Origin of the sequence: Chryseobacterium cupriresistens, assembly GCF_046614675.1 — a bacterium.
Taxonomy (GTDB): Bacteria; Bacteroidota; Bacteroidia; order Flavobacteriales; family Weeksellaceae; genus Chryseobacterium; species Chryseobacterium cupriresistens.
The window spans coordinates 1-57,671 of the sequence record NZ_JBKKJT010000013.1; the positions used below are offsets into that span (position 1 = coordinate 1).

54 protein-coding genes and 1 tRNA gene (1 of these 55 running past the window's edge) are annotated in these 57,671 nt (G+C 36.3%); 16 read left to right on the forward strand and 39 right to left on the reverse strand.

Annotated features, from left to right (window positions below; translation table 11 throughout):
• Nucleotides 1–1,332 precede the first annotated feature (1,332 nt).
• The 7 genes from ACLI50_RS21675 to ACLI50_RS21705 all read right to left on the reverse strand — a co-directional run bounded on the left by ACLI50_RS21675 (nt 1,333) and on the right by ACLI50_RS21705 (nt 13,572).
• The gene (locus ACLI50_RS21675) at nt 1,333–1,659 is read right to left on the reverse strand and encodes a VanZ family protein (RefSeq protein WP_317193513.1); all 327 of its coding nucleotides are present in this window, start codon (nt 1,657–1,659) and stop codon (nt 1,333–1,335) included.
• A gap of 25 nt (nt 1,660–1,684) precedes the next feature.
• Nucleotides 1,685–2,062 carry a glycine cleavage system protein GcvH gene (gcvH, locus tag ACLI50_RS21680; RefSeq protein WP_047098621.1) on the reverse strand — a complete coding sequence of 126 codons (378 nt, stop codon included), beginning with the start codon at nt 2,060–2,062 and terminating at the stop codon, nt 1,685–1,687.
• Nucleotides 2,063–2,169: 107 nt separating this feature from the next.
• Complete coding sequence (gene sov, locus ACLI50_RS21685; RefSeq protein WP_411414649.1) at nt 2,170–9,201, reverse strand: T9SS outer membrane translocon Sov/SprA; 7,032 nt, start codon at nt 9,199–9,201, stop codon at nt 2,170–2,172.
• A 57-nt stretch (nt 9,202–9,258) separates the two neighbouring features.
• Entirely contained in the window at nt 9,259–9,843 is a 585-nt protein-coding gene (gene ruvA, locus ACLI50_RS21690; protein WP_110010714.1) for a Holliday junction branch migration protein RuvA, read from the reverse strand.
• 226 nt (nt 9,844–10,069) lie between these two features.
• Nucleotides 10,070–12,355: an NADP-dependent malic enzyme gene (locus ACLI50_RS21695; RefSeq protein ID WP_411414628.1), complete on the reverse strand. Its 2,286-nt coding sequence runs from the start codon at nt 12,353–12,355 to the stop codon at nt 10,070–10,072.
• A gap of 16 nt (nt 12,356–12,371) precedes the next feature.
• On the reverse strand, nt 12,372–13,223 hold the full coding sequence (locus ACLI50_RS21700) for a BadF/BadG/BcrA/BcrD ATPase family protein (protein WP_110010712.1): 852 nt from the start codon (nt 13,221–13,223) through the stop codon (nt 12,372–12,374).
• Between the two features lie 85 nt (nt 13,224–13,308).
• Nucleotides 13,309–13,572 carry a hypothetical protein gene (locus ACLI50_RS21705; protein ID WP_110010711.1) on the reverse strand — a complete coding sequence of 88 codons (264 nt, stop codon included), beginning with the start codon at nt 13,570–13,572 and terminating at the stop codon, nt 13,309–13,311.
• Between the two features lie 365 nt (nt 13,573–13,937).
• Here ACLI50_RS21705 and ACLI50_RS21710 point away from each other — a divergent pair, with 365 nt between their 5' ends.
• From ACLI50_RS21710 to ACLI50_RS21755, 10 genes are all read left to right on the forward strand, one after another.
• Complete coding sequence (locus ACLI50_RS21710) at nt 13,938–14,396, forward strand: GtrA family protein (protein ID WP_110010710.1); 459 nt, start codon at nt 13,938–13,940, stop codon at nt 14,394–14,396.
• A 3-nt stretch (nt 14,397–14,399) separates the two neighbouring features.
• On the forward strand, nt 14,400–15,137 hold the full coding sequence (locus tag ACLI50_RS21715; RefSeq protein ID WP_202840542.1) for a lysophospholipid acyltransferase family protein: 738 nt from the start codon (nt 14,400–14,402) through the stop codon (nt 15,135–15,137).
• A gap of 30 nt (nt 15,138–15,167) precedes the next feature.
• Nucleotides 15,168–16,613 (forward strand): MFS transporter, encoded by a 1,446-nt coding sequence (locus ACLI50_RS21720; RefSeq protein ID WP_110010708.1) that lies wholly within the window; start codon nt 15,168–15,170, stop codon nt 16,611–16,613.
• Between the two features lie 94 nt (nt 16,614–16,707).
• The gene (locus tag ACLI50_RS21725) at nt 16,708–17,667 is read left to right on the forward strand and encodes a DUF3810 domain-containing protein (RefSeq protein ID WP_343643478.1); all 960 of its coding nucleotides are present in this window, start codon (nt 16,708–16,710) and stop codon (nt 17,665–17,667) included.
• Nucleotides 17,668–18,368: 701 nt separating this feature from the next.
• Nucleotides 18,369–20,108, forward strand: a complete 1,740-nt coding sequence (locus ACLI50_RS21730) for a helix-turn-helix domain-containing protein (RefSeq protein ID WP_411414629.1) — start codon at nt 18,369–18,371, stop codon at nt 20,106–20,108.
• 250 nt (nt 20,109–20,358) lie between these two features.
• Nucleotides 20,359–20,562, forward strand: a complete 204-nt coding sequence (locus ACLI50_RS21735) for a TIGR04139 family peptide modification target (protein WP_343643476.1) — start codon at nt 20,359–20,361, stop codon at nt 20,560–20,562.
• A gap of 71 nt (nt 20,563–20,633) precedes the next feature.
• Nucleotides 20,634–21,506, forward strand: a complete 873-nt coding sequence (locus ACLI50_RS21740) for a hypothetical protein (RefSeq protein ID WP_411414630.1) — start codon at nt 20,634–20,636, stop codon at nt 21,504–21,506.
• Between the two features lie 268 nt (nt 21,507–21,774).
• A complete protein-coding gene (locus tag ACLI50_RS21745; protein WP_202840533.1) occupies nt 21,775–23,289 on the forward strand; it encodes a thioredoxin domain-containing protein in 1,515 nt (504 codons plus the stop codon).
• A gap of 190 nt (nt 23,290–23,479) precedes the next feature.
• Nucleotides 23,480–25,675: a peptidase domain-containing ABC transporter gene (locus tag ACLI50_RS21750; RefSeq protein WP_411414631.1), complete on the forward strand. Its 2,196-nt coding sequence runs from the start codon at nt 23,480–23,482 to the stop codon at nt 25,673–25,675.
• 312 nt (nt 25,676–25,987) lie between these two features.
• Nucleotides 25,988–27,286: an HlyD family secretion protein gene (locus ACLI50_RS21755; protein ID WP_181397983.1), complete on the forward strand. Its 1,299-nt coding sequence runs from the start codon at nt 25,988–25,990 to the stop codon at nt 27,284–27,286.
• A 405-nt stretch (nt 27,287–27,691) separates the two neighbouring features.
• Here ACLI50_RS21755 and ACLI50_RS21760 read toward each other — a convergent pair.
• From ACLI50_RS21760 to greA, 7 genes are all read right to left on the reverse strand, one after another.
• Nucleotides 27,692–27,765, reverse strand: a tRNA-Met gene (locus ACLI50_RS21760).
• 44 nt (nt 27,766–27,809) lie between these two features.
• A complete protein-coding gene (locus tag ACLI50_RS21765) occupies nt 27,810–29,102 on the reverse strand; it encodes a TlpA family protein disulfide reductase (RefSeq protein ID WP_343643473.1) in 1,293 nt (430 codons plus the stop codon).
• A 61-nt stretch (nt 29,103–29,163) separates the two neighbouring features.
• Nucleotides 29,164–29,385 (reverse strand): signal peptidase, encoded by a 222-nt coding sequence (locus tag ACLI50_RS21770; RefSeq protein ID WP_110010702.1) that lies wholly within the window; start codon nt 29,383–29,385, stop codon nt 29,164–29,166.
• 5 nt (nt 29,386–29,390) lie between these two features.
• Nucleotides 29,391–31,364 carry a T9SS type A sorting domain-containing protein gene (locus tag ACLI50_RS21775; protein WP_110010701.1) on the reverse strand — a complete coding sequence of 658 codons (1,974 nt, stop codon included), beginning with the start codon at nt 31,362–31,364 and terminating at the stop codon, nt 29,391–29,393.
• Between the two features lie 74 nt (nt 31,365–31,438).
• Nucleotides 31,439–32,626 (reverse strand): ATP-dependent Clp protease ATP-binding subunit ClpX, encoded by a 1,188-nt coding sequence (gene clpX, locus ACLI50_RS21780; protein ID WP_110010700.1) that lies wholly within the window; start codon nt 32,624–32,626, stop codon nt 31,439–31,441.
• Nucleotides 32,627–32,694: 68 nt separating this feature from the next.
• Nucleotides 32,695–33,084 carry an HIT family protein gene (locus tag ACLI50_RS21785; RefSeq protein ID WP_110010699.1) on the reverse strand — a complete coding sequence of 130 codons (390 nt, stop codon included), beginning with the start codon at nt 33,082–33,084 and terminating at the stop codon, nt 32,695–32,697.
• A 57-nt stretch (nt 33,085–33,141) separates the two neighbouring features.
• Nucleotides 33,142–33,612: a transcription elongation factor GreA gene (gene greA, locus ACLI50_RS21790; RefSeq protein WP_110010698.1), complete on the reverse strand. Its 471-nt coding sequence runs from the start codon at nt 33,610–33,612 to the stop codon at nt 33,142–33,144.
• Nucleotides 33,613–33,721: 109 nt separating this feature from the next.
• On the opposite strand from greA, the gene ACLI50_RS21795 reads away from it, so the two are divergent.
• From ACLI50_RS21795 to ACLI50_RS21805, 3 genes are all read left to right on the forward strand, one after another.
• Nucleotides 33,722–34,177: a hypothetical protein gene (locus tag ACLI50_RS21795; RefSeq protein ID WP_411414632.1), complete on the forward strand. Its 456-nt coding sequence runs from the start codon at nt 33,722–33,724 to the stop codon at nt 34,175–34,177.
• Between the two features lie 9 nt (nt 34,178–34,186).
• Nucleotides 34,187–34,636, forward strand: a complete 450-nt coding sequence (gene dtd, locus ACLI50_RS21800) for a D-aminoacyl-tRNA deacylase (protein WP_343641196.1) — start codon at nt 34,187–34,189, stop codon at nt 34,634–34,636.
• A 268-nt stretch (nt 34,637–34,904) separates the two neighbouring features.
• Nucleotides 34,905–36,563 (forward strand): S8/S53 family peptidase, encoded by a 1,659-nt coding sequence (locus ACLI50_RS21805; RefSeq protein WP_343641194.1) that lies wholly within the window; start codon nt 34,905–34,907, stop codon nt 36,561–36,563.
• A gap of 90 nt (nt 36,564–36,653) precedes the next feature.
• Here ACLI50_RS21805 and ACLI50_RS21810 read toward each other — a convergent pair whose 3' ends face one another.
• From ACLI50_RS21810 to ACLI50_RS21860, 11 genes are all read right to left on the reverse strand, one after another.
• On the reverse strand, nt 36,654–37,166 hold the full coding sequence (locus ACLI50_RS21810; RefSeq protein WP_110010694.1) for a hypothetical protein: 513 nt from the start codon (nt 37,164–37,166) through the stop codon (nt 36,654–36,656).
• Nucleotides 37,167–37,226: 60 nt separating this feature from the next.
• A complete protein-coding gene (locus ACLI50_RS21815) occupies nt 37,227–37,766 on the reverse strand; it encodes a hypothetical protein (RefSeq protein ID WP_110010693.1) in 540 nt (179 codons plus the stop codon).
• Nucleotides 37,767–37,819: 53 nt separating this feature from the next.
• Complete coding sequence (locus ACLI50_RS21820; protein ID WP_411414633.1) at nt 37,820–38,524, reverse strand: DUF1361 domain-containing protein; 705 nt, start codon at nt 38,522–38,524, stop codon at nt 37,820–37,822.
• Nucleotides 38,525–38,530: 6 nt separating this feature from the next.
• Nucleotides 38,531–39,901 (reverse strand): DUF4153 domain-containing protein, encoded by a 1,371-nt coding sequence (locus tag ACLI50_RS21825; RefSeq protein ID WP_411414634.1) that lies wholly within the window; start codon nt 39,899–39,901, stop codon nt 38,531–38,533.
• Nucleotides 39,902–39,959: 58 nt separating this feature from the next.
• The gene (locus ACLI50_RS21830; protein WP_343641183.1) at nt 39,960–40,253 is read right to left on the reverse strand and encodes a hypothetical protein; all 294 of its coding nucleotides are present in this window, start codon (nt 40,251–40,253) and stop codon (nt 39,960–39,962) included.
• A gap of 11 nt (nt 40,254–40,264) precedes the next feature.
• A complete protein-coding gene (locus ACLI50_RS21835; RefSeq protein WP_343641181.1) occupies nt 40,265–40,750 on the reverse strand; it encodes a Coq4 family protein in 486 nt (161 codons plus the stop codon).
• 6 nt (nt 40,751–40,756) lie between these two features.
• Entirely contained in the window at nt 40,757–41,059 is a 303-nt protein-coding gene (locus tag ACLI50_RS21840) for a hypothetical protein (protein WP_227943471.1), read from the reverse strand.
• 29 nt (nt 41,060–41,088) lie between these two features.
• Complete coding sequence (locus tag ACLI50_RS21845) at nt 41,089–41,379, reverse strand: hypothetical protein (protein WP_343641177.1); 291 nt, start codon at nt 41,377–41,379, stop codon at nt 41,089–41,091.
• 64 nt (nt 41,380–41,443) lie between these two features.
• Nucleotides 41,444–41,734, reverse strand: coding sequence for a winged helix-turn-helix domain-containing protein (locus ACLI50_RS21850; protein ID WP_110010688.1), 291 nt, complete (start codon nt 41,732–41,734; stop codon nt 41,444–41,446).
• Between the two features lie 96 nt (nt 41,735–41,830).
• Complete coding sequence (locus tag ACLI50_RS21855) at nt 41,831–42,448, reverse strand: hypothetical protein (protein WP_202840515.1); 618 nt, start codon at nt 42,446–42,448, stop codon at nt 41,831–41,833.
• A 215-nt stretch (nt 42,449–42,663) separates the two neighbouring features.
• Nucleotides 42,664–43,428 (reverse strand): enoyl-CoA hydratase/isomerase family protein, encoded by a 765-nt coding sequence (locus tag ACLI50_RS21860; RefSeq protein WP_202840513.1) that lies wholly within the window; start codon nt 43,426–43,428, stop codon nt 42,664–42,666.
• A gap of 258 nt (nt 43,429–43,686) precedes the next feature.
• Between ACLI50_RS21860 and ACLI50_RS21865 the strand changes: the two genes are divergently transcribed.
• Both ACLI50_RS21865 and ACLI50_RS21870 read left to right on the forward strand, forming a co-directional pair.
• Nucleotides 43,687–44,238 (forward strand): phage tail protein, encoded by a 552-nt coding sequence (locus tag ACLI50_RS21865; RefSeq protein ID WP_411414635.1) that lies wholly within the window; start codon nt 43,687–43,689, stop codon nt 44,236–44,238.
• 37 nt (nt 44,239–44,275) lie between these two features.
• A complete protein-coding gene (locus tag ACLI50_RS21870) occupies nt 44,276–45,097 on the forward strand; it encodes a T9SS type A sorting domain-containing protein (protein WP_202840511.1) in 822 nt (273 codons plus the stop codon).
• An 81-nt stretch (nt 45,098–45,178) separates the two neighbouring features.
• Here ACLI50_RS21870 and ACLI50_RS21875 read toward each other — a convergent pair whose 3' ends face one another.
• Nucleotides 45,179–45,865 (reverse strand): SMUG2 DNA glycosylase family protein, encoded by a 687-nt coding sequence (locus tag ACLI50_RS21875; RefSeq protein ID WP_202840510.1) that lies wholly within the window; start codon nt 45,863–45,865, stop codon nt 45,179–45,181.
• Between the two features lie 176 nt (nt 45,866–46,041).
• Here ACLI50_RS21875 and ACLI50_RS21880 point away from each other — a divergent pair, with 176 nt between their 5' ends.
• The gene (locus ACLI50_RS21880; RefSeq protein ID WP_411414636.1) at nt 46,042–46,719 is read left to right on the forward strand and encodes a CPBP family intramembrane glutamic endopeptidase; all 678 of its coding nucleotides are present in this window, start codon (nt 46,042–46,044) and stop codon (nt 46,717–46,719) included.
• A 56-nt stretch (nt 46,720–46,775) separates the two neighbouring features.
• Here ACLI50_RS21880 and ACLI50_RS21885 read toward each other — a convergent pair whose 3' ends face one another.
• The 13 genes from ACLI50_RS21885 to ACLI50_RS21945 form a co-directional block, all read right to left on the reverse strand.
• Nucleotides 46,776–46,937: a bacteriocin-like protein gene (locus tag ACLI50_RS21885; protein ID WP_227943480.1), complete on the reverse strand. Its 162-nt coding sequence runs from the start codon at nt 46,935–46,937 to the stop codon at nt 46,776–46,778.
• A 125-nt stretch (nt 46,938–47,062) separates the two neighbouring features.
• Entirely contained in the window at nt 47,063–47,788 is a 726-nt protein-coding gene (locus tag ACLI50_RS21890) for an XAC2610-related protein (protein WP_411414637.1), read from the reverse strand.
• A gap of 118 nt (nt 47,789–47,906) precedes the next feature.
• On the reverse strand, nt 47,907–50,402 hold the full coding sequence (gene paaZ / locus ACLI50_RS21895) for a phenylacetic acid degradation bifunctional protein PaaZ (RefSeq protein ID WP_411414638.1): 2,496 nt from the start codon (nt 50,400–50,402) through the stop codon (nt 47,907–47,909).
• Nucleotides 50,403–50,505: 103 nt separating this feature from the next.
• A complete protein-coding gene (locus ACLI50_RS21900; protein ID WP_202840505.1) occupies nt 50,506–51,333 on the reverse strand; it encodes an alpha/beta hydrolase in 828 nt (275 codons plus the stop codon).
• Between the two features lie 58 nt (nt 51,334–51,391).
• A complete protein-coding gene (locus ACLI50_RS21905; RefSeq protein ID WP_202840503.1) occupies nt 51,392–51,970 on the reverse strand; it encodes a transposase in 579 nt (192 codons plus the stop codon).
• 76 nt (nt 51,971–52,046) lie between these two features.
• Nucleotides 52,047–52,640 (reverse strand): acyltransferase, encoded by a 594-nt coding sequence (locus tag ACLI50_RS21910; protein WP_202840501.1) that lies wholly within the window; start codon nt 52,638–52,640, stop codon nt 52,047–52,049.
• An 87-nt stretch (nt 52,641–52,727) separates the two neighbouring features.
• On the reverse strand, nt 52,728–53,933 hold the full coding sequence (gene pcaF, locus ACLI50_RS21915; protein WP_202840499.1) for a 3-oxoadipyl-CoA thiolase: 1,206 nt from the start codon (nt 53,931–53,933) through the stop codon (nt 52,728–52,730).
• 89 nt (nt 53,934–54,022) lie between these two features.
• On the reverse strand, nt 54,023–54,436 hold the full coding sequence (locus ACLI50_RS21920; protein ID WP_202840497.1) for a PaaI family thioesterase: 414 nt from the start codon (nt 54,434–54,436) through the stop codon (nt 54,023–54,025).
• Between the two features lie 9 nt (nt 54,437–54,445).
• The gene (locus ACLI50_RS21925; protein WP_202840494.1) at nt 54,446–54,754 is read right to left on the reverse strand and encodes a hypothetical protein; all 309 of its coding nucleotides are present in this window, start codon (nt 54,752–54,754) and stop codon (nt 54,446–54,448) included.
• 92 nt (nt 54,755–54,846) lie between these two features.
• Entirely contained in the window at nt 54,847–55,980 is a 1,134-nt protein-coding gene (locus ACLI50_RS21930) for a 3-hydroxyacyl-CoA dehydrogenase NAD-binding domain-containing protein (RefSeq protein ID WP_137905310.1), read from the reverse strand.
• A gap of 106 nt (nt 55,981–56,086) precedes the next feature.
• Nucleotides 56,087–56,887 carry an enoyl-CoA hydratase/isomerase family protein gene (locus ACLI50_RS21935; RefSeq protein ID WP_062672201.1) on the reverse strand — a complete coding sequence of 267 codons (801 nt, stop codon included), beginning with the start codon at nt 56,885–56,887 and terminating at the stop codon, nt 56,087–56,089.
• A gap of 142 nt (nt 56,888–57,029) precedes the next feature.
• On the reverse strand, nt 57,030–57,494 hold the full coding sequence (gene paaD, locus ACLI50_RS21940) for a 1,2-phenylacetyl-CoA epoxidase subunit PaaD (protein ID WP_202840492.1): 465 nt from the start codon (nt 57,492–57,494) through the stop codon (nt 57,030–57,032).
• A gap of 3 nt (nt 57,495–57,497) precedes the next feature.
• Nucleotides 57,498–57,671 carry the 3' portion of an alpha/beta hydrolase gene (locus ACLI50_RS21945; RefSeq protein ID WP_202840490.1) on the reverse strand. Its footprint extends 636 nt past the window's final position, so only the last 174 of its 810 coding nucleotides appear in the window; its start codon lies beyond the right edge, outside the window; the stop codon is at nt 57,498–57,500.

Below are 57,671 nucleotides of genomic sequence, written 5' to 3' on the forward strand. Positions count from 1 at the left end.
TTTATATCTTCCGCTTTTCAACGAAGCAATCTCTCTGTCAGTGTCGCTCCGTATTTGCGAGTGCAAAAGTAAAACTTTATTTTTTAATGACCAAATGTTTTTGAAGAAAATTTTAAAGTTTTTTAAGCAACCTTAATTCTTCTCAAAACCTCAATCTCTATACTCCTGCTCTCCCTCTAATTGGGACTGCAAAGATACAAACTCTTTTTAAACTGACAACTTTTTTTGCAAAAAGTTTTAAAGTTTTTTTCGTCCGTCTCTTTTTTGAAGTAATATTGTCTCTGCCTATCTAAAGGCTCTTCTGCGCTACTGTTCTACTCTCGTTTTCAGTGGGGCAAAGATAGTAACTTCCTACAACGCAAAACAAGTTTATTTAACATAAATTTTACATTACAGTGATATTTATTCCTAAAGAACTGGAAGGCAGGGAGAAAAATTTTAAACATTTGTTTGGAGAATCGGGGTGAGAGTGTGGGAGCGTGGGAGCGTGGGAGTGTTTGAGTGTTTGAGGGGGAGAGAGGTATGATTCGGGGTGCGGGATGCGAGGGTTTGAGGTGTGGAAGGATTAAATAGGGTATATATTATATAATGAAGGGAGATTGTTGTTTTTTATGTATGGGGATGATCATTGCCCACAGATCTCGCAGATTTACACAGATAAGAGGGGCCTGCTTTATTGTATACATTTATATTATAATAGAATGGGAAGGATGGAAATGCTAAAGAGTATATTTATATATTATATAGAGTAATAAGGTTTAGCTCCTACACCCGTAATTAATTACAATGCTTCGGTTCAGCTCAGTATGACATGGCTAATACTAACGGCTAAAAGGCCTTAGACATTATATTGGCATTTTGCTTCTTTTAAGACTCTCGTAAAGAAGTTTGGATTCCTGCGGAATGACACAATAGGAATAGAGATTGATACTCAATAATATGTTTCCATAGAAATCTACAATATGAAAATTCAATACCAATGTTCCTTTTCTATCTGGAAACCCGAAACTCGCAACACAATAACCCGAACCTCATCATTCATCATTCACCACTTATCATTAACGACTCCTACCCTAGCCCTGATAGTAATGGTTACACCGCAGCTTGCTTCGGAGGGTGGGTGGTTTTTTGGTGGGGGGACCCTTCGGCTTCGCTCAGGGTGACAGCGTTGGAGTGCGTGGGCGCGAGGAGTATGAATGGATAGCAGGAAATAGCTCCTGAAAAAAGTTCGAGAGTTGGAAAGTTGGAGGGTTGGAGGATGAAAAAGCTTAAATGTACTGGTGAAGAGAGAATAAAAAATGGATATAAAATCGTGATGATTTGAAAGGCGTGTTAAAAGAAACGCTTGATTAATAACTTATAGGTATAATATCCTAATAAGCATCCAATGGTATCTGCTACGATATCTAAAGTTTCCATCGATCTTCCCAGTCCCATTTCTTCCTGCAGGATTTCTGTAAGGAAAGCATAAATAAGGATGATCTGGACAAAGTATGAGAATTTTATTTTGGGAAAAGCAGCAATGAAAGAGAAACCCAGTGCTGCGAATATGCTTACATGCAAAACCTTGTCGATACCGCTGAACATGAACCAATATTCATGGTTTTCTTCTCCCGGCTTGAGAAGCATATAAGTAAGAAATGCCCAATAAATGGGCAGTATCTTACTAAATATTTTTGAAATCTTATCCAATGATCGCTTTGTAATCATCTGCAGAAAGTAACTCTGACTGATCTGCTCCATCAGCAATTTCCAATTTGATGATCCATCCGTCTCCATAAGGATCTGTATTTAACAGTTCAGGCTGATCTTCTAATTCTGAATTAAACTCGATAACTTTTCCTGAAATAGGTAAGAACAGGTCTGAAACAGTTTTTACTGCTTCTACACTTCCGAAAACGTCTCCTCCATTAAGATCATCATCTACAGTATCTACATCAACGTAAACGATATCTCCAAGTTCTCCCTGTGCGAAGTCTGTAATACCGATTGTAGCAACGTTACCTTCGATCTTGATCCATTCGTGATCTTTCGTGTACTTTAATTCTGATGGTGTGTTCATTTTTAAATTTTTATTTTGTACAAATGTATTCAAAAATATAGTAGCTTCAAATATTGGATATAAAAAAAGTCCTTCAAAACTGAAGGACTTTTACGTTTGTATTATTTTTAGAATCCACCTCCGGAATCTCCGAATGTAAATGTGGCTGAGATACCTGCTCTGACCGTAGACAGCGGGAATGCTGTGGAGATCTTATATTTTGAGGTCATCTGTTCGTAGAACACTCTCAGATTCAGATTCTCGGAAACATTGTAATCTGCGGAAAGTTTAATGTTCATGAGTCTCTGTCCTCCTGTAACCTGGGCATCATTTAACAGAATATTCATAATAGATGTTTTACTGTCTCTTAATGAAATGTCTCCTCTGATGTTAAGATCACTTCCTTTTCCTCTTGTTCCTCTTCCTCTGATGTTGGCTGTTCCTAGTCTGAAGTTTCTGACAATATAACCAAGTCTTACTACATATTCTGTATTCGCATCTTCGGTAAGTGTCTGGTTGACTAATCCCAGTACCATCATTCTGGTTCTGTTATACTGTATTCCAAACTGCATATTGTTTCTCATAGTAACATCTACTCCGATAAGCGGTGAGAAAGATTCTACATATCCCACCTGTGCGAATGTATATGGGTTAATCTTATCTCCATCATTTTTTTTCACATTACCGGCATCATCCACTGTCTGATAATATCCGTTCGGGTTACCGTGATAGTCTACATTGCTTTGAATACCTGTTGCTGTATACGTAGCAGTATAGGCATGTAAGATATCGAACTTTGTGAACTGCCCGCTGATGATAGGGATATTTTTTAATCCAGAATAGGTAATTCTCCAGTTTGGCAATGGGAATCCTGCTTTTTTAGGGTTACCCATAGGTGACACAGATTTTCCTTCCATCGCTGCTCTAAAGGCTGGGATTAATACATAGGCATTTCCAATGCTGTAATGCTTTGCAAATCCGTTATTATCCAATACTGCCCCGGGACCTCCCAATTGTTGAGAAAGCGCTCTTGCATTTTCTCTGATCGCCTGGTAAACTGCCTGCCCATCTTTAAATGACGTGCTGAGAAGCGACGTAGTATTGGAATACGTTATCATTTCGCTGGCAAATGTAAAATCCGTATCAGGAACCCCACCATTGGTATAGTTAAATCCTGTATGCGAGAAGTTGCTGTTGAAGGTATGCAACACATTAAGATCGACTCTCAGGTCATTCATAGGCATCACCTGTAAGTCTGCTCTCAATTCTTTGGTCGACATTCTTACATACGGATCTGTCATATAATTTGAATTACTCACCCATCCGTTTTCCATTACTGTTCTTCTGATATCTGCCTGTGAACCTAAAAGGAATCCCAGTGTCGGACCTCCCAATGTCTGTCCGTATCCATACCAGTTTGGTGCTGATATTAATCCCGGAAGTACTGTTCCATTCGTTTCGTTGTAACTTACGTTTAACTGTTTAAAGGAAGTTAAGAAGAATGCAGCACTTTGAAGTGGAGTAAGCTTATTCTTAAATTTATATTTTTTATATCGGTATCTGTTTTTCTCCCATTGTTTCGCATACACATTATTCAGAGAGTCCATCTCCTGTCTGCGTTTTTGAAGTTTGGCATTAATATTTTTGAAATAGTTAAACTGTCCAAAGAACTTCGGAAGATCCGCAGAAGCTGTTGCCTGAATCACATTGGTATTTTGTCCAACGGATCCTAAACTTGCGGTCTGATTTGTATTAGGATCAGTAAATCCAAGCAATGACGTAGACCTCGCCGCCCAGTTATAGGTAAATCCGTATCCTACTTCTGCATCAATGAAATCCAGATAAGGCAAATATTGGAATGGTAGCTTATAGTTTAACTGTGCTCTGTGATTATACAATACCGGCCTTCCTGCTCTGAATATATTTCCGAAAATCGATTTGCTGTCCATCGAATTTACATCCAGATTGTCATTTAATGTTCTGGTTGCGGAATTGATTTCCAGTTTTAATGATTTTGTAAAGTTGAATCCTAATCCATACTGCCATCCAAAGAAGAAGTTTCTGTTTCTGATGGCATCGAAATTACTGTTCATATCACCATTAAGGATTGCTTCCACATTTCTGAACTCAAGCTCGTTGTAGTTTCTGTCGATTTCAGTTCTGAAAGAGATTCTTGTAGGAATTGGATTAATATTGAATTCTTTTACCCATCTCAGATACTTTGTCGATTTCGCCGTATCACTGATCATTTTGTTGAAAGGCTTAAGTACCCACGGTTTAAAAGTGTAGTTATAATCAATATACCCTCTCAGATACTGTCTGTAATTTCTCTTGGTATAGACATCTCTGAAATAGTCATCGTTATAAACAGCAGTTACTGATACGTTTTCAATATCATAAAACTTAGGCTTTTTATTTGGATTTACTCTTTCTTTATGCATGTTAACAACTCCTATACTTCTCTGTTGAGTATAGGTTCTCGCTACTTTTTTCAACTGATCTTTATTTGGTGCCTTATTAAATTCTACATCGGTATCCAGAGGATTGTACTTTGGATCTTCAATAGTCTGCGAGTAAGAATAGTTTAAAGGAATTTTCACCCCAGTTTTTTCCGGAAGGAATTTATCTACATTGATCGCCGTATTGATGCTGAATGCGGATTGAGTAGACTGTGTTCTTTCTGCAGGTTTTGAATCGATATTTCCGAAACCAACTGAGGTATAAGAGGCATTGGCATTCACTGTTGCCAGGTCTCCCATATTGAAGTTTAAGCTTGCATTTCCTGCATATCCACCATCATTCTCAATTTCAGAAAGACGGATTTCGTTAACCCAAAGAACTCTTGTTATGGTAGAGTTTGTTCTTGGATCTGCATTTCTTACCCCAATCATAATGGTGGTAATATTTCCTAAACTTGGTCTACCTTTGATATAAATATTTTTATAAGGTTCCTGATATCCTGTGTCAACGGTTCTATTTGTAATAGCAACACCTGATTTATCTCTTCTGATCTTTGCATCTACAAAGTTCTGAACATCAAAATCAACTTCATTTTCCATTGGCCAGATCTCCATAGGAGCTGTTGCTGTTGTAGGAGTCATTCTTAAAGATGATTCATACTCGTAATAGTTATCAGTAGCATCGCTTCCGAAACGGATAAAGAATTTGGTATTCTCATCCAATCCAATCACTCTGTTCAATGGATCGTGAGCATGTACAAACAGCTTCAGCTTTTTGTATCTTCTCATATCCAATGTTGTATTTTTGAATACTCCTCTTGCCTCAGTTTTAAGGTCTTTCACTTTCATGTAAAGTGAAGCTTCATTCTGTCTCTGCGCTCCTGCATTTCCACTCAATACCTGTCTGTCAATTCCCGGAGGCAATACATATGGAGGTTGGTTCAATGCATTTTCTTCAATATTTACACTTCCTATTTCAAAGTTTGGATCTGTCACAGTTCCGGTTCCTTCGTCGGAATTTGGAACATTTACACTGGCAATTTTACTGGTATATTTTCTCCAGTCTGATCTTACAAGATCCATTGTTCCGAATCTAAGCGTAGAGGTCTGATCAAATCCTGCCAGCATCAATCTTGCAAACCTTACATTATTCAATACAGATGGCTCTGCTGTCCCTTCAGCTGGATCATAATTCGCTACAGGAATTCTGAACAGGTACCATTTAACATCTGAACTCTGTCCGTTCTGGAATGTTGCTTTTACTGTTTTTACATCTACAATATTATTCGTTCCAAGTGACAAACTTGGCTGATCAAGCTTTATAACATATTGGTTATAGTTTTCAGTCTGATCCAGGTTGTAATCTTTATTGATATCTTCAACATCCGGAGTTTGTGAAGCTACGTTAAGAGAGTTTGCTTCTGAGTTTCCTTCAGGGTTTCTGAAATATTTGTATCGTTCCACTACTGAAGCTGCCTGACTTCCTGTAAATTTATCCGAAAGATAGAATACGAAGTCATCTACTGCAGGGTCTGCAATATTGGTTACCGGATTTACAAACGTATTTCCGAATCTCATGGCTTCCTGGTCCGAGGTAAGACCATCATATCCGGCATCCTGTACTTTCCTATCCTCTCCTTCTGTAGAGAATGCATATAAGATTGGCGGCTGTTTTGGCTGTACTCCCCAATTTGAATTCGTTGTAGAAGATGGTGTACCTGGCGTTGGCAGTCCGTTTTCATACTGCATTTTTCCATCTTTCAATACATCTTCTGAAACGTTTCCTAAGTGAAGTAAAAGTTTTGGATCAGTACCCAGCGTTTTACCATCTGCGTAAGGATCCATCATCCAGAATTCAACATACTCAATGTTTGAAGTAATAAAGTTCGGAACACTGATTGATCTCATAATCCCTGCCCATCTGCTCTGTGCCTGTTCTGTTACTGGATTTACGTTATACGGTCCTTTTTCTTTCGGAAAATAAGAGATATCAAAAGTATTCGTAAAGGTTTGTTCTCCTGCTACGAAATCTCTGTTATTATAAATCTCCGAATATTGTACTCTTCTGGAAGCGTGATTAGATACAGACTGCGGTGTAATTCCTGCAGGTGCTTTCCCTCCAACTCCCCAGAATCTAGGGTCGATGTTATACCATGTTAATAATCCTCTTCCATATCCGCTTGTTAGATCATCATTGCCAGGCACTGTGTTAAATGGCGGTAATTTATTTTTTTCCGGTTTTGAAGCTAAACTCCATGCTGCCGGCTCTTTTAATGATATTTTAGAGGTTGTTTGTTCAAAATCGTCAATATAAGATTGATTATTTGTTCCTTTATTCAATCCAGGTAATAAGTAAGCTGCTTCCATCTTAAAGTTTAAGTTGGATGGAGCTTCAGTTTTTACCATCGGAAGTTTATTGGCAAATCTTGTAAGATAAGGGGCCTGATTGTTGTACATCAGGTTGATCCCTGCCATGGTATTGTTTACCGCTTCCTGCCCGAAGTTTACTTTCTGAGTCAATGGAGATTCTGAGTAATTGATTACTGTTCCTCCCAAGATAAAGTTTTCACTGAATCTTCTTTCTAAGTTTAATCCTAAGAATCTTTTCCTTTGGGTATTAAATGTCAACTGATTTTCCAGTGAAATATTGATGGCCTGTCCGGACTGTTTTACATTTTCATTGATGATCGTAACCGTACCCAGCATATAATCTACTGTATAGTCTACGCCTTCCGTAAGCTGTACTCCGTTTGCTGCCACTTTTACTGATCCCTGAGGAACGTTTACAGCTCCTAAAGAAATACCTTGTCCCTGAACACCTTTGTAACGCCCTTCCATGGTATACCTTTGTGTAAGGTTACTCTGGGAAGCTTCTTGTTTTTGTTTGGTATAAAGATCCTTAAATATATATTGAGGATCACTTGTTCCTAATTTTGCTTCCAGAAATTTACCGAAAGGCTGTACTTTGGTAAAGATGACTCTTCCTGTTTCCGGTCTGATGGTAATCCCATTCACAAAGTCGAAAATACCGTCTCCTTTACTTCCATCTTTATTGTTCTGGATATCTCCATTCATATTAAGACGGTCCCAGTTAAATAACTTCAGTAAATTCTGATCTTTTACAGGAGTATCTGGAAGATAGTTTACTTTACCTCCTGTTTTTGGATCTCTGTAATATACGTTAAGGATAAAGCCATCCGGAGATACCTGTCCCGCATCAATAGAATAGATATTCTTCATCATCAGATCCCACATCGGAGATTGAGTGTTCACCTTGTTATTTACTCTCAATACCTTGGTGATCAGCACAGGGCTTTCTTCAGAAAATTCCCCTACTTTGTATACTTTATTACTTCCATTAACAGTATAAGAGTACGAAACGGCTAAAAGCTGCTGGTCATTCAATTTTTGGTTTAATGAAATATATCCCAGCTGTGGCTGATAGATAAATTCGTTAGCATTCAGCTTTCTCGCTTTTGTAGCAAGAACAAATTCTTCTCCGTTATTGTAGGGAGTAGGTGTTCCCGGGAAGACATGCCCCTGAAAAAGAGCATTGTAATTTTTCCCAGCTTCTCTTGTTCCAGCTACTTGTGATACTTCATCATACAATCCGTTCAGCGAGTTATCCGGCAGCGTAACTCCTCCAGGACCTTCTCCCAGGTCTCTGATCCCGATAATACTTTTCTGATATGCCAGATTACTGTTCCCCTGATCCAATACCCAGACTTCCATTCTGGTAATGTTGATGGTTGAGTTGATCTGCGGATAATTAAGTAAGGCATCATCATATTTGTTCAGGAAATAATGTCCTATAAAGAAGTGCTGGTTTTCTTCATAGTCAATGGCATTGACTTTAAAATTGTTCATCACACCACCTCCCTGTACTACAATATTACGAGCCTCTCCCTGTTGCTGGGAAAGAACTACGGTTCCAAATGTTTTTCCTAACTGGAATTCTGTTTTCACCCCGAACAGTGATTGGGAACCTCGGATAAGACTGGTTGAAAGCGGCATGTTTACGTTACCAAATTCAACTCTTTTGATGATTTTATCTTCTCCTCCTTCATTCGGTTTATCTACATTCCCAAGACCTTTACTCTGAAGATCTTTCCAGCTTCCTTTTGCCTGCCATACAAGATTCATCCTGTTTTCAAAAGCAAAACCACTCTGGGTATCATAATTGGCCTTTAACTGTAAGTTTTCCCCTACTTTTCCCAATAATCCCAACTGAATTCTCTGATCGATATCAAAGGTAAAACTGGTCCTGTTCTGAGGCAGGATCATTGGGTTATCTATTTTCTGGTAAAGTCCTGCAAAGTCCAGGGATGCGTATCCTGAAGGGATGATTTCAATTTTATTACCACCGAAAATGGTTTCAAAAAGCTTGTTGTTGATCTGTAATGAAGGAATAAGCCCTTTCTTTCTGGCATCAGATCTGTCTCTTCTGAAGAGAAGATTATATTTATCGGATTTCTCCTTGTAATAGGCTTTTGTCTGGCTGGCAAGCATATATTCTTTATACTCTTCCGGAGACATGGCTGTAGGAGGACCTGTAATGGTATTTCCGATTTTTGGATATACATAGTACATCCCGGTTTTTATATCGTAATAGGCTTCATACCTCGTAGGGTCGGCCACTTCATATTGTTTTCTTATGATCGCTGTATCTTTCTGTGCCTGCCCAAAAGCACTTACAGACATACACAGGAACGACAGGAACAAAAATATGTTAAGATGCTTAATATTCGCCACCAAATGTTAAATGTTTTTTAAGATTTGTTTAACCAATTCTTCTACCGAGATGTTTGGATTTTGTTTGATAATTTTATCCGCAATCTTCTCGCTTGTTCGTTTAGGAATTCCTAAAACTTCTAATGCAGATAACGATTCTTCCTTAATTTTATTATCCACCATCACAGAAATGTTCGCGTTTGGATCGCTGTATTTCTGTACTTTATCTTTAAGATCCACGATAATCCTTTCAGCAGTTTTTGCACCAATTCCTTTTGCTTTTTGGATTAATGCACTGTTTCCGGAAAGTATCGCCGAAGCAATCTCATCAAGGCTCAATGTTGACAACAGAATCAATGCTGAAACAGCTCCTACTCCATTAACGCTTATTAACAGATTGAACATTTCTTTTTCTGAACGTGTGTTAAATCCAAAGAGAAGATGGGCATCTTCACGAATGATCTGCTGAATAAATAAAAAGGTCTGCTGATTCAAAACCAGCGTCTGTGAGGTCATCAGACTGATTCCCACGTAGTAACCAACTCCTTGAACATTGATGACAGCGTAAGTAGGCGTAAGTTCTTGAACAGTGCCTTGTAAAGAAAATATCATTATTAATTTTTAAAACTCCCAAATATAGCAATTTAAACTAATTAATGTTTTCATTTGATGTACGAATGATTTTTAACTTAAATTTTAAATAAGAATTCAAGGAATTAACAGAAAAACAAAAGACTCCAAAATATGGAGTCTTTTTACTATCTGTACACGGTTTAAAGTGTCAATTTTGAAATAAGAAAGAAGGATTATTGCTTTCCAGTGATGCCATCTGTCTGTATTATTTCTTCTCTCTTCTTTGAGCATCAAGAACAGCAATGGTAGCAAGGTTTACGATCTCATCAACGCTTGAACGCATCTGAAGCACGTGTACCGGCTGTTTTAATCCCATTAGGATAGGTCCGATTACCTGGGCTACTTTCATTCCTCTCAGGATTTTATAGGAAAGGTTTGCACTTTCCAGATTCGGGAAGATGAATGTGTTGGCAGGTGTAGTTCCTAATTTTGAGAATGGATAATCGCTCAGGTGGTCTGCATTCATTGCAAAGTCCGGCTGAATTTCACCATCCACAACCATTTTCGGATATTTTTCATGAAGGATTCCTACTGCTTTCGCTACTTTCTTGGAAGTTTCAGAAATCGCAGCAAAGTTTTCAAATCCAAGCATTGCAATTCTTGGTTCAATCGCAAAAGATTTTACTGTAAATTCTGCCATTTTAGCAATATTCACAAGATCTTCTGCTGTAGGGTTTTGGTTGATCGAAGTATCTGCGAAGAAAATAGGCTTCTTTTCAGACAAGATCATCATCATGGCCGCTACTTTATCTACTCCTTTATCTTTTTCGATCACTTCTAAAACAGGACGTAAAACAGAAGTATAGTTTTTAGAGAATCCTACGATAAGTCCGTCTGTATCTCCATGTTTCAGCATCAAAGGCCCGAAATAGTCTCTCTGGCGTACGTATCTTTTCGCTTTGTACTCGTTCATTCCTTTTCTCTGACGAAGTTTCCAAAGGGTTTCTCTGTATTTTTTTCTGTTTTCTTTCTGATCGTCATCACTTGGATCAATGATAGGAACATCCAGAGTAATTCCGTAACGTTCCATCTGCTCCTTGATGTATTTTTTATCTCCTAAAAGGCTTGGGTAAGCAATTCCTTCTTCATAAAGAATCTGGGCAGCTTTCAATACATTATATTCTTCAGCATTTCCAAGGGTAATTCTTTTCGGATTGGATTTTGCACGGCTCTGCATCATTCTTACCAATCTTTCATCTCTGCCCATTCTGTCTAAAAGCTGGTGCTCATATTCATCAAAATCCGTTATGGTTTTTCTGGCAACACCACTTTCAATAGCTGCTTTTGCCACAGCGCTTGATACTTTTGTGATCAGTCTGTTATCAAATGGTTTTGGAATGAAGTATTCTCTTCCAAACTGAAGGTTCTGAACATTGTATGCCAAAATTACAGCTTCCGGTACCGGTTCTTTTGCAAGATCAGCAATAGCGTGTACGGCAGCCAGTTTCATGGCTTCATTAATTCCTGTAGCCTGTACATCCAATGCTCCACGGAAGATATAAGGGAATCCCAATACGTTGTTTACCTGGTTAGGATAATCACTTCTTCCTGTTGCCATGATCACATCTTTACGGGTTTCCAGCGCAAGGTCATAAGCAATTTCCGGATCAGGATTGGCAAGAGCAAATACAATTGGATTTTCATTCATGCTCATTAACATCTCAGGAGTCATTACATTTCCTTTTGACAATCCGACAAAAACATCAGATCCTTTTACAGCATCTTCCAATGTTTCAATATCTGTCTGAGCGATGAAATCTAATTTTTCAGGAGTAAGGTTTTCTCTTTTATGATTGATTACGCCTTTACTGTCACACATCAGGACATTTTCTTTTTTCAGTCCTAAAGAAATATAAAGTTTGGTACATGCAATAGCTGCAGCACCAGCTCCGTTCACCACCATTTTTACTTTATCAATATCTTTATTGGCAATCTGCAGAGAGTTGATCAATGCAGCTGCTGAGATAATGGCTGTTCCGTGCTGGTCATCGTGCATCAAAGGAATATTCAACTCCTCTTTCAGTCTTTGTTCTATATAAAAAGCTTCAGGAGCTTTAATATCTTCAAGATTGATTCCTCCGAAAGTAGGAGCAATTCCTTTTACAATTTCAATAAATTTATCCGGATCTTTTTCATCGATCTCAATATCAAAAACGTTGATATCTGCAAAGATCTTGAATAATAGTCCTTTCCCTTCCATTACCGGTTTTGAAGCCTCAGCACCGATATCTCCCAGTCCAAGTACGGCAGTACCGTTAGAAATGACTGCTACCAGGTTTCCTTTTCCTGTATAATCATATACAGTTTCCGGCTTATCATGAATTTCCATACAAGGAACCGCTACTCCCGGAGAGTAAGCCAATGATAAATCTCTTTGGGAAGAGTGTGGCTTTGATGGGATAACTTCAATTTTTCCTTTGGGTTCTGCTTTATGATAATCTAGCGCTGCCTGGCTAAAGTTCTTTTCGTCACGATTGTTGTTACTTGACATAAAATTTTGTTTTTTGTTAAAGTATATATTTAATGTGGTAATCTACTAAGCTTTCAATTGGTTTCTGCACAACATGTCCCACATTTAAATTAAGTTCTGCAGCTACAGAACGTAGTATATTTTCATAATAATAAGCGATAGAGCCAATAAAATTGATCTCGGCATCATGCGCCTCCTCATAAGGAAGAACCTGGTATTCAAAGAAACTTTTCATTTCTTCAAAAACCATGTCTTTGAAATAAGGATGATCTTTTCTTTCGATTACAAATTTGGTAAAATTCGCCAGATATGCATTGGGTCTTGGAGTATGATACATATTTTTCAATGCATCTTCTACGGTAAGCTGATAATCTGCTTCAAATTCTTTATGAAGATCCGCAGGCAGTTTTTTCATAAAGTATCTGCGTACCAGCTGCTTTCCGATAGCACTGCCGCTTCCTTCGTCCCCGATCAGGAATCCCAGCGAAGGCAATTCTATCTTCACATTTTCACCGTCAAAAAAACAGGAATTAGATCCTGTGCCGAGAATGCACACGATAGCAGGTTTTCCACTGTATGCTGCATAGGCTGCAGCCATCAGATCTTCCTTCACAATAATCTCTGCTTTTCCAAAAACTTTTGTCAGCTCTTCTTCTATGGTTTCGCAGTTTTTTTTCACTCCGCATCCGGAACCATAAAAAAAGACTTTGGTAATTGAATTTTTAACCGATATCAGATTGCTATTTTTCTGTATTTCAGGAGCGATAAGTTCTCTGTTGATAAAATTTGGATTGAAACCGATGGTTTCTGTTTTCAGAAAAACTTTTTTAAAGTCATCAAGAATTACCCAATCCGTTTTAGTAGAACCACTATCTACAATAGCAACCATATTTTAGATTTTAATTTAAGGGTGCTAAATTATGAATTTATCTTCAATTAGCATTTAAAAACAACCTGGAAGCTGTCTAAAATCATTAATGTTTGATTTGTGTTTTTTTTTCGTTGAATTGTAAAAGCCAATCTTCTATTTCATCTTCAAGATAGGAAGTCTGTAATTCCATTGCATTGATAAAATCATCAGGCACCGGATCGCCAGTGGAGTTTTCAAGATTCCACAATTCGTTTGACATATTTTCATACTCTGAATACACTCTTTTGAAGCGGGAATTTTCTTTCTCAAGAGCCTCAATATTTTTCTGTTGAAGCTGGAATTTTCTGTATTTGTTTTGACGTTTCATACAAATATTATTAATAATTGGGTCATAAAAAAGTTGGAGTATATGCTCTTAACCGTGCACTACAAGATAGAAAAAACCATCAACACAAGGAGTTGAAAATGAATTTATTATCAGGTCTTTATTACATCATTCTGAATATTAAAATTAGAAATAATTTTTATTAAAAAAAATATTTTAACAACTTTTTTCAGTGTTTAACATATAGTTATAAATTTGCATATTCATATTGTCAAGCGGTATAACTGCTGGGATTCCAAAACCGTTATAAACAGAAGAAATTTTCTAAGGTGTTTATATTGTGAGAGATAAATCAGCCCGGCAGACTGTCCGATATGTACAAAGATGTTTAGTTTTATACTTATTAAATGAAAGAAATACTCTTACGCCAGAAACAGGTTTTGTTCTTCATCATTGCAGGAGGACTGAGTGCCATTGTAGAAATAGGAAGCTTTAAGATTTTCAGCACCTATCTTCCGCACTTCTTTGTAAAGGAAACCAATTTCTACGGAGTACACTATCCTTTAAGCAACATTTTTTCCACGAGCTGCGGGATTATTACCAATTATTTTCTGAGCATCTGGTTTGTATTTGAAAGGGGAAAACATTCGAAGAGAAAAGAATTTGCTTATTTTATGGTAGTATCTTTTTTTTCAACATTACTCAGCTTAGGTTTTTTCCAGGTATTTTACAGTTTCGTATTTAAAGATAATATCAATTTATTTTTTTATACCTTGAGCCCGGAAATGATCAGTAAAATTGCAGCAATATTGCTGGTTTCCATTCTGAATTATTCGATAAAAAAGAAAGTAATTTTTAACGGTTAGGCTGTGACAAAAATTTTAAATTATCTCTGGAGATTCTGGCTGTTGCTGTTGGCATTTTTTCTGACAGTTATTATTGGGATCCCGGTTTACATTTTATCCTTTAATAAAAAGCATTATAAATACGGCTATAAACTGGTCAGGCTATGGTGTTTCGGTATGTTCTACGGAATGGGTTTCAGATATGACCTGATTAAACTTTCGGAACAGAAAAAAGATAAAAATATCCCTTATGTCTTTATCTCCAATCATACGTCTATTATGGATATCATGCTTGTATGTATTCTGTTTCCTGATCATCCGATCTGTTTTGTAGGAAAAAAAGAACTGGTTAAGATTCCTATTTTCGGAACTATATATAAAAGGATATGTGTAATGGTAGACAGAGCGAGTGCAAAAAGCCGTGCAGATGTTTACCGAAGATGTGCAGAGAAGATGGAAGAAGGCAACAGTATCGCGATTTTTCCTGAAGGCGGTGTGCCGGACGACACTTCTATTATCCTGGATGATTTTAAGGACGGTGCATTTATACTGTCTTCAAAACATCATTCTCCTATCGCTGTTTATACCTTTGTGGGACTTAAAGAAATGTTCCCTTTTGAAAACTCAAAAGGCTTTCCCGGAAGGGTAAAGGTATATTACAATGGCATCATTGAGCCTTCAGATTCTCCAAAAGACTCAAAAGCAGAGGCTTATGAGACAATAAAAAAAACCTTAATCAGGTATTCCGTTGAAAGGAAATAGTTATATTTGTTTGTGAAATCTATAATAAATATGTCAAATTATTCTAAACAAACCAATTGGGCCCAATTCATTCCATTGGTTACTGTATTCTTCTTTTGGGGATTCGTAGCAGCCAGTAATGATATTCTGATCCCTGTTTTTCAAAAAGCCTTCAATCTATCCCAAACTGAAAGTATGCTTGTACAGATATGCTTTTATGTAGCATATACTGTAGGTTCTTTAATTTATATGCTTGTATCAAAGAGCCTTAAACAGGATTTGATCAATAAAATCGGATATAAGAATGGTCTTATTGTGGGGCTTCTGATTTCCGCATTGGGAACCTTATTGTTCTACCCGGCTGCCAATATGCATTCTTTCCCATTAATGATCTCAGGGTTATTTATTGTAGGTTTAGGATTCTCTCTTCAGCAGATTGTTGCTAATCCGCTTGCTATTGAAGTAGGTCCTACGGAAACGGGATCTCAGAGGCTAACAATGGCAGGAGGGATTAATAACTTAGGAACTACTATTGGACCACTTATCGTTGCATTTGCTATTTTTGGATCTGCAAGTGCTGCCAACACGGAAGCAAGTATAGAAAGTGTAAAAACACCTTATCTGATATTAGGAGCAGCTTTTGCGCTGGTAGCTTTAATGCTTAAATTCTCTTCTCTTCCTGCAGTAACTCCAACAAACACTGAGGACACCGATGATGCAACTCCGGGAGAACATAGAAAGTCAGCATTCCAGTATCCTCAGCTGGTGATGGGAATGATCGCTATTTTTGTTTATGTAGGGGTAGAAGTTTCCACAGCCAGTAACCTTCCTGCTTATATGGAAAAAAGCTTGGGATTTGAAACGAAAGAGGTAGCACCTTATATCTCTTTATACTGGGCATCATTAATGATTGGCCGTTGGACAGGTGCTGTAGAAGCATTTGATGTCAATGCAGGATTCAAAAAGATCTTAAGATTCTTAGCTCCTTATCTTGCATTCGGTGTATTTTTATTGGTAAACGCTATTGCCGATCATGATCTTTCTCCGTTCTATGTATATGGATTTATCATTATCGCAATGATTATCTGTGATATTTTAAGCAAAGGAAACCCGGCAAGAATGCTTCTGATCTTCTCTCTGGCAGGGATCACCGCTCTACTTATAGGGATGTTCACTACAGGAATGGTATCTGTATATGCATTTACCAGTGTAGGTCTTTTCTGCTCTACGCTATGGCCGTGTATCTTCGCATTGGCTATCAACGGGCTTGGAAAACACACTAACCAGGGTTCAGGATACCTTATCATGATGATTATGGGAGGAGGTATTGTAAGCGTTATACAGGGATATGTTGCAGATATTACCAATATTCATTTCAGTTATATCGTAGGGGTTATTTGTTTTGCTTATCTTGCATTCTATGCGATCCGTGTAAGTGGGATTCTGAAAGCCCAGGGCATTGATCTTGATAAAATATCTAAAGGCAGTGGTCATTAATATAACAACAAATATATATAAGAAAAAAAGATTTTGGGCAGGTGTATTACTTGCCCAATTTCTTTTGTTTTATGGATTTTCAAAATCCATAATAATGATTTCTTTTTTTGAACGCTTTTTTGAATTTCAGAAAGAGCTTCATCAGGTGCTGTTCAGCTGGGTTCCATTTTCTGTCGGGGATTTGATCTATATTGTGCTGGGAGCTTTTCTTTTATACTGTTTCATCACCTTATTCAAAAAGCAGCAAAGAAGTGATTCGATGAGAAAAATTCTTATCGTCATGAATATCTTTTATTTTATTTATCAGATCTTTTGGGGAATGCTGTATTTTCAGGTTCCTATTATTAAAAAACTTTCCAGCCAGAATGAACCGGATATAGAAAAAGCAAAAAAACTGGCTCTTGTTTATCTTGAAAAGTGTAAGGCAACACGACAGTATACACAGGAGGACAGCAACGGAGTATTTATAATCACTAACCTTACATCTATTCAAAAGGAAATCCTGAATCAGCAGACAAAGCTGCCTTCTTATATTTCCGATAAAAAAGCTCCGGAGATACTGGACATCAAGCCTAGTTTATTCAAAAATGTAATGAGCTTTACAGGAATTTTAGGCTATTATAATCCTTTTACAGCTGAAGCCCAGTATAATACTGAGCTGCCTCATACTTTAATCCCTTTCACCACAGCGCACGAAAGTTCACATCAGCTTGGATTTGCCAGAGAGCAGGAAGCTAATTTTATAGGGTACTTAATAGGCATTCATTCCGGTAATCCTGAGTTGAGATACAGTACTGAATTTTTCACTTTAAAAAGTCTTTTAAGATTTATTGTGGAGAAAGATCCTGAATTTGTAAAGAATATTCTTCGCCAATATTCCCCGGCGATGAAAAGGGACCGTGCTTATGAAAAAAGTTTTATTTTTCAACATCAGGGATGGCTTGACGAATTCTTTGGATTTACTAACAACCTGTTCCTGAAAAGCAATCAGCAGGAAGGCTCTGTTACCTATTCTTACTTTATTGATCTTCTCTTAAGCTATGAGAAAACATAAAAAAAGAATCGTATCAGGCGATACGATTCTAAAAACACAAATGATGAAAAAAAATTTATTACCTTGACTTGTTCCCTCATTCAAGGCGATGTAAAAGTACGACATATTTTATAAATACAAAAACATTTCCCTCCTTTTTTAAAACTTTATGAAAACTTTATGATTTTTTAAGTTTTTTTGAGTTCATTTCTGTTTGTTAAAAATCACATAGAATATCGAAATTTAATAAACAAAACAAGCGCAAAACCCACTACAAGCTATAAAATAATAACAAAATAAAACATTTGTTTACATAAAAAACATTACTTCTAAGCATTATTTCCTATGTTTTAAAGTTGGAGTTATCCTCAGTATTTTATATGATATTTCTAAAAATCTGAACTTCAAAATCACGGGATATTCTGATGTAAAAAATGGTATTAGCATTCATACTATAATAATAAATATTATAATGTTATAACATTTTATTACTTTTAAAAACAAGGGTTTTATAGTACCTGAACAAATAATCGTAGATAATCATTTCAAACAGTCGCTGGTTTGAGATAAACATTCTATTAAGCCTTAAACTATAGATTTATAAATTGACAGAACAAACAACACACTTAACTCAATATAAATCAATAAATTAAACTTAAAACCACTTTTTTACCATATATCTTTTTGAATTAAAAAATGTAAATTTGTGATGTATTTAAAAGATGATGAGAGTTAAAGCCCTTTTTTTATTTATTTTTTTCAGCAACTTACTTTATACAGAGAATAAAATAAGTGATAGCTTAAAAACATATAGCTATAAAGAATTAAAAGATAAATTTTATACCTATTATGAGAATATAAAGATTGAACAGTCAAAGGTTATAGCTCAATATTACCTCCAAAAAGCAAAAAAAGAACAAAATGCTCTTCAAATAGCAGACGGATATGTGCTTATTCATTTTAACGAAAATTTTTCAAATGCCCTAAAATATCTTGACAGCACAGCAACAATTACAAAAAATTTAAAGGGAACAAAATATCCATCTCAGACTTATCTAATGAAGGGAAACCTTTATTACAAACATGATAATTTAAAAAAAGCTTTAGATAATTATATTTTAGGACTACAATACGCAAAAGCTCAAAAAGATCCGCAACAGACCGCATATGCTAATATGGACATCGCCTATCTGAACAGCTACATTGGCAAAAATGCTGATGCAGCCAAAACGTTCAGATACTATTTATATAATGGAAATGATATTACAGATGAATCCCAGCATAACCAAATGCGTATAAGCCTTATATACTGCTATATAGAGCTCAATAAATTGGATTCTGCAAATATTCTAATCAAGGAAGGATTAAAAACTCCATTAGCATTCACAAATAAGTATGTTCATCATCAATATACTTACTACGTAGGGGCATATAATTTAAAACTAAAAAAATATGATATTGCCACTAAAAACTTCATAGCAGCTTATAAATATTTTTCCGGGATTCAAGATCAGAATATGAACTATAGTCTTTTAAATATTGGTAAATCTTATGAAGGTTTAAAAGATAAAACAAAAGCAGTTGAAAACTACACCAAACTAGACTCCATTATTTCAAAAAGTGGTTATACGTTTCCTGAATTAAGAGATGTATATACTTTTCTTATTGATTACTATAAAGAAAATAATGATAAAGAAAAACAGCTTTACTCCATTGAGCGCTTTTTAAAGGTTGATCAAAAACTAGATGAACAGTTTAAATACCTTTCTACAGAAATACCTAGAAAGTACGACACTCCCAATCTTTTACAGGAAAAAGAAAATATCATTGAGGAATTAAAATTTAGAAAAAAGGTACTCTACATTTCTCTAGGCATACTTTTATTAATACTCTTATTCATTATATATTTATACTATAGATCAAAAAAAACAGAAAAGGAACAAAGAAAAATTGCACAAGATTTGATTAGCTTGGTTGAAAAGAGAAATATTGAAGAAAAAAATGCAGAGGAAAAAAATAAGGCTAACAATATTGAAATAGCCCCGATAGCAATTCCTGAACAGGAAGAGCAAAATGATAAAACCTCTAAAACCATATCTGAAGAAGTTACTCAATTTATTTTACAAGAATTAAGAATATTTGAATCCAAGGAACTTTTCTTAAAAAAAGGCATCACATTAGCCAGCTTAGCAAAAAATATAAAAACAAATACTGCTTATTTATCAGAAATAATCAATACTCATAAAGGAAAAAACTTTGCAGCATACCTTAATGATCTTCGAATTGATTTTGCCTTAAGTAGATTGGTAAAAGATAAAAAATTCCGTTCCTATAAGTTATCTGTTATTGCAGAAGAGCTAGGATATAATAATGAACAGGCATTTTCTTTAGCTTTTAAGAAGAAAACCGGTACTACACTCTCAATGTACATCAAAGAAATTGATAATTTAGGCGATTTTTAAAATAACCACAAAAAATTGTTTTACAAATAGTTAATCCATTTATTTTTATAAATTCATGTAGTAAATTTATAAATCTAAAACCTCAAGACTTTTTTATGATTAGCACTTGTGTATGTTTGCTACAGGTAAAAACACAAAATTTATTTTTTGTATGTGTACAGTACAAAATATAAATATAAGGACTGATCAGTACCTTCTCCCATCCAGGGATATATGGCAAACAAATATTAATTCAAAAAAAAATTTAATAATGAAAAAGTTAGCAGGAATGAAGAAAGGTTTTTCTTCTTTGGAAAACAAAAAACTAAAAAGAGACGATTTAAAATCAGTAAATGGTAGCTTAAAGTCTTATGCTATTCAATCTAGTGCTGCAGTTACAACACCAGGATGCTACGAAGCTGACCACTATACATCTAATGGAGGTGAGTATATTGATAGACTAGAAGTTTGCTAGTATGTGAATAAAGAAAGAGGGAGGGTTAAATCCCCTCCTTTTTTTCACCATATTATAAAATTAAATCATTTATGAAAATTTCATCATTAATAAGATCTGGTTTTCTTCTTATTGCTTTATTATCCCTTACATCCTGTAAAAAGAATTACATTACTTATTATAACAAAGTAAATGAGGCTGACAGCATATACAGAATGGCCAATAACCCTAAACTAGCTGTAAAAGAGTATCGGAAAATTTTTGAAGAATATACTCCTAAAAATCAGGACCGTATTGAAGAATATGCAACTTATATAACCCTTGCCGATCAATATCATGAAGATTTTGGTGGAAAAAAAAGCCTTTATCAGCTAATTTCTCTGGTTGCTCCTTATGGTGATGAATATAGAAAATACCTGCCCCTTTTTAATAAATATGGAATAGACAATCCATCTGTAGAACAAAAAATAACAGAATGGAAACAAGGCCTGGATAAAAAACTCATTGATTCTTTCAAGATTGCACTGATAAGGGATCAGGAAGGACGACCTCTTGATACTGCACTGACCAGAAAAAACGTTGAGAAAAACGCAAAACTATTAATATGGACCTTTAAAAATTATGGATTTCCAACGCCTGAAAAAATTGGATGGTTTCCTATGCCTACCTTTATCTCTCATATGGTTGAGTCCAAAAAAGATTATCCTTTTATAAAGGACAAATTACTGGAATATGTAAAATCGGGAGATTTTTCTCCTCGTGACTATGCAAGAATGGAAGATACTTACTTAGGATCTCATAAAAAAATCACACGCTACGGCTTTAATATGATTCCGGTACAAGACAGTACGCAGATTGATCGCAACCGTAAAAGCCTGGGAATCCCAAGTATGAAACACAGCTCGAAAATAAGAAAAGATTATTTAAAAAAAAAGAAGCAGAATGATACTCGTCATATCGAATAACAGAGATTCCACGACTACAAAAGTCATCAAATATCTTTCGGCAATGAGAAAGAAGTTTATTCGTGTGCATGAAGATGAGTTTTTTGAAATTAAAACCGATAAGAAAAGAATTTACCTGATAAGTGACAGAAACATTTTTTTTCTGGACCTCAAAATAAAATACTGAAGATCAAATAAAATTTATCAACATCCGTTTATATCTCACTAATAAAGGAGATTTTTTTTTGTATATTTAAAACATCTGTGTATTTTAGATAAAAATATTAATATGATTTTTGACAAACTAATTAACCATCTAAAACTAGATAAACAGGAATTTATTTTCCAGTTCAACTCTCATCCCAATTACCCATCTGCACTGGCATTCAGTGACACACTCAACTTTATGGGGGTAAAAAATGACGCTTATGAACTTGACAAAGAATATTGGGACGAACTTCCGGAGGAATTTATTGCCATTGTTGAGAATTCATTCTCTCTTGTAAAAAAGTCAGGAAGCAATTATTCAGTATATTCGGAAAAAGCAAAAACTTTCGGTAAAGAGGAGCTTTATAATAAATCAACGGACTTTGTACTATTGTTTGAAAAAACAGAAAATGCAGAAAGCAAACTGACATTCAATTTCAAGCCGGTTCTCTATATTATTTTTGCTGCCGTTCTTGCTTATTCTTTTATTAGCCAAACCATTTACGAAGCTCTATTTAATGTACTTTCCTTAGCAGGAGTTTATATTTCCCTGGAAATTTTCAATCAGAAATTCGGAAATACCTCTACTGTCATCGGAAGTATATGTGGAGGTGGAGGTGCTGCAGCAAGTCAGACAGCCAACTCGTGTGATAAGATCATCAAACAGGATAAAACCAGTATTCTGGGCTTAAAATTTGCAGATTTTTCTCTGATTTATTTTGCAGGACTTGCCGTACTAGGTCTGTTCTTACCGGCAACAGCGTATATCGTAAAAGGTTTCACATTCGTTTCTGTACTTGCAATCGGGTACTCTCTGTACATTCAGGCATTTATAGAAAAAACATTCTGCAGAGTATGTCTTTTGATCATTTCAATTCTTGTAGGCCAGATCGTAGTAAGCAGTTTATTTTTCGAGAATTTGTCATTCAGTGTGGGAACTCTTTTATTGACTGTCATTCTGTGGGCTCTTGTATTTTCTGCGGTTATTTATTTCAATACTCTTCTTGAGCAAAAAGAAACGCTGCAAAAATCGAATGCAAAAAATCTCAGATTCAAAAGAAACTATGAGCTTTTCAAAAATCAGATGGAACAAAATCCAAAAATAGAATTTCAGGATACTGAAACTTTTGCTGTTGGAAAAAGGGATGCCAAGCTTCGTATTTCTATCGTTTCCAACCCATACTGTGGTTTCTGTAAAGATGCGCATAAATTGGTGGAAGGACTTTTGGAGAAATACCCTGATGATATTTCATTGCAGATGAGATTCAATTACAGCCCGGACAGAGCTCCAGAAAAATATACACAGCTTATTTCAGATTTAACTCATATTTATCATAACAAACCTGAAAAAGAGTTTTTACACGCTGTTGAAGAATGGTTTGAAACCAAGGATGAAGGCAAAATCAATGCACTTTCCGGAGGAAAAGTAAATTCAGAAAATCTGGATCCGCTGATAGAGATGTCTAAGGAAAACAGTAATGCAGGATTAAGCTTTACGCCAATCTTTATCATCAACGGATATCAGTTCCCGGATAAGTATGATCGCGAAGATATCACCTTCTTTATTGATGAATTAATCGAGGATGATGAGATTTAGCAAATAAATCTTCTTCATTTAAAAATTTCACTATCTTAGGAAAAACAAAATAACCATCTGAAAAGATGTAAAAGAGTAGAAAAACGGTGATCAATGGGACTATTTCCAGTTTACCATTTCATTGAATTATAATTGAATTAAAGCAAAAATGTCGCCATCTATTGGCGGCATTTTATAATGAGTAGTAGTTTTGAAAAAAAAGTTTCCTTTTTATAAGCAGCCAGATACCAAAGACTGCGGTCCTACATGTCTCAGGATCGTAAGTAAGTATTATGGTAAAAGTATATCCCTGCAGCAGATTCGTAACCTCTCCGAAACCACCCGTGAAGGAAGCAGCCTTCTTGGGCTGAGTGATGCCGCAGAAAATCTGGGATTCCGGTCAATGGGAGTCCAGATCGATTTCAATACCCTCAAAGAAGAAGTTCCATTTCCATGTGTAGCACACTGGAATAAAAATCACTTTGTAGTTGTATACAAAATTGACAAAAATAACAAAGTATATATCTCAGATCCCAGCTATGGACTGATCACTTATACCAGAGAAGAATTCATCAAGTCCTGGATTGGAGAAAATGCCAACGAAAATACAGAAGAAGGAATTGTCCTGATCCTTGAAACTACTCCTGCATTCTTTCAAACAGAATTTGATGCAGAAGAAAGTAAGGCAAGTTTTACATTCCTTTCCAAATATCTTCTAAAGTACAAAACACTTGTTATACAGCTTGCGATCGGACTTTTAGGTGGGAGTTTACTTTCCCTTATATTTCCTTTTCTTACCCAAAGTATTGTAGATGTCGGCATCCAGAACCAGGATATTAATTTTATCTATGTGGTTTTGCTTGCACAGATTATGTTATTTCTGGGAAGAATGGGAATTGAAACCATAAGAAGCTGGATTCTTCTCCACCTTTCAGCAAGAATTAACATTTCGATCATCTCCGATTTCTTTATTAAATTGATGAAACTTCCGATAAGTTTCTTTGATACCAGGATGACAGGAGATATCATGCAGAGAATTAATGACCATCACAGAATTGAACAGCTTCTTACAAGTTCTTCATTGAATACATTATTCTCACTGGTGAACCTTATCATTTTCAGTATTGTCTTACTGTTTTATGATTACAGGCTTTTCCTTGTTTATCTTGTTGGAGCAGTATTGTATATCGGATGGATCAGTTTCTTCCTGAAAAAAAGAAAAGAACTTGATTATAAGCGATTCTCTCAGGTATCTCAGGAGCAGAGTAAAGTCATCGAGCTTATCAACGGAATGCAGGAAATCAAAATGCATAATGCTGAAAAACAAAAACGATGGGACTGGGAATTTCTTCAGGTAAAACTATTTAAAATCAGGATAAAATCTCTATCCTTAGAACAATGGCAGTCTGTGGGAGGTAACTTTATCAATCAGATGAAAGATATTCTGGTGAGTTTTCTTTCTGCTAAACTTGTTTTAAGCGGAAACCTTACTTTGGGGATGATGCTTTCTGTTCAGTATATCATCGGACAGCTGAACAGCCCGCTTCTTCAGCTTATCGACTTTATCAAGCAGACACAGGATGCTAAAATCTCTCTTGAAAGATTGGGAGAAATCCACGATAAAGATGATGAAGAAGATAAGAATGAGCAATACGTTACCGATATTCCGAAACAAGATATTGAAATCAAAGATATGTCGTTCAGATATATTGGTTCCGATGTTCCGGTTTTTGAAAATCTCAGCCTTACGATACCTTATCAGCAAACGACAGCAATTGTAGGAGCCAGTGGAAGTGGAAAGACAACTTTATTGAAACTGCTGATGAAGTTTTATGATCCTGATCAGGGTGAAATCAGAATCGGAAATACCAATATGAAAAATATTTCTCCGAGATACTGGAGGGATCATTGCGGTGTTGTCATGCAGGAAGGATATGTATTCAATGACACCATTGCCAACAATATTGCTGTTGGTGAAGATCATATAGATAAACAAAAGCTGAGACGCGCTGTAGAAATAGCCAATATCAAAGATTTTATTGAAAGTCTTCCATTAAGCTATAACACCAAAATCGGAAATGAGGGCGTTGGAGTAAGTGGTGGCCAGAAACAGAGACTTTTCATTGCAAGAGCTGTTTATAAAGCTCCTGAATATATTTTGTTTGATGAAGCTACCTCTGCACTGGATGCCAATAATGAAAAAGTGATCATGGAAAACCTTGAGCAGTTCTTCAAAGGCAAAACAGCAGTGGTGATTGCCCATAGACTTTCCACAGTAAGACATGCGGACAAAATCATTGTACTGGATCAGGGAAGAGTGGTAGAAGAAGGAAGCCATGCTGAGCTGGTAGACTTAAGAGGAGAATATTACAGATTGGTAAGAAATCAGCTTGAATTAGGAAATTAACCAAGATAAAGCCACCATATAGCGGAATCCGAAAAGCTTACAGAGTAGGAAAAATAAAAACTAATAGTAATCATGAAAAATCTTAAAAAACTTTCGAGAAAAGATTTGACATTTGTCAGCGGAGGTGTTATTATTCCGGACAACAACTGCTGTGGATCCTGGTGTCTAGGCAGCTGGGTACCATGCCGCATAAAGCACTTTGAATGCCCGCCGGATGCAGACACTTCGCCACCATCATGGTATGACGGGAACTGCCCAATTATTTAAATTATATTCCCCCTGAAATATTGGGGGAAATTTTACTACATAACAATGAAAGAAGACGTTTTAGACAATATTGAACTCCGCTCAGAAAGCGTACAGGATATTCTTACCCAGCCGCCGCATTGGATGATCCGCTGGGGAAATACGGTGATATTTATTATCCTGCTATTGATTCTCTTAATGAGCTACATTATAAAATATCCCGAATTTGTACCGGCTCCTATTATTGTGACTTCTCAGAACCCTCCTGAGAAAATAGAAGCACGAACCAGCTCTAAAATTGAAAAAATATTCATAAAAGACCACCAGGAAGTTAAAAAGAATGATGTTCTGATGGTGATGCAGTCTGCAGCCAACTATAAGGATATTTTAGAGCTTAAAAAACTGGTAGACTCCATCACTCCCGATCAATTATACTCCTTCCCTATTGCCCAGGCTTCAAGATTTAAGCTCGGTGAATTACAGGGTGAGTACAACAGTTTTGCAAAAGCATTTCAGGACGAAGCCCTTTTTACAAGATTACAGCCATACGCTCCCGAAAATCTGGCGGCCAATCAGAGTATTTCAGAATATAAAGTAAGAATTGCCACATTAAAACAGCAGAAAAACCTGGAATCTATAAAGTATGATCTGACTAAGAAAAATTTCAACAGATCTCAGGAACTATTTAATCAGGGTGTTATCTCTGCTATGGAACTTGAAAACGAAAAAATCAAATATCTTCAGGCTCAGCAAAATCTTGAGAATATTAAAATTTCCATATCACAAATGGATGAAGGCATCTCCAACCTGAATAAAACCAAAAGCGGAACTGCCATTAACACAGAAAAAGACAGAATTACCTATTCGTCACAAACCCTGCAGCTTCTTGAACAGCTGCGAAAATCTTTGAAACAGTGGGAGCTGAACTATCTGGTGATCTCATCCACAGACGGCGTTGCCAGTTTTCAGCAGTTTTTCGGCGAGAATCAATTCGTAAAGGTAGGTGAACCTATCCTTTCTATTCTTCCTAAAAATAAAGAGCAGTTGGTGGGCAGAATGTCCGTACCTACAACAAACTCAGGAAAAATAACTCCGGGTGAAAAAGTTCTGATTAAACTGGATAACTACAGATTCCAGGAGTACGGTATCATCGAAGGAAAAGTACAGAACATCTCCCTGATTCCTGATGATAAAGGAAACTACTATGTAGATGTGATCTTGCCAAAAGGATTAAAAACAAGCTACAATAAAACACTTACATTCGATAAAGAGCTTAGAGGCAGTGCAGAGATTGTCACACAGGATCTGCGACTGATTGAAAGATTCTTCTATCAGATCAGAAAGCTGCTCGGATATCAGGTTTGATAAGCTTTTAAAAAACATTAAAACCGTTTTACAGATATGTAAGGCGGTTTTTTTATTCTTTATTTTTAAGATGGCAACCAATCTAATCCTATTTTCCGGAACGCAATATACTTTTCCTTTTAAACAGTCCATTACAGCCATAATTCAGCGAAACAAAGGATTTCTATTACTGACAATAAGATCATCAAAAAAAGACAGCAAAAAGGCGAATATAAAAGAGATAATAACGTAAGATGAATAAATGATCTCAGTACTAACGCTGAAAAGTATAATTATTCCCTTAATACTCCATCAGAAGACTGAAATTATTAAAAATAAAATTGAGTTGAAAGAATTAAAGAGTAAAGTATTAATTTTTTTAAAAGTAAAAACCGCAATCATTGGTGTAATGATTGCGGTTTATTGTAGCGAAGACGGGAATTGAACCCGTGACCTCAGGGTTATGAATCCTGCGCTCTAACCAACTGAGCTACCTCGCCGTTTTGGTGGTGCAAATATAGAAAATATTTCTTTACCTCCAAAATTATTTTACCTTAAAATATTCTAAAACATCTCCAACATGATCTGGTTTGCTGATTATCTTATTGTTAGCATCTAAAATAAAATACGTCGGAGTTGCATGAATATTATACAAATCTGTGTAACTGCTGTTCCATCCTCTCAATTCGGAATCATTCACCCAGGGAAATGCAGCGATTTTTTGGGTATATGAATTCTTATCCACATCCAAAGACAGTCCTACAATCTGGATATTTTTTGATTTCAGGTCATTGTATTTTTCCAGAAGTTTCGGAAGTTCACTTTCGCAGTGTGAACATGTGGAAGACCAGAAGACAACGACCTTTTTATCTGCTTTAATATCGTGTAATGATTTGGCAGTGGTATTAACAGGTGACTGGAACTTATAATTAGGGAAAACCGCCCCCATTTCAATATTGGCGTTCGATTTCAACGTAGAAGCAAGTCTATCGTTAATGGTACACTTAAGATTTTTGGCAAGAGACAGATATTTACTCTTATATTCATCCATCTGATAGACATCAAAAATATCAATCAATTCTGACAATACAGTCTGCCCTCTTGGAGTTTCTACTTTTAAACGATCCAATAACTTATCAACAGACGCCGTAACGTTTGTATTCCCTCCTGAATTCAGATAAGCTACCAACAAAGGTCTTAATAATGATGAGCTTTCAAGCATATCACCGGATTTGTCCAGAAAGTTGATTATTTCTTCCTGATCTATTTTTTTCACGGCATCAGGAGAGTTGGAAAGAAACTTGCTGTAATTCGTATTGTAATAAGCAATAAACGGGTGTTGCGCTGCATCAATAGAGCTTGATGCACCGGAAAGCCTGTCAATTTCTGTTTTCAGCGCTTTTCCAAAGTCGGTATTATCTTTATAATATTCTTTAATCTGTGCTAAAGCCGGTAAAATAAGCTCTTTCTTTTGTGAACCCTCCTGTTGTTTACTCATCAGATTATTGGCTTCATCCAGATAGATAACATCCTTCACTTTATTATTCTGAATATCCAGTTTAAAGTTGACATTTTTATTTTCAGAAATAAAGCTTACGGTATTATTGGAGCCAGGGAAATAGACTTTCATCATCCCCATATAATGGCCCGGATATTTAAAAGTCCACGTACTATTCTTACTCTGTTCTTTAGTAACAATAATATCTTTCGATCCGTTTAATGTATATAAAATAGCGTCCTGATCTTTAAAATCTGCCGGAGTCTGAATTGTAACAGTAAATTGAGCCTGCAGAGCAAATGCAGTTAAAACTGCAGATAGCATATAAATTTTTTTCATATAGTAAAAATAAAAAAACTCCCTGACTAATCAGAGAGTTTAATATTATTTTAATAAAATTTTATGCTTTTACGCTCTTGTACTTTTTTGTAAAGTAAACAATAAATCCAATTGCTACGATACCAAGTACATATACATACATATCAATTGGTGAGGCAGGTGACCCGGTACCATTTCCTCCGTTTCCTCCTCCTCCCGGGATTGCTGGTTGTGGTGGAGCGGCATTTGCTAAAGATACAGCAAACAGGAAAAACGCCAGAACTAGTTTATTAATAGTTTTCATGTGGTTTATTTTAAGATTTTAGTATTAACAGTTTCTCCCTTATCAGAAACGATTTTTACAACATATGAATTTTTAACTGAGCCATCAAGCTCGATTACAAAATCTCGGGATGTTTCAACCGCTTTTTTAGAGATTACCAGTTTACCGCTCATATCATAAACTTGAATGTCCGCTTTTTTCCATTTTGGATCAAATCTAACAATGTAATTTGTAACTGATGGATCGTAAACAACAAGTGTTCTTGAAACACTAGGAGCTGTTTTATCTACAGCCAAAGTAATATTACTTGGCTCACCGTAATACAAGTTAGCTTCTTCATTTGTTACCGCTACAACATCTCCTTGTTTAGCCTGTACTAAATTTCCATTTTCCGCTTTATAATAGAAACCAATTCCTGAAGATAACTGGTGTGTCCCAGCAGGAATAAGTTCTGCATTTTCTCTGATCTCGAACTTATAAGATTTAACCTGATCAAGTTTATAGTTAACTAACTTAACATTTTTACCTTGGAAGTTACTCTCATTAGCTTCGTTAATATATAACCAATAATTAGTATAATTGTTATCATACCCACCATTCAGCGCTTCTTCGTAAGTACCAATGATTCTGGTACCTGCTGAAGCCTGAACTGTTGTAGCTGTAGAAACCTGGTGTCCTGTTGTAAATGATGGAGAAACCACATAATATGTTCTGGAAATCTCTTTACCATTAGCATCAAGACCGATTACCCCAAGCTGTTTCACTGTACTGTTTGTACCTTTACCAGCCATTCTGGCTGCATTTACACCGTTAGGGGTACCTGCTGCTCTTGCTGTTGATTTGAATCTTCTCAGTGTATTAAAATCTAAAGTCTGAGCTGTATTGTCTCTTAACTTTATTTTAAATGACTGCATAGGTTTCATTACTACATTATCAACATCTCCAACAGCTGGAGCAACACCATCACCTGTAGTAACAAAAGTAACCACCTGAGCACCTGTAGCATAAGTAGAACCTCCCGGAAGTGTAACAACAGTACCCGGGTTATATTCAATACCCCAGATATTTTTTACAGCATTTCCGTCTGATCCGGTAACACTTTCAGTATATCCGATATTAGATAAATCTAAATTGGTAAGGAATGGGTTACCAAACTGATACCAGTTTTGTCCAAATGTTCCAGCCCATGCGCTTGTAGTAAACTCAAAACTGTCATCTAAATAAGTGTTGTACTTTTCGTTGTAAGAATTCACAGCATTACCACCAGCTCCGAATACGACATTAGAAGGTCCCAAATTAGATTTTCCTCCATTCTGCAATGTTACAGTTCCAGCTAACGGAGCATATGGCTTTCCGTTAATATTGAATACTGTTCCGGTTGCAGGTGTGCTTGGATTCCAATCATTATTGGTAACTTTCAGCATATAATATCCCGGACCATCAGTAGTTGTAGTTGCTAAATTTGTAAAATGTGCAGAAACTGCATTAGCGTTGTCCCACTTAAGAATTGGATTGCTGTATCTCCCCGTATTGAAAGTCTTACCAACTTCAGTAGATAATGAGCTTAAAGCTTTACCATAGAAAGGCAAAGCAACTTGTTGGAAATAATTACCACTACCATTACTTGTAGTTCTGTACTCTTTGGTTACAATACCCGTAATGTTGGACTGGGATAGCCCATCGATGTACAGCTGGCCATACGTGGAAGTAGCAAAAGAAGCAGGGGTATTAAGTCTTAAGATGATATTTCCACCGTCAGTTTTATCACCTGTTCCGGCAGCATTAATTGTCTTAAAAGCATCTGTACCAGATCCTACAACCATAATATTTCCATGCACGTCCAAAAGGCCATTACCCTTTGTTTGTACACCTCCACCGCTATAAACTAGGGTGCCTTCGCTCACATACATATTAGCATTAGTGTCAACATGACATAGTATCTGCGCCTGAACAGAATAACTAATTGCTAAAAGACCTATAGCAAATAAACTTTTTCTCATTGTATAAATTATTTGTGTGTTAATACAATCTTCACCCGCAAAGGTATTATTATTTTTCTTAAAAAAAAAATTTTTTATCTATTAATCAAAACATTATCTTCATTTAAGATGATATCTTTCTCCTCTCCTATTGAAAACATATAGTCTTCTAGAACTTTTTCGGTGGTCCCTCTAAGACCTCTTGCACCTAGTCCTTTTTCAATAGTTTCTTCTACGATTTTTTCAATGGCTCCGTCTGTAATAACCAAATTTGTGCCATCCATTTTGAAAAGTTCCACAAATTGATTCACAATAGAGTTTTTAGGTTCCTTCATGATTCTTACCAGAGTCTCTTTGGTGAGTTTATCAAGGTAAGTGATGATTGGAAATCTTCCTAAAAGTTCCGGAATTAATCCGAAAGTACGAAGATCAATTGCATTAATATTTGTTAATATATATTCGTCTTCGTCAGTTTTATTGATTTTTTCAGAACTGAACCCGATGGCCTGCTTGTTCATTCTTCTTTCGATGATTTCTTTGATTCCGTCAAAAGCCCCTCCTGCAATAAATAAAATATTCTGAGTATTAACCTGGATGTATTTCTGATCCGGGTGCTTTCTTCCTCCCTGTGGCGGAACATTCACAATACTTCCTTCCAGCAGTTTCAGCAATCCCTGCTGTACTCCTTCTCCGGAAACGTCTCTTGTAATACTTGGGTTGTCTGATTTTCTGGCAATTTTATCAATCTCATCAATGAAAACGATTCCTTTTTCAGCTTTTTCCACATCATAATCTGCCACCATAAGAAGTCTTGAAAGGATACTTTCAACATCTTCTCCTACATATCCGGCTTCTGTTAGAATAGTAGCATCTACGATACAGAAAGGGACGTTAAGCTCTCTGGCAATCGTTTTTGCCAGAAGGGTTTTACCTGTTCCGGTTTCCCCTATCATGATAATGTTTGATTTTTCAAGCTCCACCTCCCTGTTTTCGTCCTGAGCATGAAGCAACCTTTTATAATGATTATATACAGCGATTGAAAGCTGCTTTTTTGCCTGATCCTGTCCAATTACATACTGATCAAGGAATTCTTTGATCTCTTTTGGTTTTTTAAGCTCATCCATGCTGTCTGCAGGTGAATATCCTGTTTTGGATGCACCATCTTTTACGATCGCATGTGCCTGCTCTATACAATTTTCACAAATAAAACCATTCTGCCCGGAAATCAGCATCTGTACTTCATTTCTTTTTCTGCCGCAGAAAGAACATTGGTTTGAGTTCATATGATATAATATATATGTATATGTTAAAGAAAATCGTAAAAAATTACTTTTTTACGATTTTCTGGTTGTTAAGAATTCATAATTGAGTGTTGAATCTCTGTATATTCTTCGTTCGTTAATTTTAATCTTTCATTTCTGAAATTCATATCTTCCATCTTATTTAAAGGAATCAGATGGATGTGCGCATGAGGAACTTCAAGTCCCACCACTGCTACTCCTACTCTCACACATGGAACTGCAGTTTTGATCTTCTTGGCTACCTCTTGGGCAAATCCCCAAAGGTTTTTGTATTCTTCACTTTCAAGATCAAAAATCAGATCCACTTCTTTTTTAGGTACAACTAAAGTATGTCCCTTCACCAAAGGCATTGCGTCTAAGAATGCAATAAAGTTTTCATTTTCTGCAATCTTATAAGAGGGAATTTCGCCATTAATGATTTTCGTGAATATAGTGCTCATTTTATCAGAAGTTTGGGTTAGATATTTAGAAGTTTAGAAATAGAAAGGGATATCAGACTATAAAGAAATGTCTAATACTTCGAAAGACAGTTTGTTTCCGTTGGGTAAAATAATTTCAGCAGTTTCACCAATAGCTTTTCCTAACAGGCCTTTTGCGATAGGTGTATTCACAGAAATCTTCCCTGTCTTCAGGTCGCTTTCATTATCCGGTACCAATGTAAATACCTGCTCCTGCTTGGTAGCATTATTTTTAAGTTTCACTGTTGTTAAGATTGAAACTTTTGAAGTATCTAATTGGCTTTCGTCTATAATTTTAGAAGTAGAAATAACATCTTTCAGCTTGGAAATTCTCATTTCAAGCATCCCCTGAGCCTCTTTAGCCGCATCATATTCTGCATTTTCCGATAAATCTCCTTTATCTCTTGCTTCTGCGATCTGCTGAGTAATTTTTGGTCTCTCCACAGTTTCCAACTGTTCCAGCTCAGCTTTCATTTTCTCTAGGCCCTCCTTAGTTACATAGCTTGCCATAATTTTCAAAATTTAGTTTTAGTATAAAAAAATAATCCGACATTTGCCGGACAATGTTTTCGTGTTGTAATCGTTTAATTTTTACAAATATATAAAAATTTAAATTGAAATGAAAAAAACTTTTTCAATCTTATCCATTTTCAGTTTATTGATTTTCAGCAATTTAACCACAAACTCATGTGGAAGCAGAGAAGATACGGTAACCTGCTTTCCCAATGTTCCTATCAATGTATCACTTAATTTAAACCTGCCTGCTTATTATGCTTTAAACAATATCAACGGCTGGATTTATGTGAACGAGCAACAGTCAGGAACCAGAGGATTGATTATTGTCCGTACAGCCAACGGATTTAAAGTGTATGACAGAAATGCACCGCACATATGTCCTGATAACAATACTACTCTTGAGGTAAAAGATAATATTGCCATCGTATGTCCTGAGGATAATACCAGATGGATCTTAAGTACGGGACAACCGGAATCGGGTGCAAAAACTTCTCTGCCACCTAAGACCTATCCTTACAGTTACGATGCTGCAAGTAAAACCTTAAATGTTTATTATTAAAAATACAAAATGAAGATCGTTATACAAAGAGTCTCCGAAGCCAGTGTAAAAGTGGACGGAAAAATTGTGGGTGAAATCGGAAAAGGGCTTATGCTGCTGACAGGTATCGATGAAAATGATGAAAAAGCTGATGCAGACTGGCTTGTACAGAAGGTTTTAAATCTTAGAATCTTTGGTGATGAAGATGACAAGCTTAATCTTTCTGTGAAGGATATTTCAGGAGAAATTCTTTGCATCAGCCAGTTTACATTAATTGCAGATTATAAAAAAGGCAACAGACCTTCTTTCATAAAGGCCGCAAAACCGGATAAAGCTATACCGCTTTTTGAGTATTTTAAGGAGGAAATAGCCAAATCGGGATTAAAAACAGAAAGCGGAATTTTTGGAGCTGACATGAAGGTTTCTCTGGTCAATGACGGGCCTGTAACCATTGTAATGGATTCTATTACCAAAAGCTAAGCAGAAAAAGACAAATATGTAAAATACATCCGATACGCTTCAATTTATGAAGCGTATTTTTTTGATGAGTACGTATAAAATATGCGCTCTTAACCCTCACTGGTTTTGAAAACCTGTGAGGTTATGACTCAAAAACAAAAAAAATCCTTTACACAAAAGAAAAGAGTAAAAATTTTAAAATTAAATTCACAAAAATGTGATTTGTTTTCATTTTATTATTATTTTTGACGCAAATCAAAACTGATTCACAACCATTTAACAAAATTGTATGAAAACAAAAATCAATCTTTTCGCATTGTTTGCGTTCTGTTCTACTCTGTCATTCGGGCAGGACAGTCAGCCCAAAATGGCTACTGAACAAAATTCAATTATTTATGTATGCTTTTCAAAAGGCATCAATTCAGAAAAAACAGCCTTCAGCAGAAACGCTGATCTGGAAAGATTTTCAAGAGAAAATCACATCGCATTCAAGTATGATCTGGACTTCACAGACAGCAAACTTGATGAAATGGCCAGAAACAGCAAGGCCATCGGAAATTCCACGGAATCTGTGGAAAAACTGAAAAGAATTTATAAGGCTGATATTCCTATTCAAAATAAAGAAACCTCAGAAAAAATCATCCATACTCTGGAGAGGTTTCCTGAGATAGAATATGTATCTGTAATGAGTGGCGAGCCTATCGAACCACCTTTGGTAAATGCTTTTGTGGCAACTCCTGATCTGGAAAGCCTGCAGACCTACCTGAATGATAATCCGGGAATCAACGCCAAATATGCATGGTCCCGAGGAATCACAGGCCAGAATATCCGTGTGCGGGATGTAGAATATGGGTTCTATAAAACTCACGAGATGCTGTCTAATCAAAACTCCATACAACTGGAACCGGGATATTCTCCAAATGCCGGACTGGCCAATAATAATTACCGTGATCACGGAACGGCAGTAGTAAGTATTTTAGGTTCTGTAAAAGATAATATTGGGCTTACGGGAGCAGCCTACAATACTTCTGAGATAAAAGGCTATATGGAATGGACGACAGTAGGTTATAACAGAGCTTCTGCCGTGAGCAGATCCATCAACGCTTCTCAGGCCGGAGATATTATTTTGTATGAAATGCAGACTGGCGGAAAAGACGGGCAATATTGTCCTGCAGAATATGATAAAGTAATCTGGGATCTTACAAAAGCTGCTACTGATTCAGGAATCATTATTATCGCAGCGGCAGGTAACGGGAATCAGAACCTGGATGACCCTTTTTATGCTACGTATCTTGCGAGAGGAAACAGCGGAGCTATCATTGTAGGAGCAGGATCTCCCAATACTACCCATTCAAAATTAAGTTTCAGTACTTATGGAAACAGAGTGGATGTACAGGGCTGGGGAAGCAGTGTGATGGCAGCAGGTTATGGGTCTTATGCGAAATATGACAATGATAACAACAGAACCTATAATTATTTCAGCGGCACCAGTTCTGCTACGCCGGTGGTATCTTCTGCGGCTATTTTGATCCAGTCTTACTATCGTCAGACTACAGGTCAGTACTTAACCCCTTCAGCGATGAAAAACCTTTTAATTTCAACGGGGATTCCTCAGGGAGGAACTGTGACCGGCCAAAAGATCGGACCTCTTCCCAATGTGAAGAATGCGATTCTTCAGCTGGAAAGTAAATTGGCAACACCTGTTACAGCTTTACCGGCATTGGAAGTTAAGATCTATCCTAACCCGTCCAGCAGTTCTATCGCTATTCAAAGCAATGAAAATAAAAAACTGGATGTAGAGATTATTAACCTTCAGGGTCGTACGGTTATCAAAAATTCAGTTGTACCAAATGAGAAAATTGATATTTCCCAATTACCGACAGGTCAGTATATTATTAATATTAATGAAGGCCAGAGAAGAGTTGTTGAAAAACTGACAAAGCTCTAAAAAATAAAGATTTTTATATACATTTTACTTCACATTAAACCCTCTTCCAGAATACTGCAAGAGGGTTTTAAATAGTAATTTTTTTTGCACTTATTGCGCAGGAACACTGCTGAAATTCAGTGCCACTTTGATGTTCATATCTGAAGAGGTCTGATTTTTCAGCTCGTACACTGTTCTTACTGTTAAACCAGAACTTTTTACAATTTCATCCAGAAATCCGGTATCATTAAGATCAAGATTTAAGCTGGAAGAATTGGTGGAAATATTGGAACGCGAAGCGATGAGTCTTTCTCCCGTTCCGTTGGATGAAACGTATATTTTTACAGTTTTGAAAGCACCCAGATTTCCTCCTGAAGGAGAAGCTACAGAGATTTTCGCATCTGAAATTCTTACGTCTTTAATTTTTGCATTGTTATTTCCTCCGAACCAGGTCTGTACATTGGTAGCTGTTGCAGTGGAAGAAACTTCTTTATCTGCAGGAACTCCCGTAGACACCAAAACATTCGTTGTGTATGGAAATGTATTCTGAACCAGCGACTGTACGGTTCCGCAACTTACGAGTACAGCTGAAGCGGCCATTGCTGTTAGAACTATATTTTTCATAATTTTTAAATTTTAAACTTAAAGGTTAGTTTGCAGAAATTGTACCAAATTGATTGAATTTTATTCTACAGTTACCGTAAAACTTCCTTTTGTATTTCCGGAAGCCATGTTACTTTTCCCGATAATCAGCCATACTTCACCTTTTCCGGGAGTATCATAGGTGATTTCTCTTCCGAAAGGCCCATCATAATTTCCGTTTGGAAGTCTGATCTGATTGAACCGGATATTGAAGTCCTTTTCTTTGGTAGAAATTTTTGCTTTGATGTTCGGGCGGTCGTAGTGGGTCAGTTTTAAAATAAAATCCTGATCATCTTTTGTAAATTCTTCTCCAATGGTAAAAGGCAGCTGATTAGCATCCGCGGTTCTTATGATCTGTCCGTCTTTTTCATTTCTCATCACCCCTTTTCGCAGAACTTCCTTAGTGGCCGGAGCATTGTTAATAATGGAGTCTTTCTTTCTTAATGCTGCAGAATCTGTTTTTACCACAGAATCCGGCATTTCTGTTACCACTGTAGAATCCTTCTCCGGAACGTTTGTCACAGCTGGATCTTTTTTACAGGCAACAATAATCAAAGGAATTAACAATAAGCTTTTTTTCATAATAATTATTTTAAGAATGGATCAACATTAATTATGCTGAGCTCATTTAAATGCTAAAACTGTTCCAATCCGTTTAATGATTTGCTTCCCGGCCGCAATTCTTTTTCTTCACTGATGCCCGACCATTTAAATGTAAAGTACATAAAGTTGAGCATAATTCCCATCAAAAGAGTAACACCCCATGTTTTGGTATATTCCATCGGATAAATAAATCTCACTACAATATCAGAGAACAGGCCGAAAGGATTATTAAGTACATCCCAGCTGTTCCATCTCAGAAAACGGCCAAGATAAACTCCAAAGCTGCTCATGAAAAGAAAAAATACAATAATTCCATTGATACTATTTTTTTTCCCGTAATAAGAAAGTTTTTTTTCAATATCATTAAGGCTAATAAATCCGCAGATCAGGCCGGTCCATGCATAAGAAAGAATCACAATGAGATCATACCAGACCGGGATTGAATTTCTTGCTCTGAGATGAAAAAGATCTGTCAGGATGTAGGGAGAATTGGGAAAGAACAAAATCCAGATTATAATAATAAAGACCAGCGAGATTTTACTTCTGATATTAAAAGCAAGAACAAAAGAACTTAATAATAAAGGAATCCACGCCAGAAAGAGGTTCCAGTTGAGAAACAAAAACACTTTTGTATCACTGATATAGTATCTAAAAGCAGAAAGACTGAAACAGAATATGGTCATCATTATCAACAATACATTAATTTTAAATCTTGAGGGTTCTACAAAGTTTTTCATGATCTTTTATTTTATAGTCTGATAATATAAAATCTTTGAAATAAAGTTTTTGGATGTTTTGTTTTTCACCTTATCCTGCAAGGTCTTTTTAAGTTTCTCATCATTTTTTTCATCCGCATATTTCAGAAGTGCTTTTTCACTGAAGTTGATAGACGTTACATGATAGTTGACCGCAAAATCCTTTCGTTTCATATTCTGGGAAGTAATAAAACCACCCCAGTTGAAGTAACTGCACACAAGGACAGTTCCATAAAAATACCAGATCATTGTATTAACAAGGAAAATATTTCTTTTTTGCTTTTGAATTTTAACATAAGTCAGAACAAGGCCGATCAGTGATAAAAGCAGGAAAGCAAATACACCTAGTCTTTTATAGGTAAATGCATAATAAACAATATACTCATAATTTTTAAGGGCTGCGGAAATAACAAGAACAGCATTAAGGAAAATCCATATTTTGGCTAATACTTTCAGTGAACCTGCTTTTGGATCAAAATTAAATCCTGATTTAAAATAAAACATAATCACAAGAATTGCCATGACAATAGACATAATAACGGCGTTTACTCTCTCATGGGTTTCTTCTGAAAGCTGAACAGGTGTTTTTACAGCTTCATAAAACTGTTCATAATTATAGGTAATAATAAAGAATACCAATAAAACATTCAGCAAGACAAAAGAAATGATTCCGCTTATTCTTTCTGCATCAAGATCAAGAAAGGAATAAGTAGCTTCGGGAATCCGGGATTCTTTGCGGAACTCGTTATCCAGAACATGATTGTTTTTATAGATCAACTTTTCCACTGCATAATTCCAGTAATTAAAGGCAATAAAGAATCCCAGCACAGAGAGACAGAATACCTGCCATAGATTAATATCCAGCTCATAATCTGTGAAAAGGGCTGCAAAATGGTCGCTTCCTGCAGAATATATTCCAAAGAAAACAGAAACCAGCACCAGCGGAATCAAAAAGAAAGCCAATGTCTTTTGCCAAAATCCTGAAAAATTTTTCTTAGGCAGCCACTCATCAAAGCTAAAAAAACGACAGAAGGAAGTACAGCTATTCACAATAAAAACCGGTATTAAAAAGAGAATCTTCAGCCTTCTGTTCTTTGATTTATATCCCAGCAAAAGCAACGAGCTCACCACTGCAATAAAGGATGTAAAATCTCCAAACCAGGCAAATGCAATGCTGGATAGAATACTTGTTGCAAAAAGGCCATATAGTATTCCTGTTTTATTTTTTGCAGGTGTTCTGAAAAGTGTTAATAATGCGTAGACAATTCCAAGAATTCCAAGATTAAGCCCCAGCTCCTGATCATAAAAAACGATGACAAAGAGAATGGCTGTAAGAAATATATAATGATGTGTTTTCATGAGGTTAATTATTTAAAAGATTGAAAGAATTGAAAGATTTAATTTACAGAGATAGAGATTAGCAAAAATTAAAGAATAGGGTGAGGTATAGAAAAGTAACAGGGATATTGAGCAGCAATAGAAGGACAGAGTTTCCGTTTCTTTTCTTTTCGGAAATATCACTCAGGAATTCCATCAACTCATATAAAGTGATCAACAGGTTCGTTACAGCAGCAATCACAACGTAATAAAACCCAAATATGATCAGAAATTCAGCTCTTGTGATCCAAAATAAAAGCAGCAAAGAGGTACCCAGCAAAAAGGAGATTAAAAATGTCTTCTCCCCTAGTGGGCTGAATTTTATTTTTTCCATTATTTTTAATTTTAATGAAGAACTATCGTTTCTTTCTGTTGAATAAAATCTTTCACATGCTCATAATTCTGCCATAGCAGCTCTTCAAAATCCCAGTAATGAAAGGCTCTCATATTTTGTCCCTTTTTATACGCTTTGATATAAATTTTCGCATACTCAGGCAGTATAATTGTTCCCAATACGATTGCAGCCAACAGATGTGCATTGAGTTTACCGTTTCCAAGGAGCAGATACTGCATGGCAATTTCATCTTCGAAGCTCGTTCCACAACCGGTAATCAGATGGTGTACATCATGATTTTCCATTTTGGGGATCATCGAAAAACCGTGTTTTCTGTAAAATTCTCCCAGTTTTCGGCCTAAAGAATCTTCCTGAAACTCCAGCAGTTGTTTTTCATTGAACTGCCACTGCCTTTTTTTCTTTTTGAAATATTTTCTGTATAGCTTTTGAGTTTTATCATACACAAAAAGCAGAAACTGAACACGTATTTTTTTCATAGTGAATTAATTAAAAATAACAAGATTGCATCCTATTATGGTATAAAGTATAGCTATGGGTATATTGATCAGAATTAACCCCGCCGACTGTAAACAGGCTTTACTTGCAGACCGGTCTGCAGCAGCATATATCAACAAAACTGATAGGACAATAACATTGAATACAGTTCCATAAGTAATCAGTAAAAATCCTGAGTCTGCAAACCAATATTCTTTTGTTAGAATGTATCCGAAAAGACAGATATTTCCGGCTAAAAAGAATAATCCGAATATGAATCTTCCGAAGTATATAATTTTTTGATCTTTCATTATTTCAAGGTTTAAATAAAGAAGGCTGATCAGCTTCCCGCAAACGGGCTTCCGAAGATTCCTACTGCTAATTCGCCCCAGATAAGTACCAGAGCCAGCAATATGAGAATGCAGATCATCATTCTCTGACTTTGCTTTTTGATTTTATTTCTAACCATATTGATCAGAAAAGCGGTTGTAAAAAGCAAAGCTCCCGCAATAAGAAAATCTGCTCCTGACCAGTTCACTTCCTTAGAAAACAGATTGCCAACCAAGGGAATACTGAGTAAAGCCAATGGAAGGGCATAAATGGCGATTGTTTTTTGTTTCTGTGTCATCATTTTATTTAATTTAAACATATAAAGTACTTTGTAATTCAAAGTTAATTTTCAAAAAAATATAGGACTATCGCCCCAATAATTTTTCCAGTGCATCTAAATGCTCATTAAACGCCTGCCTTCCGCTCTGTGTAACACGATAAGACGTTTTAGGTTTCTTCCCGACAAATTCTTTCTTTACTTCGATATAGCCTGCTTTTTCCAGCGCATTGCTGTGGCTGGCAAGATTTCCGTCTGTAATTTCGAGCAGGCTTTTCATTTCAGAAAAATCAACCCAGTCGTTAACCATAAGAACGGACATTATCCCCAGTCTTACACGGCTTTCGAATTCTTTATTGAGCTGATTTATTTTGATCATTTTACTTTATCTTTATTCTGAAACACTGCTAAAATGCAATATGCTTGATTATTATTCCGATTTTCACTACTCAATAGCAAAACCACATCTCATTCATTATTTATACTTCTTATGCATGATCAATCCATACACAATATGCAGAACACCAAAACCAATGGCCCAGAACAGCAATCCCCATCCTAAAAAGAACAAAGAAATAAGTCCCAAAATAATCTCAAGATATCCTAAATACTTTACATCCGTTAATGTATATCGTTCTGCGGCTACCAGAGCCAATCCATAAAAAATAAGCGTAGCCGGAGCAATGAAAACAAAAAGATGATGATAAAGAAGCGCAAGGCAAAAGACACCACCTGCTGCCAAAGGCACTGCAAAGGTAACCAAAAGTCTCTTTGTTGTAGCATCCCAGATCTTCAAACCTTTCTTTTTACTTTTATGAGCTGTAAAAAGATAACCGCTGAGGATTGCAATTACCAGAATAACAATACCAATCAGGACAAGCTCTTTAACCAAGGCAGGTCCCAGAATATTTCTGTCCCCATCAAAATAACTGATTCCTTCCCTCTGAAAAACGCAGTACACATATACAGCACCGATAATAGCCGTTAAACCCGCAACAACTCCTGATAAACCACTTAGCGAAATAAATCTGGAAGACCGCTCCATCATAGAACGGATATGCGATAAGTCTTCGTGATAGTTTTTTGAATCCATAAAAAGAACTTTGAATTACAAAGTTATGATTTATTTTCAATCTTCCAAGTTTTTTTTAAAATTCTGGAAATAATTCTCATAACGATATATTAATTGTTTTATAAGCAGCGGAAAAGCTAAAACTTGTATCCTGACATATAATAATGCACAAAAAATCCGTAAAAACAAAAATTTCTACGGATAGCTTTTGGATTAAAATCCTTTATTTTTATACCTTATTTAGCCCTTAACCTTTCTTTAATAGACTCAATATTTTTCTTTGCAGAATCTTCAAGAATAAGACTTGCACTCATGTGAATTCTTGCCGGCATCAATTCATTGAAATGATCTGTTCCTTCCCATGAAACTTTTTTAATTAATGCTAAAGCATCACTGCTTCTGGATGCTAAAGTCTGCAAAAATTTCTCCAGCTTTTCATCCATTTCTTCAATAGTATCTGAAACCGAATGATAAATATTATGCTGTTCAGCCCATTCAGCAGATCTGAAGTCTGCATCAATGGCCATAGCGGAGAATTGTGACTTACCTATTTTTCTTTCAACATAAGGGCCAATTACAAAAGGGCCTATTCCAAGATTGATTTCTGTAAGTGCAAGAGCTGAGTCTTTAGTAGCAAAACAATAATCTGCCCCGCAGGCAATCCCTACTCCTCCGCCGGTAGTTTTTCCCTGTACTCTTACCACAACAATTTTCCCACAGTTTCTCATTGCATTTAAAACTTTGGCAAAACCTCCGAAAAATTGTGTGGAAGCTTCAAGTTCCTCAATGGCTAAGAGCTCGTCAAAACTTGCTCCTGCACAGAAAGCCTTCTCACCGGCACTTTTCACTAAAATAGCTTTCACTTCTTCTTTTGCCCCTTCTTCAAGGATAGTTTCTGCCAGTTTTTCCAAAATTGCTCCTGGAAGAGAATTACTTTTAGGTGTTCCGAAACTGATTTCGGCAATATTATTTTTAATTTCTGATGCTACAAATTCGCTCATTTTTATTTTTATTGGATTCTTACAAAAATACGAAATACAGCTCGTTCAGAGAAACTTAAAGTATAAATTTTCTTTTCCGAATCCGCAAAATTCAAGACATTATTACGTAGAAATACGGAGTTTTTAATTTGGTATTTTCTACTCTAGTACCTGCCTTTTATTAATTGTTCCTTTGAACTAAGAATTAATAACCAAAAGGCGGAATCTGAAAAGCCTGTAAAAAGAGTAAGAAATCTAAAAAACTAAAAACATATTATCATGGACGAGTACATTGGAATCGTAAAATTATTTGCAGGAAATTTCGCACCTAGAGGCTGGATGTTTTGTGATGGAAGTTTAATAAGCATCTCAAGAAATTCTGCTTTATTTTCTATTTTAGGAACAACGTACGGTGGAGACGGTATCACTACTTTTGCCCTGCCTAACTTAAAAGGACGTATGGCTTTGGGAGCAGGGAATGTAAACTCCGGCGAAAGTTATCCTTTGGGAATCGTATCCGGTACAACACAAAATACTCTTTTATCATCGAACCTCCCAAGTATAGGAGCCGGATTTCAGCTTAAAGTAGCGAATAAGAATGCCAATTCATCTACTCCTACAGCTACCTCAACAATTGCCATTTCAGGAACGCAAGTGGGAAGAGATTTCAATGCAGTACCGAGTTTCGTGAATGATACCAACCCTGATACAACTATCAATCCGTTAAGTATTTCTTATACAGGACAAGGCTTACCGCTGAATAATATGCCTCCTTACCTAGGCTTAAATTATATCATTTGTGTTGAAGGTATTTATCCGCCAAGGGATTAATATCCACACCATCACCTAACATTTAAAACCAAACATCATGAAAAGCACTACTTTTTTAGCAATCTGTAGTCTGCTCATTTCAATTTTTTCATTCGGGCAGACCAGTACAGAACAATTTGAAACGGAATCGCACGGAAGTACAAGCTTCACCGATAATGGAGTCATATTTAATATCATTTCACATGTAAGTGTTTTTGATATTCAGGGTAATTTCCCGGGAACCGGCTGGAGTGGAACAGCAAATGATAACAGGTACATCGACAATTCGAATAACTCACAATCCCCACCGTCATTCAGCATCAAAACCACTTCCAATTTGTTTAAAGTAAACAGATTCTGGATGTATCTTTCTGCATTGAATCTGGATCTTAATGTTGCAGGAACACTAACTGTAACCGGAAAACTAAGTGGCGTAACAAAATTTACCCAAACAAAAACAACCGGATTTGCAACAAGCTTAGGTAGCACGAATGGATATACTTTGATTGATCTTACCAACTTAAATGGTCAGAATTACTCAAATATTGTGATTGACGAGTTACAAATCACAGCAAACGGAGCTTTCCGATATGTAGGCTTCGATGCCTTCACCTGGGTAAAAGACAGCAATCTGGTACTGGGGACTTCGGAAGCTAAAAGCACCAAAAAAGACCTGACTGTTTATCCTAATCCAACCAACGGACCTCTTTCTATTACAACAGAAAAAGCAAGTGAAGCTAAGATCTACAACCTGGATGGTAAAATGCTGAAAACTATTCAAACTCAAAAAGGAAATAATGAGGTTAATATTTCAGAACTTCCAAAAGGGGTTTATATTATTAAAACAGCAACAGAATCTACCAAAGTTATTAAAAACTAATATCAGAAAATTTTATAAGTTCCATATCCCACAAAGATTCTAATTCATGAATGACAAATCCCTTTTAACGAAGGGATTTTGTCATTTTCTCAAAGCTAAAATGTACTTGTCTATATAAAGCTGTTTTTCTTTTGATTTGTACTGCTGGATATATCTTGGATGCTCCAGAACGGTCATCGTCTCAAAGAGTTGGGTTTCTTTGTTTAATTGTGAAATGAATTCGGCATTCTTTTTACCCAGAACAAAAACTTCTGAGGTATCCAGATTAAGGCTGATATGCTTCTTCAAAGATTCGATCATAAAGTCTTTGACTGAATTGAAGAGTTCTTTATCATCATAATAGTTGGCATTGAGCCAGCCGTTTTTTGTTTTTCTTACAATAGCCAGCGGAAATGGAGAATTGATATAAATATCTTTATAGAAAAGATCAGTACCACCATAGTCTTCAATCATATCATACATGAAAACGGAAGAAACTTCATGGGTACGGGCAGATTTCATTTTGATTCCGCAGACATTTTCCAGTCTTTTTGTATCGGTAAACGGAACTCCAGTTACTCCCGCGCCATGGCGGCTGGGATTGATTCCGATGATGAATTTCCTCTTAGCTGAATCATCGTAGAATTTATGATAAAACTCTTCCATCACCTTCAACGTCTCAGGATTATCCAGATAAGGATTCAGGACTTGAAAATCATCAGGAAGATTTCCTGTGAAACTAAGGTTTTTGTTGAAATCTATCACATGATCCGCAAAAGTTTTATCCATGAAATCATTTTTATTGTAAAGTAACAAAATTATCCTGTTGCTCAAACCTTTTATCATCATCCTGTCAAGGTTTAAAGTCTTGAACGATAAATATTTTAAAGAAACTTTTCGCATCCGTTTTTTTATTATATTCGTTTTCAATAAGATAAAACTTATTCAATTAAAACTTCTAACCTATGATTGGAATTATTATTGAGCTTATCATTTCGTGGCTTCTCCTGAGGTTCATCGCAAAAAAGGACCTTTCTGTTTTAGGATTTAAACCCAGCCAGGCAAGATTGATTAACCTGAGCATAGGTTTTCTTTTGGCAGCTGTAGTATGCAGCGTTTATCAAATCTTGACAACAGCCTTTATCAATAACAGCTGGATACTGAATAAGCCAATATCATTTTCTGCAGCATTGATGAGCTTATGGTGGATTGTAAAGTCTGTTTTGTTTGAAGAATTACTTTTCAGAGGAGCTTTGCTTTATCTTGCTATAGAAAAATGGGGAACGACAAAAGCCTGCCTTTTATCTGCTGCGTGCTTCGGAATCTACCATTGGTTTTCTTATAATGCATTTGGAAATCCTTTTCAGATGGTAATTATTTTTGTAATGACGTCTATTTTTGGGTGGATGCTCGCAGTGTCCTTTGCTAAGACAAAATCTTTGTACCTTCCTATAGGTCTTCATCTGGGCTGGAATTTGTTTAATATTCTGATATTCTCGAACGGACCGCTTGGCAAGCAGCTCCTTATAAAAGCTAATGCAAATCATCTGGAAGGAATCCCTTCATTGCTTGTTTTTTTGTTTCAGATATTCGCGTTACCCATTTTAATGTACGGATATTTTAAGTTTAAGAAAAAAATATAAAAAACTGCCAATCACGAGGAGTAGCAGCTTTGTGTATTGTTTTAAGTTAAAAAAGTCTAAGAATCCGCACAGATATAACATGCTCTTGCAATATCAGGCCATCTTCCGGGAAGACAACATGTTCCGGGAGGACAAGGGTTAAGCGTACAAGACCAGTTTGGTCCTGCTCCTTTAAGAGATTTCAACTCATGTCTTGAAAGTTTTTTTAAGTTTTTCATAGTGGTTTGTTTTGGTGTTCTCTCCTACTCTGTATGCTTTTCGGATTTCGCCTATTAAAGTTAGTAATTTTTCAAACAAAAAACCATAACTAACTGAAATAATGAATATTTCAATTTATATAAGACTAATATTCTAAAGGCTTATAATTTCTAAAAACCTTATAAAGATCCTTATCATTTCCTGTGAATACTTTTTCTTCAATAACCTTAAACTTGCCTGTAGAATCTTTTTCTTCCACCACTATTTTATCAGAAACATCTACCCGTGCAAATTCATCCAGAGAATCTTTTTTAATTTTTAGAAATACTGTTGTGATAGAGCCTGTTAAAATTACAGAATTGATACACTTTAGTTTTGAATTAAAACTCAGGTTTGGATAATTATCTGAATTTTTGATGTGGATAAAATTTTTATTTTCCGGTTCATACACGAATAAAGTCATTACGATATTTCCCCCTCTTCCTGCGATTCCACTTTGATACGTCACATCATTAAAGCCATCATTATTAAAATCACCAATTTGAACATCTAAACCCGTTACTCCATCTTTGATAAATTTAAAAGTATTTTTTAATTCCCAGGTATGAAACATAGATCCTTTACTTTCTACCCAAATATCTTTTAGATCATAAACATTCAAGGTTACAAATACATCACCATTCTTAATATGTCTAAATTTTTCAAACTCTACTTTAGTTTTACCTTTTCTTCCCACATTCAGACTGTCAACAAATTTTTCTTCAGAATAATAGCCGTCTTTATCTTGTTTTAGATTTCCCGAACAGGAAAAAAGAAATAAAATTGAAAAAGCCCAAAAGACAATGTTAAAAAAGGTTTCTAATGATTTCATGATTAAAAATTTTCTGATTTTATTACTTATGTTAAGGTTTCAAAACTTGGCAGGAGTTATTAAAAAGTCCCTTTCGGTTTAAACCGGAAGGGACTCTAAATTTATATTTTATTTTGAATTAAATCAATCCAAATTGTTGGAAGTGGTGTGTAAAATGCTTTTTGTGCATCAGTTCCCACATTTCTTTATTCAGTTTTCCGAAAACGTAATTCATGTGCTCTGCCTGCGGGTTGTCCTTGTAGTAGATCACAAATTTCTTCAGGTTATCCATGAATGACAGTTTTGCTGCTTCCAGATTTTTATGTTTGGGTTCCGGAAGTGAACCATCCTGAGGAAGGAAGGGAGCTGTGAATTCTTTTGGCATTGCTCTGTGATTGTAAAGAGAATCCTGCCATTTTTCAAGATTTTCTTCAGGAGTGAAACATTTTTCTGCTTCGGGTTCTCCAAAACTCACCAATACCGCTTGCTCCAAATGCTCAATCATCTGCTGCGGAGACATTTTTCCCCAAAGCGCAGGAGTACTTTCCGTTAATCCATTCAATATTTTCTGAATATTTTTTACATTCAGATCGATGAAAGGAGATTGTTTTGCTACCAATGTCAGGATCGTTGCTACACATACAATCTCATCTCTTTGGTTTACAACCTCAACCAGCCATTTTACAACACCGGAAGGGATATTTCTTCCTTTTACTCCTCTGTTGATTTTTTCTTTTGCTGTTAAATAAACCGTGATGGTATCTCCGGCGTATACAGGTTTGAAGAAGCTGCAGTCTTCCAATCCGTAATTAGCAATTACAGGTCCTTTTTTGCCTGAAACAAATAATCCTGCTGCTGCTGAAAGGATAAAATATCCATGAGCAACCGTCTTATCGAAAATAGTGCCTGTTAAACTTGTTGCATCTGTATGGGCATAGAAATGGTCCCATGAAACATTGGAGAAATTAACGATATCGGCATCAGTAACAGTTCTTCCTGCTGTTTCCAAAGAATCTCCTACTTCCACTTCCTCAAAATATTTCTGGAAAGGATGTTTGTCTGAGAATTTTTTCTCTGCTCCCTGCTGGTAGATCTTAGTAATAGCTTTCAACACATCCGGTGATCCCTGGATTGCTGTTTTCTGTAAGAAGAAATGAAGACCGCTAAGTCCGCCCATTTCTTCACCACCTCCCGCTCTACCAGGACCTCCGTGCATCAGTGTCGGAAGTGGAGAACCATGACCTGTGCTTTCTTTAGCGTTATCTCTGTTCAATACAAAGATTCTTCCGTGCTGAGAGGCCATTTTCCACGAAGTTTCGGCGATAAAGTTTTCGTCATGAGAAACGATAGATCCTACCAGACTTCCTTTTCCTCTTTTTGCCAGTGCAGCTGCTTCTTCAGCATCTTTATACGGCATCAATGTAGATACCGGTCCGAAAGCTTCTACATCATGAGAGATATTTTTTTCAAAAGGTTTGTCGTTCAGGAATAGTTTCGGACTCATAAATGCCCCATTTTCATAATTGGCATCTACCAGCTCGTGTTTTCCGTCATAGACAAGTTCTGTTTCTGATTTTAATAGATTTACTTTTCTTAAAACTTCTTCATACTGCTGCCTTCCCACCAAAGATCCCATTTTGGTTTCTCTGCTTAATGGGTTTCCGATTTTTGTCTGATCTAAAGCTTTAGACAAAGCATTCTGAACATCACCGATTAAATGCTCAGGAACAATAATTCTTCTGATCGCTGTACATTTCTGTCCTGCCTTCGTGGTCATTTCGTTGCGGACTTCTTTGATGAATAGATCGAATTCCGGAGTTCCCGGTTTGGCCTCTAGTCCAAGGATAGAACAATTCAACGAATCGGCTTCCATATTGAAACGAACGGCATTTCCTGCAATAGAAGGAAGTGATTTCAATTTTCTTCCCGTGTGAGCAGAACCTGTAAATAAAACAGAGTCTCCATCCTGAACATAATCAAGAATATTTCCCGGCTCTCCACAAACTAACTGAACAGCTCCTTCAGGCAATACTCCACTTTCAATCATATCCTGAAATACCGCATTGGTAAGGTAAGATCCGAAAGGAGACGGTTTTACAATAGAAGGAACACCCGCCAGCAAGGAAGTGGATAATTTTTCCAACATTCCCCACACCGGAAAGTTATAAGCGTTAATCTGTACAGAAACCCCTTCACTTGGCGTTAAGATATGGGTTCCCAAGAAAGTTCCGTTGGCAGAAATCTTCTGAGTATCGCCATCTACCCAAAATGAAGTATTGGGAAGCATTCTTTTTGCCAACCCGGAATAGGTAAAGAAAGTTCCGAAACCTCCTTCGATGTCCACCCACGAATCTATGTGGGTAGCTCCTGTTTTGTATGATAAATCATAATATTTTTTCTTTCTTTCTAACAGGTAAAGTGCTACTTTTTTCAACATTTCTCCACGATCGTAGAAAGTCATTGAAGAAAGGTTTTTATATCCTACGGTTCTTCCGTAGTCCAGAGCCTGTTCAAAATTAAGTCCTTCTGTATCGGAAACAGCTACCTGTTCTCCTGTAACGGCATTGTACAAAGGAATTCCGTTTCCGGTACCTTCTACCCATTGTCCGTAGATATAGTTTTTTAACTTTTCCATAAAATATTTAATTTATCAATGTAGAAGTGTAACAGTTTACCAATAATTGTTTGCTGTGGATTTATTGTTACATTTTTACATTGGTATATTGTTACATTTATTTTTATTTCGGTTCCTGATAAGGAAACATTTTCACCAATCCTTCATATAAACTTCTGTGAAGAATGGTTGCGTGATTGTCTGTTTCCATCATTTTATATTCCAATGTCCAGTTTTTCTTTCCTGCTTTTTTTAAAACATCATAGAAAGCTTCAGCATCTTTTACCATCACCGGATGTTCTCCTTTCCCTACAGAAACATAGACAAACTTTTTAGTATCCGTAGATTTTGAAAGCAGTTGTAGAGCCTGTTTTAAAAGGCTTTCATCATCCCACCATAAGCTTGGACTGATGATAAAATAGTTATCAAACATTTCCGGATTTTTCAAAAGGATTTCCGTTGCCAGAAGCCCTCCCAAAGACTGACCGAAAAGGTATTTATCTGTAGTTTTAAACTGACTTTCCACGTAAGGCTTTAGTTCTTTTTCAACGAATGCAATAAACTTATCTGAATGTCCTGTTGTAGGATAGTCTTTTTGTAAGTCTTTCAAATCCGTGTGAAATGTAAAATCTCTTTTTCTGTCTACATTAGCAACTCCCACCACAATGGTTTCCGGCATGGAATACATCTGATTAAAGAATTGTACTAATCCTGTCACATGAATAAAATCTTCATTGATACTTCCATCCAAAAGATAAATTACCGGATATGATTTTGTTTTGTCATATCCCTGCGGAAGATAAATATTCAGCGTTCTGTCTTCATTTAATGTTTTGGACTTAATGGTCCTCACTTCTCCGATGGTAAGCGGTTTTGTAGCAACAGTCTGTGCTGATAACGTACACGCCACCGCAAACATTATGCTGCATGCAAGTGCAATTTTTTTAATCATATTTATTTTTGTTAAACCCAACGGGTTTTTGAAACCCGTTAGGTTTGATTATTAGCCATTATTCAAAATTTAAAAAGTCATATTCAACAGTAGATTGATGATAATTTTTAAAAACCTCTACCGAATCAAAATACGGCATGATTTCTTCTCTATTCAATTTACTTCCTTTTTCAGGATTTAAATATGAATTATACGAAGAATGCTTCCATTGGTCAATTTTATTTACAAATCCGTGATTAACCGGATTATTATGGATGTAATGGAGAACTTTCAATAAATATTTCTCATCTGATATTTTCTTTCTTTTTACCGCATTCAGAAAAAGAGCTCCTTTTCTATTATATTTTTTGTTGTAAGCTTTAGCATAAGCATTCAATAAATTACCAAAATTCTTCATTAAAAACTGATGCTCATTTTCACTATTCACATCATCAAAATTCTTAAATCTTAATAACAAATGAAAATGATTAGGTAACAGACAGTAGGCATAAATATCAGCAACCGGAAGAATATACTTTTCTATCTTTTCCAGAAAAAATTGATAATTTGAGGGTTCACGAAAAATAACTTCAGTCCCATTTACATGAGAGAAAATGTGATAGGTACCTTCAAATTCAAAATTTTCTGTATTAATCATTTTAAATCTGGTATTAATTTAAACCTAACGGGTTTTAAAAACCCGTTAGGTTTGATTATCAGCAATTAAATTCATCCTATTTTATATCATCCCAGATACTGTAATCCACAACTTTAGTCGGAATCTGCTGAACATATTCTGTAAAAGGCTCACAAGGAAGAATAGCTTCTTTTCCTTCCCTTGCCAGCTCCTGATATAATTTTGTTCCTTCTGTTTTCCAGTGAATCATTTCATCAGAAACATCACGGATCACTTTTGCAGGGCTTCCTACCACCAGTTTTCTTGGTTCACATCTGAAATTAGCTGGTACAAAAGCCAATGCTCCTACAATACTTTCATCACCAATATAAGCTTTGTCCATTACAACGGAATTCATTCCGATCAGGCAGTTTTTGCCGATGTGTCCTGAATGAATAATCGCGCCATGTCCGATATGTGCAGATTCTTCCAGGATCGTTTCTATATTCGGGAAAACGTGAAGGGTACAGTTTTCCTGTACATTGGCTCCGTCTTTAATAATAATTTTACCCCAATCACCGCGAATGACCGCATTGGGACCGATATATACTTCCTCACCTATTTCAACATTCCCGATAATGACTGCCTGCGAATGAATGTAGGCGGAGGGCTTTATAATGGGACGAATCCCGTGGTATGAGTAGATGTTCATTTTTTTAATTTGAAAATCTGAGAATGAGATAATCTGAAAATTAATAATGTCTTTCAACATTCTCAAATTAGCTCACTTTCAAATTAATTATACTTTTTCAATGACCATTGCATATCCTTGTCCGACACCGATACAAAGGGTACACAATGCATACTTTTTATCCTGCTTCTGAAGCTCCATTGCTGCAGAACCTACGATTCTTGCCCCGGAAACCCCAAGTGGGTGGCCGATGGCAATAGCACCTCCGTTCGGGTTTATTCTTGAATCATCATCTTTTAAACCTAAGCTTCGGGTTACAGCCAGTGCCTGTGCTGCAAATGCTTCGTTTAATTCGATGATATCCATATCTTCCAGGGAAAGGTTTAATCTTTTCAATAGCTTTTGAGTGGCTTCTACCGGTCCGATTCCCATGATTCTTGGTTCAACACCGGCTACGGAAGATCCCAGAATTTTCGCTTTGGGTTTTAATCCATATTTTTTCACCGCATCTTCACTTGCTAAAATCAAAGCAGCTGCACCATCATTCATTCCTGAAGCGTTTCCGGCAGTTACCGTTCCTTCTTTTCTGAAAGCGGGACGAAGTTTGGCCAACCCTTCCATCGATGAAGTTGGTTTAATAAATTCATCTTTTTCGAAAACGACTGGATCACCTTTTCTCTGAGGAATTTCAACTTTTACAATTTCTTCTGCCAGCCTTCCGCTTTCCTGAGCCTTAGTTGCTTTCTGCTGGGACCAAAGGGCAAATTTATCCTGATCTTCCCTGTTGATCTTGTGAATATCCGCTAAGTTTTCAGCAGTTTCTCCCATTCCGTCAACACCGTATAATTCTTTCATTTTTGGGTTGATGAAACGCCAACCGAAAGTAGTATCAAACATCTGGCTGTCTCTCCCAAAAGCAGCGCTTGGCTTTGACATCACATAAGGAGAACGCGTCATATGCTCTACTCCTCCTGCAATATAGATTTCTCCTTCTCCTGCAGCAATAGAACGGAATGCATTGGCTACCGCAGACATCCCTGAAGCACACAATCTGTTAACAGTCTCTCCTCCAATTTTGTAAGGAAGACCAGCTAATAAAAGCCCCATTCTGGCAACGTTTCTGTTATCCTCACCCGCCTGATTGGCACATCCGAAAATAACGTCTTCAATTTCCTCAACTGGAACTTCAGGGTTTCTTGCTACCACTTCTTTGATCACAATAGCAGCAAGATCATCCGCTCTTACTTCTGATAATCCTCCCTGTAGTTTTGAGATGGGAGTTCTGACATAGTCTATGATGTATACGTTGTTCATTTTTATTTGCTTTAGGCTTTAAGCTATATGCAATAGGCTCTATCAGCTTCAAAAAAGCTTACTGCCTATTGCTTCAAGCTTACTGCTTATTATAATTCTGTTACTTTTTTCCCTATTTTGTAAACTGTTCCTACAAATTTTGCAATCAGTTCTTTGTTTTGATTGGTAATCTGAATGTCATAAACAGCGGTTTTTCTTGTATCATTTACCAAGACACTTTCTGCTCTGAAAACATCACCTTCCTTTCCTGCTTTGGTAAAATTGATGATACAGTTCAATGCTACTGCGGCATCTCCTTTATTGTTGGAAGAAAATGCCAGCGCAGAGTCTGCAAACGCAAAGGTAACTCCGCCATGAACTGTTTTAAGTCCGTTCAGCATATCCTTCTTGATTGGCATTTCTATTAAACAGTAATTTTCTTTTACTTCAATCATTTTAATATTCATCCACTGGGAAAAATAATCCTGATTGAACATATAATCTGCAACTTGTCTTGGATTCATTTCTATTAATTATATGTTTGTTATTTCTTCATACAGCTCATCGGATAATCTGTCGTAAACACTCATTGTTTTGCCCAGAATGACTTGCTCATATGAAAGACTTTCTGAATCTGATGAATTTTCAGAGGGATATGAATCATTCAAATCAATCCCGTTTTCATTGGCCAGTCTTTTGATCAGCTCTTTATATTTCTCATTAAATTTTCCTAAAAGCTCAAGTCTTTCCTGCTCATCAACGGAGGAAGCTTCCTGAGTTAAATACTGTTTCTCAATTAAAAGTCTGGTCTCCAGTTCAGCCCTGAATTCATCTATATTCATTATTTTTTTAAATGTAGCAATTTAACAATCTATAAGTTTAGCAATGTTTATAAAATGATTGTTCCATTAATAAACTGATACATTGGTATATTTTATAATTTACGAAGCAAGGGACTTTGTCTGTATCTTTCTTCCTGATATTCTTCGTAAAGATTCTGAAGGGTTTCGGAGATTTTTGCATATCCGATTTCTTTACCCCAGCTTAATAAACCTTTCGGATAGTTGACGCCTTTCTGCATGGCCAGCTCGATATCTTCGTCATTGGCAACGCCTAATCTTTTGGCTTCAACAGCTTCATTGATCAGCATTGAAATGATTCTTAAAAAGATCTGTTGATATAAAGCTTCGTCTTTCCGAGCTACAGGTTTTTCTGCTCCTTCGCTGTAATCGTAAAAACCTTTTCCTGTTTTTCTGCCGTGAAGTTTGGCTTCAGACATTCTTTGCTGTAATAAAGACGGCTTGTATTTCGGATCGTAGAAATAATCTTTGTACACAGTAGTTGTTACCGCAAAATTCACATCAACTCCGATAAGATCCATCAGTTCGAAAGGTCCCATTTTGAAATTCCCCAGCGTTTTCATGGCTTCATCAACCTGTTCAGGTGTTGCAATGTTTTCTTCAACAATCCTAAGGGCTTCCCCATAGTAAGGTCTGGCAATTCTGTTGACGATAAACCCGGGAATATCTTTGGCAATAACAGGAGTTTTCCCCCATTCTTTCATGAGGTTGTAAATTTTTTCTGCTAATGTTTTTTCTGTTAATAAGGATGGAATAACTTCCACTAAAGGCATCAATGGAGCCGGATTAAAAAAGTGAATTCCGATGAAACGCTCCGGTTTTTTGAGTTCTGCACCAAGAGAGGTGATAGAAATAGATGAGGTATTGGAACTGAGAATACAGCTTTCAGAAACATAGTTTTCAAGTTCTGTAAACACTTTGGTTTTGATCTCTTTGTTTTCGATAATGGCTTCTATAATCAGCTCACAGTCTTTGAAATCCTTCAGTTCTGTAGCAATGGAAATATTAGCTAAAATTTCAGTCATTTTCTCTGCCGAAATTTTTTGTTTATCAACCAATTTGGTCAAGGTTTTTTCCAAACCTACCGTTGCCGTTTCTACTTGTTTTGCGTTGGCATCATAAACCCATACTTTGCATCCGTTCGTTGCGGCTACTTGTGCAATGCCGATTCCCATGGTTCCGGCACCGATAATTCCTACATATTTCATAATGTAACAGTGTATCAATGTAACAATGTAACAATCATTGTCATGCTGAGCTTGTCGAAGCATCTCATTGATAAACTGCTACATTGGTACATTGTTATATTAGTTCTTATTTTCCTTTATAATTAGGTTTTCTTTTCTGTAAAAAGGCATTTACTCCTTCAATGAAGTCTTCTGTTTCTGCAGCTTCCTGCTGAAGATCACCTTCCAGTTCAAGCTGTTCTTTCAATGTGTTGTTATAAGAATTGGCAAATGCTTTTTTCGTAAGCTTGATGGCTGCTGTCGGCATGTTTGCCATTCTTTCAAGAATTTCCATAGATTTCGGAACAAATTCTTCTTCAGTGAACACTTCTGCTACAAGGCCATGCGCTTTAGATTCTTCTGCAGATAATTTTTTACCTGTAAATGCTAAATAATTGGCTAATTGTCTACCTAGAAGTTTCGGTAAGAAGTACGTTCCTCCTGTATCAGGAATCAAACCGATATTTGAAAATGCCTGAGCAAAATATGCTTTCTCATTCGCTAGAACGAAGTCAGAGATTAACGCCAACATTGCTCCAGCTCCTACTGCAGGACCGTTTACTAAAGCAATAACCGGTTTTTTGCAACGGGTAACTTCCATTACTAATGGATTGTAATAGTCTACCACAATTTTTCTGATGATGTCATGATCATGGTGTTCTTTGCCTACTACAAAAGCTTCGTCCAGATTCTGACCTGAGCAGAATGCTCTTCCTCTTCCGGAAATGGCAACACATCTTACCGTTTCGTCTTCGCTGCACTCTTTAACAAAGTCTCTAAGATCTGATAAAGCCGGTTTTGTAAGGGCGTTCATCGTTTCCGGTTGATTAAGATATGCGATTTTCAGCTTTCCGTCAAAATGCGTTTCAATATCAAGTTGTGTATACATAGTTTTTATTAATTTATTATTTAACAACGCACTAATTTAACAATATAAATCAATGTAACGGTCTAATAATTTAACATTATAACAATTCCTTCGTTATGCTTTGCATAGCCGTAAAATTTGTTGTGTATGGGTTGATTATTCATCAATGACATTTAAAATAATCAAATGGCTCCAGGCAGTCTAAGCATTGATACGAGGCCTTACACAAAGTAGACCCGAATCTGCTGATCTGTTTGGTATGCTCGGAACCACAGCGCGGACATTTTTTCGGTTTTCCGATGTGGTGTTCGTCTGCTCCTTTTTCGGGAGGAGTGATTCCGTAAACACGGAGCTTTTCTCTCGCTTCATCAGTAATCCAGTCTGTTGTCCAGATCGGAAACATCTTGGTGACTACTTTTGCATCCCATCCGTTTTCTTTCATCATTTTGATAATATCCTCCTCAATGGTAAACATAGCTGGACAAGCAGAATAAGTTGGCGTAATCGTTACTTCACAAGAGTTCTCGCTGGTAATTTTCGCTTCTCTTACAATACCCAATTCCACAATATTGATTACCGGAATTTCCGGATCGGGAATGGTTTTTAATAAATCTAAAAGCTGATTCATATTTTATTTTTTATCAGAATCAAGGATTATTTTCATTGCTTTCTGATAATCTAAATTATCTGTTATGCCGTTGTGATACTGATCTTTTAATACAATCAGACGATCACCTTTTTTAAAGTTATTTTTAAGTTTTAAAGAGGCTTTATAGTTAATAACCTCATCTTTATCACCGTGAAA

Bases quoted from the DNA above. Each gene is read 5' to 3' on its own strand.
- gcvH (WP_047098621.1), bottom strand. From the start codon at position 2,062: ATGAACACACCATCAGAATTAAAGTACACGAAAGATCACGAATGGATC.
- sov (WP_411414649.1), bottom strand. From the start codon at position 9,201: ATGTCTGTAAGTGCTTTTGGGCAGGCACAGAAAGATACAGCGATCATA.
- ruvA (WP_110010714.1), bottom strand. From the start codon at position 9,843: ATGATATTTTCTTTACAAGGCACTGTTCAAGAACTTACGCCTACTTAC.
- ACLI50_RS21695 (WP_411414628.1), bottom strand. From the start codon at position 12,355: ATGTCAAGTAACAACAATCGTGACGAAAAGAACTTTAGCCAGGCAGCG.
- ACLI50_RS21700 (WP_110010712.1), bottom strand. From the start codon at position 13,223: ATGGTTGCTATTGTAGATAGTGGTTCTACTAAAACGGATTGGGTAATT.
- ACLI50_RS21705 (WP_110010711.1), bottom strand. From the start codon at position 13,572: ATGAAACGTCAAAACAAATACAGAAAATTCCAGCTTCAACAGAAAAAT.
- ACLI50_RS21710 (WP_110010710.1), top strand. From the start codon at position 13,938: ATGAAAGAAATACTCTTACGCCAGAAACAGGTTTTGTTCTTCATCATT.
- ACLI50_RS21720 (WP_110010708.1), top strand. From the start codon at position 15,168: ATGTCAAATTATTCTAAACAAACCAATTGGGCCCAATTCATTCCATTG.
- ACLI50_RS21725 (WP_343643478.1), top strand. From the start codon at position 16,708: ATGATTTCTTTTTTTGAACGCTTTTTTGAATTTCAGAAAGAGCTTCAT.
- ACLI50_RS21730 (WP_411414629.1), top strand. From the start codon at position 18,369: ATGATGAGAGTTAAAGCCCTTTTTTTATTTATTTTTTTCAGCAACTTA.
- ACLI50_RS21735 (WP_343643476.1), top strand. From the start codon at position 20,359: ATGAAAAAGTTAGCAGGAATGAAGAAAGGTTTTTCTTCTTTGGAAAAC.
- ACLI50_RS21740 (WP_411414630.1), top strand. From the start codon at position 20,634: ATGAAAATTTCATCATTAATAAGATCTGGTTTTCTTCTTATTGCTTTA.
- ACLI50_RS21745 (WP_202840533.1), top strand. From the start codon at position 21,775: ATGATTTTTGACAAACTAATTAACCATCTAAAACTAGATAAACAGGAA.
- ACLI50_RS21755 (WP_181397983.1), top strand. From the start codon at position 25,988: ATGAAAGAAGACGTTTTAGACAATATTGAACTCCGCTCAGAAAGCGTA.
- ACLI50_RS21765 (WP_343643473.1), bottom strand. From the start codon at position 29,102: ATGAAAAAAATTTATATGCTATCTGCAGTTTTAACTGCATTTGCTCTG.
- ACLI50_RS21770 (WP_110010702.1), bottom strand. From the start codon at position 29,385: ATGAAAACTATTAATAAACTAGTTCTGGCGTTTTTCCTGTTTGCTGTA.
- ACLI50_RS21775 (WP_110010701.1), bottom strand. From the start codon at position 31,364: ATGAGAAAAAGTTTATTTGCTATAGGTCTTTTAGCAATTAGTTATTCT.
- clpX (WP_110010700.1), bottom strand. From the start codon at position 32,626: ATGAACTCAAACCAATGTTCTTTCTGCGGCAGAAAAAGAAATGAAGTA.
- ACLI50_RS21785 (WP_110010699.1), bottom strand. From the start codon at position 33,084: ATGAGCACTATATTCACGAAAATCATTAATGGCGAAATTCCCTCTTAT.
- greA (WP_110010698.1), bottom strand. From the start codon at position 33,612: ATGGCAAGCTATGTAACTAAGGAGGGCCTAGAGAAAATGAAAGCTGAG.
- ACLI50_RS21795 (WP_411414632.1), top strand. From the start codon at position 33,722: ATGAAAAAAACTTTTTCAATCTTATCCATTTTCAGTTTATTGATTTTC.
- dtd (WP_343641196.1), top strand. From the start codon at position 34,187: ATGAAGATCGTTATACAAAGAGTCTCCGAAGCCAGTGTAAAAGTGGAC.
- ACLI50_RS21805 (WP_343641194.1), top strand. From the start codon at position 34,905: ATGAAAACAAAAATCAATCTTTTCGCATTGTTTGCGTTCTGTTCTACT.
- ACLI50_RS21810 (WP_110010694.1), bottom strand. From the start codon at position 37,166: ATGAAAAATATAGTTCTAACAGCAATGGCCGCTTCAGCTGTACTCGTA.
- ACLI50_RS21815 (WP_110010693.1), bottom strand. From the start codon at position 37,766: ATGAAAAAAAGCTTATTGTTAATTCCTTTGATTATTGTTGCCTGTAAA.
- ACLI50_RS21820 (WP_411414633.1), bottom strand. From the start codon at position 38,524: ATGAAAAACTTTGTAGAACCCTCAAGATTTAAAATTAATGTATTGTTG.
- ACLI50_RS21825 (WP_411414634.1), bottom strand. From the start codon at position 39,901: ATGAAAACACATCATTATATATTTCTTACAGCCATTCTCTTTGTCATC.
- ACLI50_RS21830 (WP_343641183.1), bottom strand. From the start codon at position 40,253: ATGGAAAAAATAAAATTCAGCCCACTAGGGGAGAAGACATTTTTAATC.
- ACLI50_RS21835 (WP_343641181.1), bottom strand. From the start codon at position 40,750: ATGAAAAAAATACGTGTTCAGTTTCTGCTTTTTGTGTATGATAAAACT.
- ACLI50_RS21840 (WP_227943471.1), bottom strand. From the start codon at position 41,059: ATGAAAGATCAAAAAATTATATACTTCGGAAGATTCATATTCGGATTA.
- ACLI50_RS21845 (WP_343641177.1), bottom strand. From the start codon at position 41,379: ATGATGACACAGAAACAAAAAACAATCGCCATTTATGCCCTTCCATTG.
- ACLI50_RS21850 (WP_110010688.1), bottom strand. From the start codon at position 41,734: ATGATCAAAATAAATCAGCTCAATAAAGAATTCGAAAGCCGTGTAAGA.
- ACLI50_RS21855 (WP_202840515.1), bottom strand. From the start codon at position 42,448: ATGGATTCAAAAAACTATCACGAAGACTTATCGCATATCCGTTCTATG.
- ACLI50_RS21860 (WP_202840513.1), bottom strand. From the start codon at position 43,428: ATGAGCGAATTTGTAGCATCAGAAATTAAAAATAATATTGCCGAAATC.
- ACLI50_RS21865 (WP_411414635.1), top strand. From the start codon at position 43,687: ATGGACGAGTACATTGGAATCGTAAAATTATTTGCAGGAAATTTCGCA.
- ACLI50_RS21870 (WP_202840511.1), top strand. From the start codon at position 44,276: ATGAAAAGCACTACTTTTTTAGCAATCTGTAGTCTGCTCATTTCAATT.
- ACLI50_RS21875 (WP_202840510.1), bottom strand. From the start codon at position 45,865: ATGGATAAAACTTTTGCGGATCATGTGATAGATTTCAACAAAAACCTT.
- ACLI50_RS21880 (WP_411414636.1), top strand. From the start codon at position 46,042: ATGATTGGAATTATTATTGAGCTTATCATTTCGTGGCTTCTCCTGAGG.
- ACLI50_RS21885 (WP_227943480.1), bottom strand. From the start codon at position 46,937: ATGAAAAACTTAAAAAAACTTTCAAGACATGAGTTGAAATCTCTTAAA.
- ACLI50_RS21890 (WP_411414637.1), bottom strand. From the start codon at position 47,788: ATGAAATCATTAGAAACCTTTTTTAACATTGTCTTTTGGGCTTTTTCA.
- paaZ (WP_411414638.1), bottom strand. From the start codon at position 50,402: ATGGAAAAGTTAAAAAACTATATCTACGGACAATGGGTAGAAGGTACC.
- ACLI50_RS21900 (WP_202840505.1), bottom strand. From the start codon at position 51,333: ATGATTAAAAAAATTGCACTTGCATGCAGCATAATGTTTGCGGTGGCG.
- ACLI50_RS21905 (WP_202840503.1), bottom strand. From the start codon at position 51,970: ATGATTAATACAGAAAATTTTGAATTTGAAGGTACCTATCACATTTTC.
- ACLI50_RS21910 (WP_202840501.1), bottom strand. From the start codon at position 52,640: ATGAACATCTACTCATACCACGGGATTCGTCCCATTATAAAGCCCTCC.
- pcaF (WP_202840499.1), bottom strand. From the start codon at position 53,933: ATGAACAACGTATACATCATAGACTATGTCAGAACTCCCATCTCAAAA.
- ACLI50_RS21920 (WP_202840497.1), bottom strand. From the start codon at position 54,436: ATGAATCCAAGACAAGTTGCAGATTATATGTTCAATCAGGATTATTTT.
- ACLI50_RS21925 (WP_202840494.1), bottom strand. From the start codon at position 54,754: ATGAATATAGATGAATTCAGGGCTGAACTGGAGACCAGACTTTTAATT.
- ACLI50_RS21930 (WP_137905310.1), bottom strand. From the start codon at position 55,980: ATGAAATATGTAGGAATTATCGGTGCCGGAACCATGGGAATCGGCATT.
- ACLI50_RS21935 (WP_062672201.1), bottom strand. From the start codon at position 56,887: ATGTATACACAACTTGATATTGAAACGCATTTTGACGGAAAGCTGAAA.
- paaD (WP_202840492.1), bottom strand. From the start codon at position 57,494: ATGAATCAGCTTTTAGATTTATTAAAAACCATTCCCGATCCGGAAATT.